At 69.3% G+C, this 55558-nt stretch carries 57 protein-coding genes (2 of these 57 running past the window's edge); 23 read left to right on the top strand and 34 right to left on the bottom strand.

The annotated features are described in order from the left end of the window. Window positions 1-304, top strand: partial view of a BON domain-containing protein gene (locus P8934_RS06405; RefSeq protein ID WP_278033429.1) — the 3' portion only. It extends 275 nt beyond the left edge of the window; 304 of the gene's 579 nt are visible here — the last part of the coding sequence; its start codon lies off the left edge, out of view; its stop codon occupies window positions 302-304. Window positions 305-398: 94 nt separating this feature from the next. Here the strand turns inward: P8934_RS06405 and P8934_RS06400 are convergent, their stop codons facing one another. From P8934_RS06400 to zapE, 8 genes are all read right to left on the bottom strand, one after another. Continuing rightward, window positions 399-854 (bottom strand): ClpXP protease specificity-enhancing factor, encoded by a 456-nt coding sequence (locus tag P8934_RS06400; RefSeq protein ID WP_278033428.1) that lies wholly within the window; start codon window positions 852-854, stop codon window positions 399-401. A gap of 47 nt (window positions 855-901) precedes the next feature. After that, window positions 902-1528: a stringent starvation protein SspA gene (gene sspA, locus P8934_RS06395; protein ID WP_278033427.1), complete on the bottom strand. Its 627-nt coding sequence runs from the start codon at window positions 1526-1528 to the stop codon at window positions 902-904. A 148-nt stretch (window positions 1529-1676) separates the two neighbouring features. Next, entirely contained in the window at window positions 1677-2444 is a 768-nt protein-coding gene (locus P8934_RS06390; RefSeq protein ID WP_133635900.1) for a cytochrome c1, read from the bottom strand. Further along, the gene (locus tag P8934_RS06385; protein WP_278033426.1) at window positions 2444-3703 is read right to left on the bottom strand and encodes a cytochrome bc complex cytochrome b subunit; all 1260 of its coding nucleotides are present in this window, start codon (window positions 3701-3703) and stop codon (window positions 2444-2446) included. The genes P8934_RS06390 and P8934_RS06385 overlap by 1 nt, the downstream gene beginning before the upstream one ends. Beyond that, on the bottom strand, window positions 3703-4302 hold the full coding sequence (petA, locus tag P8934_RS06380; RefSeq protein WP_278033425.1) for a ubiquinol-cytochrome c reductase iron-sulfur subunit: 600 nt from the start codon (window positions 4300-4302) through the stop codon (window positions 3703-3705). The genes P8934_RS06385 and petA overlap by 1 nt, the downstream gene beginning before the upstream one ends. Before the next feature lie 220 nt (window positions 4303-4522). Beyond that, window positions 4523-4912, bottom strand: a complete 390-nt coding sequence (rpsI, locus tag P8934_RS06375) for a 30S ribosomal protein S9 (protein ID WP_106229161.1) — start codon at window positions 4910-4912, stop codon at window positions 4523-4525. A gap of 13 nt (window positions 4913-4925) precedes the next feature. Next, on the bottom strand, window positions 4926-5354 hold the full coding sequence (rplM, locus tag P8934_RS06370; protein WP_133635903.1) for a 50S ribosomal protein L13: 429 nt from the start codon (window positions 5352-5354) through the stop codon (window positions 4926-4928). A 159-nt stretch (window positions 5355-5513) separates the two neighbouring features. After that, window positions 5514-6704, bottom strand: a complete 1191-nt coding sequence (zapE, locus tag P8934_RS06365; protein WP_278033424.1) for a cell division protein ZapE — start codon at window positions 6702-6704, stop codon at window positions 5514-5516. Between the two features lie 200 nt (window positions 6705-6904). Between zapE and P8934_RS06360 the strand changes: the two genes are divergently transcribed. Continuing rightward, on the top strand, window positions 6905-7345 hold the full coding sequence (locus P8934_RS06360) for a DUF1043 family protein (RefSeq protein WP_278033423.1): 441 nt from the start codon (window positions 6905-6907) through the stop codon (window positions 7343-7345). Window positions 7346-7401: 56 nt separating this feature from the next. Here P8934_RS06360 and P8934_RS06355 read toward each other — a convergent pair whose 3' ends face one another. After that, on the bottom strand, window positions 7402-8163 hold the full coding sequence (locus P8934_RS06355; RefSeq protein WP_278033422.1) for a Nif3-like dinuclear metal center hexameric protein: 762 nt from the start codon (window positions 8161-8163) through the stop codon (window positions 7402-7404). Window positions 8164-8266: 103 nt separating this feature from the next. On the opposite strand from P8934_RS06355, the gene P8934_RS06350 reads away from it, so the two are divergent. Next, window positions 8267-9484 (top strand): Do family serine endopeptidase, encoded by a 1218-nt coding sequence (locus P8934_RS06350; RefSeq protein WP_278033421.1) that lies wholly within the window; start codon window positions 8267-8269, stop codon window positions 9482-9484. Window positions 9485-9579: 95 nt separating this feature from the next. Here the strand turns inward: P8934_RS06350 and hisD are convergent, their stop codons facing one another. The 9 genes from hisD to P8934_RS06305 all read right to left on the bottom strand — a co-directional run bounded on the left by hisD (window position 9580) and on the right by P8934_RS06305 (window position 16399). Next, window positions 9580-10902 (bottom strand): histidinol dehydrogenase, encoded by a 1323-nt coding sequence (gene hisD / locus P8934_RS06345; protein WP_278033420.1) that lies wholly within the window; start codon window positions 10900-10902, stop codon window positions 9580-9582. Between the two features lie 80 nt (window positions 10903-10982). After that, the gene (gene hisG, locus P8934_RS06340; RefSeq protein ID WP_278033419.1) at window positions 10983-11645 is read right to left on the bottom strand and encodes an ATP phosphoribosyltransferase; all 663 of its coding nucleotides are present in this window, start codon (window positions 11643-11645) and stop codon (window positions 10983-10985) included. Window positions 11646-11665: 20 nt separating this feature from the next. Further along, complete coding sequence (gene murA / locus P8934_RS06335) at window positions 11666-12928, bottom strand: UDP-N-acetylglucosamine 1-carboxyvinyltransferase (RefSeq protein WP_278033418.1); 1263 nt, start codon at window positions 12926-12928, stop codon at window positions 11666-11668. Window positions 12929-12941: 13 nt separating this feature from the next. After that, window positions 12942-13196, bottom strand: coding sequence for a BolA family protein (locus P8934_RS06330; protein ID WP_133635911.1), 255 nt, complete (start codon window positions 13194-13196; stop codon window positions 12942-12944). A gap of 139 nt (window positions 13197-13335) precedes the next feature. Further along, entirely contained in the window at window positions 13336-13674 is a 339-nt protein-coding gene (locus tag P8934_RS06325; RefSeq protein WP_278033417.1) for an STAS domain-containing protein, read from the bottom strand. Next, window positions 13671-14312, bottom strand: a complete 642-nt coding sequence (locus tag P8934_RS06320; protein WP_278034005.1) for an ABC transporter substrate-binding protein — start codon at window positions 14310-14312, stop codon at window positions 13671-13673. Before P8934_RS06320 ends, P8934_RS06325 begins: the two co-directional genes overlap by 4 nt. 14 nt (window positions 14313-14326) lie before the next feature. Continuing rightward, the gene (mlaD, locus tag P8934_RS06315; protein ID WP_106229150.1) at window positions 14327-14791 is read right to left on the bottom strand and encodes an outer membrane lipid asymmetry maintenance protein MlaD; all 465 of its coding nucleotides are present in this window, start codon (window positions 14789-14791) and stop codon (window positions 14327-14329) included. Window positions 14792-14807: 16 nt separating this feature from the next. Next, window positions 14808-15590 carry a lipid asymmetry maintenance ABC transporter permease subunit MlaE gene (gene mlaE / locus P8934_RS06310; protein WP_278033416.1) on the bottom strand — a complete coding sequence of 261 codons (783 nt, stop codon included), beginning with the start codon at window positions 15588-15590 and terminating at the stop codon, window positions 14808-14810. Next, the gene (locus P8934_RS06305) at window positions 15587-16399 is read right to left on the bottom strand and encodes an ATP-binding cassette domain-containing protein (protein ID WP_278033415.1); all 813 of its coding nucleotides are present in this window, start codon (window positions 16397-16399) and stop codon (window positions 15587-15589) included. Before P8934_RS06305 ends, mlaE begins: the two co-directional genes overlap by 4 nt. Window positions 16400-16536: 137 nt before the next feature. On the opposite strand from P8934_RS06305, the gene P8934_RS06300 reads away from it, so the two are divergent. The 11 genes from P8934_RS06300 (at window position 16537) to P8934_RS06250 (ending at window position 24748) form a co-directional block, all read left to right on the top strand. Next, window positions 16537-17487, top strand: coding sequence for a calcium/sodium antiporter (locus P8934_RS06300; protein ID WP_278033414.1), 951 nt, complete (start codon window positions 16537-16539; stop codon window positions 17485-17487). Between the two features lie 41 nt (window positions 17488-17528). Beyond that, window positions 17529-18524 (top strand): KpsF/GutQ family sugar-phosphate isomerase, encoded by a 996-nt coding sequence (locus P8934_RS06295; protein ID WP_278033413.1) that lies wholly within the window; start codon window positions 17529-17531, stop codon window positions 18522-18524. Between the two features lie 43 nt (window positions 18525-18567). Beyond that, window positions 18568-19125: an HAD hydrolase family protein gene (locus P8934_RS06290; protein WP_278033412.1), complete on the top strand. Its 558-nt coding sequence runs from the start codon at window positions 18568-18570 to the stop codon at window positions 19123-19125. Between the two features lie 3 nt (window positions 19126-19128). Continuing rightward, on the top strand, window positions 19129-19713 hold the full coding sequence (gene lptC, locus P8934_RS06285; RefSeq protein WP_278033411.1) for an LPS export ABC transporter periplasmic protein LptC: 585 nt from the start codon (window positions 19129-19131) through the stop codon (window positions 19711-19713). After that, window positions 19710-20240, top strand: a complete 531-nt coding sequence (gene lptA, locus P8934_RS06280) for a lipopolysaccharide transport periplasmic protein LptA (RefSeq protein WP_278033410.1) — start codon at window positions 19710-19712, stop codon at window positions 20238-20240. Before lptC ends, lptA begins: the two co-directional genes overlap by 4 nt. Beyond that, a complete protein-coding gene (gene lptB, locus P8934_RS06275) occupies window positions 20240-20965 on the top strand; it encodes an LPS export ABC transporter ATP-binding protein (protein WP_278033409.1) in 726 nt (241 codons plus the stop codon). Before lptA ends, lptB begins: the two co-directional genes overlap by 1 nt. Before the next feature lie 142 nt (window positions 20966-21107). Beyond that, window positions 21108-22532, top strand: a complete 1425-nt coding sequence (locus tag P8934_RS06270) for an RNA polymerase factor sigma-54 (RefSeq protein WP_278033408.1) — start codon at window positions 21108-21110, stop codon at window positions 22530-22532. Window positions 22533-22702: 170 nt separating this feature from the next. Next, complete coding sequence (gene raiA / locus P8934_RS06265; protein WP_089846043.1) at window positions 22703-23011, top strand: ribosome-associated translation inhibitor RaiA; 309 nt, start codon at window positions 22703-22705, stop codon at window positions 23009-23011. Window positions 23012-23017: 6 nt separating this feature from the next. Next, on the top strand, window positions 23018-23503 hold the full coding sequence (ptsN, locus tag P8934_RS06260; RefSeq protein WP_133635922.1) for a PTS IIA-like nitrogen regulatory protein PtsN: 486 nt from the start codon (window positions 23018-23020) through the stop codon (window positions 23501-23503). A gap of 50 nt (window positions 23504-23553) precedes the next feature. Then, window positions 23554-24474, top strand: coding sequence for an RNase adapter RapZ (gene rapZ, locus P8934_RS06255; RefSeq protein ID WP_278033407.1), 921 nt, complete (start codon window positions 23554-23556; stop codon window positions 24472-24474). 4 nt (window positions 24475-24478) lie between these two features. Then, entirely contained in the window at window positions 24479-24748 is a 270-nt protein-coding gene (locus tag P8934_RS06250) for an HPr family phosphocarrier protein (protein WP_278033406.1), read from the top strand. 3 nt (window positions 24749-24751) lie between these two features. Here P8934_RS06250 and pmbA read toward each other — a convergent pair whose 3' ends face one another. After that, window positions 24752-26092, bottom strand: a complete 1341-nt coding sequence (gene pmbA, locus P8934_RS06245; protein ID WP_278033405.1) for a metalloprotease PmbA — start codon at window positions 26090-26092, stop codon at window positions 24752-24754. Between the two features lie 119 nt (window positions 26093-26211). Here pmbA and yjgA point away from each other — a divergent pair, with 119 nt between their 5' ends. Next, window positions 26212-26718 (top strand): ribosome biogenesis factor YjgA, encoded by a 507-nt coding sequence (yjgA, locus tag P8934_RS06240; RefSeq protein WP_278033404.1) that lies wholly within the window; start codon window positions 26212-26214, stop codon window positions 26716-26718. Window positions 26719-26905: 187 nt separating this feature from the next. Here the strand turns inward: yjgA and tldD are convergent, their stop codons facing one another. The 7 genes from tldD to P8934_RS06205 are packed head-to-tail and all read right to left on the bottom strand — an operon-like array spanning window position 26906 to window position 36801. Next, entirely contained in the window at window positions 26906-28360 is a 1455-nt protein-coding gene (gene tldD / locus P8934_RS06235; RefSeq protein ID WP_278033403.1) for a metalloprotease TldD, read from the bottom strand. Continuing rightward, window positions 28357-32208, bottom strand: coding sequence for an AsmA-like C-terminal region-containing protein (locus tag P8934_RS06230; protein ID WP_278033402.1), 3852 nt, complete (start codon window positions 32206-32208; stop codon window positions 28357-28359). The genes tldD and P8934_RS06230 overlap by 4 nt, the downstream gene beginning before the upstream one ends. A 4-nt stretch (window positions 32209-32212) precedes the next feature. Continuing rightward, a complete protein-coding gene (gene rng / locus P8934_RS06225) occupies window positions 32213-33676 on the bottom strand; it encodes a ribonuclease G (protein ID WP_278033401.1) in 1464 nt (487 codons plus the stop codon). Between the two features lie 33 nt (window positions 33677-33709). Next, the gene (locus tag P8934_RS06220) at window positions 33710-34315 is read right to left on the bottom strand and encodes a Maf family protein (RefSeq protein ID WP_278033400.1); all 606 of its coding nucleotides are present in this window, start codon (window positions 34313-34315) and stop codon (window positions 33710-33712) included. A gap of 28 nt (window positions 34316-34343) precedes the next feature. Further along, complete coding sequence (gene mreD / locus P8934_RS06215; RefSeq protein WP_133635931.1) at window positions 34344-34832, bottom strand: rod shape-determining protein MreD; 489 nt, start codon at window positions 34830-34832, stop codon at window positions 34344-34346. Further along, the gene (gene mreC / locus P8934_RS06210) at window positions 34832-35746 is read right to left on the bottom strand and encodes a rod shape-determining protein MreC (RefSeq protein ID WP_278034004.1); all 915 of its coding nucleotides are present in this window, start codon (window positions 35744-35746) and stop codon (window positions 34832-34834) included. The genes mreD and mreC overlap by 1 nt, the downstream gene beginning before the upstream one ends. Window positions 35747-35763: 17 nt before the next feature. Next, entirely contained in the window at window positions 35764-36801 is a 1038-nt protein-coding gene (locus P8934_RS06205; protein WP_089846023.1) for a rod shape-determining protein, read from the bottom strand. Between the two features lie 181 nt (window positions 36802-36982). On the opposite strand from P8934_RS06205, the gene gatC reads away from it, so the two are divergent. From gatC to P8934_RS06185, 4 genes are read left to right on the top strand one after another with little or no spacing between them, the layout of a single operon-like run. Beyond that, complete coding sequence (gene gatC / locus P8934_RS06200) at window positions 36983-37270, top strand: Asp-tRNA(Asn)/Glu-tRNA(Gln) amidotransferase subunit GatC (protein ID WP_133635933.1); 288 nt, start codon at window positions 36983-36985, stop codon at window positions 37268-37270. A 51-nt stretch (window positions 37271-37321) separates the two neighbouring features. Continuing rightward, complete coding sequence (gene gatA, locus P8934_RS06195) at window positions 37322-38797, top strand: Asp-tRNA(Asn)/Glu-tRNA(Gln) amidotransferase subunit GatA (RefSeq protein WP_133635934.1); 1476 nt, start codon at window positions 37322-37324, stop codon at window positions 38795-38797. Further along, complete coding sequence (gene gatB, locus P8934_RS06190) at window positions 38797-40263, top strand: Asp-tRNA(Asn)/Glu-tRNA(Gln) amidotransferase subunit GatB (RefSeq protein WP_278033399.1); 1467 nt, start codon at window positions 38797-38799, stop codon at window positions 40261-40263. The genes gatA and gatB overlap by 1 nt, the downstream gene beginning before the upstream one ends. A 26-nt stretch (window positions 40264-40289) precedes the next feature. Continuing rightward, window positions 40290-40841: a cupin domain-containing protein gene (locus P8934_RS06185; RefSeq protein ID WP_278033398.1), complete on the top strand. Its 552-nt coding sequence runs from the start codon at window positions 40290-40292 to the stop codon at window positions 40839-40841. Between the two features lie 8 nt (window positions 40842-40849). Here P8934_RS06185 and P8934_RS06180 read toward each other — a convergent pair whose 3' ends face one another. From P8934_RS06180 to P8934_RS06165, 4 genes are all read right to left on the bottom strand, one after another. Further along, window positions 40850-41020 carry a DUF6435 family protein gene (locus P8934_RS06180; protein ID WP_133635937.1) on the bottom strand — a complete coding sequence of 57 codons (171 nt, stop codon included), beginning with the start codon at window positions 41018-41020 and terminating at the stop codon, window positions 40850-40852. 148 nt (window positions 41021-41168) lie between these two features. Continuing rightward, window positions 41169-42671, bottom strand: a complete 1503-nt coding sequence (locus P8934_RS06175; RefSeq protein WP_278033397.1) for an aldehyde dehydrogenase — start codon at window positions 42669-42671, stop codon at window positions 41169-41171. Beyond that, window positions 42668-44065 (bottom strand): aspartate aminotransferase family protein, encoded by a 1398-nt coding sequence (locus P8934_RS06170; protein ID WP_278034003.1) that lies wholly within the window; start codon window positions 44063-44065, stop codon window positions 42668-42670. The genes P8934_RS06175 and P8934_RS06170 overlap by 4 nt, the downstream gene beginning before the upstream one ends. A gap of 25 nt (window positions 44066-44090) precedes the next feature. Beyond that, window positions 44091-44858 (bottom strand): gamma-glutamyl-gamma-aminobutyrate hydrolase family protein, encoded by a 768-nt coding sequence (locus tag P8934_RS06165; protein WP_278033396.1) that lies wholly within the window; start codon window positions 44856-44858, stop codon window positions 44091-44093. Window positions 44859-45115: 257 nt separating this feature from the next. Between P8934_RS06165 and P8934_RS06160 the strand changes: the two genes are divergently transcribed. Further along, the gene (locus P8934_RS06160) at window positions 45116-46489 is read left to right on the top strand and encodes a glutamine synthetase family protein (RefSeq protein WP_278033395.1); all 1374 of its coding nucleotides are present in this window, start codon (window positions 45116-45118) and stop codon (window positions 46487-46489) included. Window positions 46490-46539: 50 nt separating this feature from the next. On the opposite strand, the gene P8934_RS06155 is transcribed toward P8934_RS06160, so the two are convergent. Continuing rightward, window positions 46540-47193, bottom strand: a complete 654-nt coding sequence (locus tag P8934_RS06155; RefSeq protein ID WP_278033394.1) for a GntR family transcriptional regulator — start codon at window positions 47191-47193, stop codon at window positions 46540-46542. Window positions 47194-47338: 145 nt separating this feature from the next. Between P8934_RS06155 and P8934_RS06150 the strand changes: the two genes are divergently transcribed. Further along, window positions 47339-48628: an FAD-binding oxidoreductase gene (locus P8934_RS06150; RefSeq protein WP_278033393.1), complete on the top strand. Its 1290-nt coding sequence runs from the start codon at window positions 47339-47341 to the stop codon at window positions 48626-48628. Between the two features lie 48 nt (window positions 48629-48676). Then, window positions 48677-50164 (top strand): Na+/H+ antiporter NhaC family protein, encoded by a 1488-nt coding sequence (locus P8934_RS06145; RefSeq protein ID WP_278033392.1) that lies wholly within the window; start codon window positions 48677-48679, stop codon window positions 50162-50164. A 111-nt stretch (window positions 50165-50275) separates the two neighbouring features. Here the strand turns inward: P8934_RS06145 and P8934_RS06140 are convergent, their stop codons facing one another. The 3 genes from P8934_RS06140 to P8934_RS06130 all read right to left on the bottom strand — a co-directional run bounded on the left by P8934_RS06140 (window position 50276) and on the right by P8934_RS06130 (window position 53177). After that, entirely contained in the window at window positions 50276-50875 is a 600-nt protein-coding gene (locus P8934_RS06140; protein ID WP_278033391.1) for a glycine zipper 2TM domain-containing protein, read from the bottom strand. A gap of 208 nt (window positions 50876-51083) precedes the next feature. After that, entirely contained in the window at window positions 51084-51950 is an 867-nt protein-coding gene (locus P8934_RS06135; protein ID WP_278033390.1) for a methylenetetrahydrofolate reductase, read from the bottom strand. Window positions 51951-51971: 21 nt separating this feature from the next. Then, window positions 51972-53177 (bottom strand): glycine cleavage T C-terminal barrel domain-containing protein, encoded by a 1206-nt coding sequence (locus P8934_RS06130; RefSeq protein WP_278033389.1) that lies wholly within the window; start codon window positions 53175-53177, stop codon window positions 51972-51974. A 235-nt stretch (window positions 53178-53412) separates the two neighbouring features. Between P8934_RS06130 and P8934_RS06125 the strand changes: the two genes are divergently transcribed. After that, window positions 53413-55558 carry the 5' portion of an FAD-dependent oxidoreductase gene (locus P8934_RS06125; protein ID WP_278033388.1) on the top strand. Its footprint extends 422 nt past the window's final position, so 2146 of the gene's 2568 nt are visible here — the first part of the coding sequence; the start codon lies at window positions 53413-53415; its stop codon lies beyond the right edge, outside the window.

Below are 55558 nucleotides of genomic sequence, written 5' to 3'. Positions count from 1 at the left end.
GGCGAGGGCCGAGGAGGTCGCCAGCAAGGTGCGCAACGTCCGCGAGGTGCACAACGAGCTCTCCATCGCCGCCAACCTGCCGGCCAGCCAGCGCCTCTCCGACACCTGGCTGAGGACCCGTATCCGTACCAGCCTGGCGGCCAACGAGGAGATCGACTCCGGCCGCATCCGGGTGGTCGTCGAGAACAACAGCGTCTACCTGATGGGCATCGTCACCCGCAACGAGGCGGAGCGCATCGTCCAGGCCGTCGCGGGCGTCGGCGGCATGCAGCGCATCGTCAAGGTCTTCGACTACCTGGACTGAGCCGCCCCCGGAACGCGAGACGGCAGGCCCATGGGCCTGCCGTCTCGCGTCGATGATCCACGTCGGGGAACGCGGCTAGCCGGTCACTCGCGGATCACTTGATGACCCGCAGCGAGGGGCGCCCCTTGCGCGGCGGTGTCTCGTCGCCCTGGTCATCGTCCTGCGGGGCGTCATCGGCACTTTCCACCTCATTGAGGTGGGGCTCCTTCTCGCCTGCCTCGTCGGCCTCGGCCGGAATCACCGGTTCATGGCCGAACACCATGCCCACGCCGTTCTCCCGCGCGTAGATCGCGATCAACGCCTCGATGGGCACCATCACCTGCATGGGGCGGCCCCCGAAGCGCGCCGAGAAGCTCACCGCCTCGTTCTCCATGGCGAAGTCGCGCACGGCGGTGGGCGCCAGGTTCAGCACGATCTGGCCGTTCTGCACGAACTGGCGGGGAACCTCGACACCCGCCTGCTCGGCATCGACGACGATGTAGGGGGTCAGGTCGTTGTCCAGCAGCCACTGGTAAAGGGCCCTGGCAATATAGGGACGGCTCGATAGCATCGCTTGGCCCTCCTGGGTCGGGGACCCGGTCTGCACCGGATCGAAGTTCAGGCGCGCATCTCGCGCTCGCTTTCGCTGAGGGCTGCCTTGAAGCCATCGCGGTCGAACAGGCGCTCCATGTAGCCCATCAGCGGCTTGACCTGCTTCTCGGGCAGCTCGATGCCCAGCACCGGCAGGCGCCAGAGGATCGGGGCCAGGCAGCAGTCCACCAGGGTGAACTCCTCGCTCATGAAGTAGGGCATGTCCTCGAAGATCGGCGAGATACCGACCAGGCTCTCACGCAGCTCCTTGCGGGCCTTCTCAGCGTCCTTCTTCGCGCCACGCTGGATCTGCTCGACCAGCGGGCACCACTCGCGCTCGATGCGGTGCATCCACAGGCGGCTCTTGGCGCGCGCCACGGGATAGACGGGCAGCAGCGGCGGGTGCGGGAAGCGCTCGTCGAGGTATTCCATCATCACCTTGGACTCGTAGAGCACCAGGTCGCGGTCGAGCAGCGTGGGCACGCTGTTGTAGGGGTTGAGGTCGGCGAGTTCCTCGGGGTGCTGCTCGTCGGTCACCTCGACGATATCGACGGCCACGCCCTTCTCGGCGAGCACGATTCGCACACGATGACTGTAATGGTCATCCCCTCCGGAATAGAAGATCATCGACGACCGCTTGGCCACTACACCCATGTAACAATCCTCGCATCAGTTCGTGCCGAGATGATAACACGACAGGCCCCGCCTTGAGGGCCATCGTGCCGCCCGGTATCGGGCAGAGACCACGAGGGGCGCATGGCCCTCGACCATGCGCCCCTCGTGGATGTCCGTCGCAGACGGATCAGTGGACGTCGCGCCAGTACTCGCGCTTGAGCAGGTAGGAGATGACCCCGAAGATGAAGATGAAGATCAGCACCTTCGGTCCCAGCGACTGCGCCTGCAGCTTGGACGGCTCACCCACGTAGGCGAGGAAGTTGGTGAGGTCGTAGACCGCCTCCTCGAACTCCGCCGGTTCCATCTCGCCGGGCTGGGTGATCTGCAACGTCTCGCAGGACTGGTACTTGCCGGTCAGGGGATCGAGCTCGGCCCCCTCGACCGGCTGGTCCGTCTCGGCGCACACCTTCTCCTGCACCCCCTGCAGCGGCTCCAGCACGTTGGGCATGGCCACCAGCGGGAAGACCGCGTTGTTGACGCCCGTGCCGGTGCTGGGATCCTTGTAGAAGGAGAGCAGGTAGGAGTAGATCCAGTCGTTGCCACGCAGCCGCGACTCGAGGGTCAGGTCGGGCGGCGGAGCACCGAACCAGGCCTCGGCGTCACCGCTGTCCATGGCGATGTGCATCTGGTCGTTGAAGGCCAGGTCCGAGGAGAAGATCAGGTTCTCCTCGACGAGGTCCTGGGGGATGTTCAGGTCCTCGGCGGCACGCGCGAACCGTTGGTGCTCCAGGGAGTGGCACCCCATGCAGTAGTTGACATAGAGCTTCATGCCGTTCTGCAGCGAGGCCTTGTCCTCCAGGTCGGGCTCCATGGAGTAGGGGACGCTCGCGCCCCCCGCGGCCATCGCCGTGACGGGCACCAGCGCGAAGAGCAGTGCGAACAGTTGCTTTTTCATTAGCCAGTCACCCTTTCCGGAACGGGTTTGGTCTTCTCCAGCCGGGTATAGAACGGCATCAGCAGGAAGAAGGCGAAGTAGATGACGGTGCACACCTGGGACAGCAGCGTACGCCCCTCGGTGACCGGCAATACCCCGAGCACGCCCAGGATCAGGAAGCTGATCGCGAACAGCGCCAGCATCACCTTGGACATCCAGCCCTTGTAGCGCATCGAGCGCACCGGGCTGCGGTCGAGCCAGGGCAGCACGAAGAGCACCGCGATGGCCGCGCCCATGGCGATAACGCCGAGGAACTTGGCGTCGAGGCCGAACAGCGAGAAGGTGATCGCGCGCAGGATCGCGTAGAAGGGCGTGAAGTACCATACCGGCGCGATGTGATCCGGGGTCTTGAGCGGGTTGGCCGGCTCGAAGTTGGGCTTCTCGAGGAAGTAGCCACCGCCTTCCGGGAAGTAGAAGATCACCACGCAGAAGACGAACAGGAACACCGCCACGCCGACCAGGTCCTTGACCGTGTAGTAGGGGTGGAAGGGGATGCCATCCAGCGGCTTGCCGCTCTCGTCCTTCTTCTTCTTGATGTCGATGCCGTCGGGGTTGTTTGAGCCGACCTCGTGCAGGGCGATGATGTGCAGCACCACCAGCGCCAGGATCACGATCGGCAGCGCCACCACGTGCAGGGCGAAGAAGCGGTTGAGGGTGATGCCGGAGATCAGGAAGTCACCGCGGATCCACTGGGTCAGGTCGGGCCCGATCACCGGGATCGCCGAGAAGAGCGAGATGATCACCTGGGCGCCCCAGTAGGACATCTGGCCCCAGGGCAGCAGGTAGCCCATGAAGGCCTCGGCCATCAACGCCAGGTAGATGGCCATGCCGAAGATCCATACCAGCTCACGGGGCGCCTTGTAGGAGCCATAGAGCAGGCCGCGGAACATGTGCAGGTAGACGACCACGAAGAAGGCGGTCGCGCCGGTGGAGTGCATGTAGCGGATCAGCCAGCCGTACTCCACGTCGCGCATGATGTACTCCACCGAGGCGAAGGCGCCCTCGGCGGTGGGGTTGTAGCTCATGGTCAGCCAGACACCGGTGAGGATCTGGTTGACCAGCACCAGCAGCGCCAGCGAACCGAAGAAGTACCAGAAGTTGAAGTTCTTCGGCGCGTAGTACTTCGCCATGTGGTCCTGCCACATCTGGGTGGCCGGGAAGCGGTCATCGACCCAGCGCATCAAGCCGCGCTCCGCCTTGACTTTGTTCGGGTTACCCATCAGGCAGTCTCCTCATCTTCGCCGACCGTGATCAGCACGTCGCTGTCGAAGCGGTAAGGCGGGACCTCGAGGTTGGTCGGCGCCGGCACGTTGCGGAACACCCGACCGGCCAGGTCGAAGCGCGAGCCGTGGCAGGGGCAGAAGAAGCCGCCCGGCCAGTTATCCACACCGACGCCTTCGGCATCAGGCTCGGGCTTGAACAGCGGTGAGCAGCCCAGGTGGGTGCAGATGCCGATGATCACGCCGATCTCGGGCTTGATGGAGCGCAGCGGGCCCTCGATGTAGGCGGGCTGCTGGGGCACCTCGGACTGCGGGTCGGCCAGCCGGTCGACATCGATAGACTCGGTGCGCTCGATCATCTCCGGGGAGCGATTGAGGATCCATACCGGCTTGCCCCGCCACTCGACGGTCATGCGCTGCCCGGGTTCGAGCTTCGACACGTCGGCCTGGACGGGGGCACCCGCCGCTCTTGCCCTGGCACTAGGCTGCCAGGAAGCCACAAAGGGGACCGCAACCCCGACGGCACCCACCGCACCCACGACGGTGGTGGCACCTACGAGGAAACGGCGCCGACCCTTGTTTACGCCGTTATCTGCCATTTTCAGGTTTCTCCCATCAGCTTACCCGCTGTTCCATCACGGGCAGTGAATCCCCCGCGACCACGGATACCAAATGCAGTCTATGGTAAAAAATCGTGTCGCCCCGCACAAGGAAAGGTTCCCTGAGCAAGCGGGAAACCTGACGACAAATTCTTGATCCAGAACAAAAAACGCCCAGGTCGCTGGACCTGGGCGTTTTCGTGCGGCAATACGAGGCGTATCAGCGCTTGGAGAACTGCGGACGGCGACGCGCCTTGCGCAGGCCGACCTTCTTGCGCTCGACCTGGCGGGCGTCACGGGTAACGTAGCCCGCCTCGCGCAGCTGGCCACGGAAGTCCTCGTTGTAGTCCATCAGCGCACGGGTGATGCCGTGACGGATGGCGCCGGCCTGGGCCGAGCCACCACCGCCCTTGACGGTGACGTAGACGTCGAACTGGCCGAGGGTATCGGTCAGCTCCAGCGGCTGGCGAACCACCATGCGGCCGGTGACGCGACCGAAGTACTGGTCCAGCTCGCGGCTGTTGACGGTGATCTTGCCGGTGCCCGGCTTCAGGAAGACGCGGGCGGTAGAGGTCTTGCGGCGCCCGGTACCGTAATACTGCTGTGTCATGGCGAAGACTCCCTCAGATGTTCAGTGCTTGCGGCTGCTGGGCAGCGTGCGGATGCTCGGTGCCGGCGTAGACCTTGAGCTTCGAGTACATGGCACGGCCCAGGGGACCCTTCGGCAGCATGCCCTTGACGGCGGACTCGATGACACGCTCCGGCGCGTGGGCGATCATCTTCTCGAAATTCATGGAGCGCAGGCCACCCGGGTAGCCGGTATGGCGGTAGTAGGTCTTGGCACTGGCCTTGTTGCCGGTGACATGGACCTTCTCGGCGTTGATCACGACGATATAGTCACCGGTATCCACGTGCGGGGTATATTCCGGCTTGTGCTTGCCGCGCAGGCGGCGAGCGATCTCGGTGGCCAGGCGGCCGAGCGTCTTGTCCGCAGCGTCGACGACGAACCAGTCGCGCTGGACGGACTGCGGTTTGGCAGTGAACGTCTTCATGGATGAATCACCATTTGATGTATTGGGTTCTGCCGCCGGGCGTCCGGCATGGAACCATCCCTATTCTTCTTGGTTGCCTGCCCCGGAGAGAAGGCAACAGTCGAGCGAGCGCGCATTCTACACGAGCCGACCCCCTCGGGGAAAGGGGCAGCATCGCCCTCATGGCTTGTGGGGCAGCGCCAGGTAGTCGTGGGACTGCATCTCCTGGAGCCGCGAGAGGGTGCGCTGGAACTCGAACTCCAGGCGACCGTCGCGGTAGAGCTGTTCGGCCGGCACCTCGGCGGACATCAGCAGCTTGACGCCCCGGTCGTAGAACTCGTCGACCATGTTGATGAAGCGCCTGGCCTGATCATCCGTCGCGCCACTCATGCGGGTCACGTTGGAGACCAGCACGCTGTGGAACTCCCGGGCCAGCTCGATGTAGTCGTTCTGGCTGCGGGGGCCGTCGCAGAGCTCGGTGAACTCGAACCACACCACGTCGTCATGCAGCCGGCGGGTGTGCAGCACCCGGTGGTTGATCTCGATCGGCGCCCCCTCCTCGCCCGCGTGGCCGGCGATCTCGCGGAAGCTGCGGGCCAGCTCGGCCTCGGCCTCGTCGTCGAGGGGCGCATGGAAGATCTCGGCCCGCTCCAGGGCGCGCAGGCGGTAGTCGATCCCCGAGTCCACGTTGACCACCTCGCAGTGACGCTCGAGCAGGTCGATGGCCGGCAGGAAGCGAGCCCGTTGCAGGCCATCCTTGTAGAGCTCACCGGGCACGATGTTCGAGGTCGCTACCAGCACCACGCCGTGGGCGAAGAGCGACTCGAGCAGGTTGGCCAGGATCATGGCGTCGGTGATGTCCTTGACGAAGAACTCGTCGAAACAGATCACTCGGGCCTCGGCGGCGAACTTGGCGGCGATCAGCGTCAGCGGGTTGCGCTCGCCCTTGTAGTGCTCCAACTCGTTGTGCACCCGCTGCATGAAACGGTGGAAGTGGGTGCGCATCTTCTCGGGAAAGGGCAGCGTCTCGAAGAAGGTATCCATGAGGTAGGTCTTGCCGCGCCCCACCCCGCCCCAGAAGTAGAGCCCGTGGATCGCGGGCAGCGCCGGCTCGGGCGGCGCCTCGCGGTCGCGCCGACCGAACAGGCCGGCCACCCGCGACTTCAGCCCGCCACCGCGTCTGGGCGGCACCACCCGGGAAGGCGGGGTCGCCACCAGCTCGTCGTAGAGACGCTGCAGGTGCGTCACCGCCTGCTCCTGGGCGGCGTCGGGCTGGAAGCCGTGGCGCTCGAGATCCGCCCGGTAGCGGGTCATCGGCGTCTCGGGGGGCCGCGCGTTGCGGGAAGCCGTTGGAGGATGCGTCTCGCTCATGGGGATTCCTGAGGGCCTTTACTCGGGACGTTCGCGGGGAGGCATTATACGCATCCCGCCCGCTCTTGGCATCGCCGGCCGCCGCGTTGACCCGGCGCACCGCGTCGCCCCTATAATGGACCCCCGGACCCCGTCCGGCCCCATGACGCTCCCGCGCCTCGCGCGGCATGTCGCCCAACGCTCCAGGGAGAACGCACAACGTGGACGAGACCAACATCAACTGGGTGCTGGCCATCGCCTGCCTGCTGGCCGGCATCGGCATCGGGGCCCTGGGCTACCACCTGCTGAACGCCAGCGCCGGCAACACCCAGCGCCTGCGCCAGCGCCTCGCCGAGCGCGAGAGGGAGCTGGCGGAACTCAAGGATGGCATGAGCGATGGCCTGGAGCGGATCGCCCGGCTCGCCGAGAGCCTGCAGCGTGAGAGCCGAGGCCTCGAGCAGGAGGCCGAGGAGGCCCGGGAGCGCCTGGGCGCCCGCTCGCTGCGCCGCCAGGCCCTGGACGCCGTCTCCCCAGACTCCGACACGGCTACCACGGAACCCGCCGTGCCCCGCGACTACGCCGACGGCAACCGCGGCACCCTCTCCGAGGACTTCGGCCTCAAGCAGGATGACGCCTCCACCCCCCAGCCACCACGCTACTGAGCGCTTCCCGCTACCCGGCGCATGCGCCCCCGGTCGCGGGGGCGCATGCCCTTCGCTCAGGCGGGGTTGTCGACGTCGACGAAGCGATGCTCGACAGCGAACTCTGCCGCGAGCCGCTCGCCCAGCGCCTGGACCCCGTAGCGCTCGGTCGCATGGTGGCCCGCTGCCAGGTAGTGGATGCCCATCTCGCGGGCCAGATGGGTGGTGCGTTCGGAGATCTCACCGGAGATGAAGGCATCGGCCCCGGCCTCCCGGGCAACGGTAATCATGTCCTGGGCCCCGCCGGTGCACCAGGCGATACGCCGAATCTCGCCGCCCCCCGGCGCCTCGACCAGTAGCGGCTGGCGACCCAGGCACGCCTCGACGTCGCGGGCCAGGCCGGCGGCGTCGAGGCCCGGCCGGGGCTCGCCCAGCCATACCAGTCCCTCGCCGAGCTCGCCATCGGCGCAGCCCGTGACGGTGAAGCCCAGCCGCCGACCGAGCTCGGCGTTATTGCCGAGCTCGGGGTGGGCATCCAGCGGCAGGTGGTAAGCCAGCAGACTGATGTCATGGGCCAGCAGCGTGGCGAGGCGCCGCCGCTTCATGCCAGTGATGGTGACCGGCTCGTTCTTCCAGAAGTAGCCGTGGTGGACCAGCACCAGGTCGGCCTGCCAGGCCACGGCCTCATCGAGCAACGCCTGGCAGGCCGTCACGCCGGTCATCACCCGGGCCACGCGGTCACTGCCGGCCACCTGCAGACCGTTCTCGGTGTAGTCCTTGAAACGTTCGGGTTCGAGCAGTCGGTCGCAGGCGGCGACCAGGTCGTCACGATTCGTCATGCAGCCTCCGGGCGCGGTCGGGTTGGCAATGTTACAATCCGCACAGTGTAACCAGCGGGAGGATACCCCGCGACCAGGCACCGCCGACAAGGACCCCCGCTGCATGAGACGCTCCCTGCTCCCCTACCTCTGGCCCGTCCTGATCGGTGTGCTGGCGGCCATCGTGCTGCTCAATGCCTTCCCCCAGCTGATCGGCCGGCCGCCCCCCCCGCCGACGGCTCCCGCCACGCCGGCACTGGTGCAGTCCGACGACGCGGCCAGCTCACGCGAGGCCCCGGAGGTGCGCCAGGCCGAGCCCCTCACGCGCCGGCAGGGGCCGGCCAGCTATGCACAGGCGGTGGAGCGGGCCGCGCCGGCGGTCGTCAACATCTACTCCACCCGGGTGGTCGAGCGGGAGGAGCACCCGCTGATGTCGGACCCCTTCTTCCGCCAGTTCTTCGGTGACGAGTTGCCGAGCCGCCAACGCATGCTCTCCAGCCTCGGCTCCGGGGTCATCGTCAGTGACGATGGCTACGTGCTGACCAACCACCACGTGATCCGCGGGGCCGACCAGATCCAGGTCGCCCTGCGCGACGGTCGCGAGACCCTGGCCGAGGTGATCGGCACCGACCCCGAGAGCGACCTTGCCGTGCTGCGCATCGACCTGGAATCGCTGCCGGTGATCGAACTGACCGACACCACCCGGGTCGCCGTGGGCGACGTCTCGCTGGCCATCGGCAACCCCTTCGGCGTGGGACAGACGGTGACCATGGGCATCATCAGCGCCACCGGGCGCAGCCACCTGGGGCTCAATGCCTACGAGGACTTCATCCAGACCGATGCCGCCATCAACCCCGGCAACTCGGGCGGCGCGCTGGTCAATGCCGAGGGTGCCCTGGTCGGCATCAACACCGCGATCTTCTCGCGCTCAGGCGGCTCCCAGGGCATCGGCTTCGCCATCCCCGCCAACCTGGCCCGCAACATCCTCGAGGAGCTGGTCACCCGCGGGCGCGTCATCCGCGGCTGGATGGGCATCGAGGCCCAGGAGCTCAACCAGGAACTGGCCGCCTCCTTCGGCCTGCAGACGCCCGCCGGGGTGATCATCGCCGGCGTGGTGCCGGACGGCCCTGCCGACCGTGCGGGCCTGCAGCCCGGCGACGTGCTGCTCGAGGTCGACGGCCAGCCGGTGCTCGACCCCCGGCGCACCATGAGCGACATCGCCGCGGTGGCGCCCGGCACCCGCCTGCCGCTGACGATCGTCCGTGGCGGCGAGCGTCGGGAGCTGACCATCGAGCTCGGCGAACGCCCGACCCCGGAGACGCGCCGCCCCGACACGGAGTGACGCCCCCTCTCGACAACGCCCCTCGACGACGAAGGGCCCCGCCGAATCGGCGGGGCCCTCTGCTGTCCCGGGGCAGCTCATGCCCCTTCGCGACGTCACGGCTTGAGGCGATACTCGGCAGAACGGGCGTGGGCGGTGAGCGACTCGCCCCTGGCCAGGGTGGAGGCCACCTTGCCGAGCGCCCCGGCGCCCTCCGCCGAGCAGTGGATGATCGAGGAGCGCTTCTGGAAGTCGTAGACCCCCAGCGGCGAGGAGAAGCGCGCCGTGCCCGAGGTGGGCAGCACATGGTTGGGGCCGGCACAGTAGTCGCCCAGCGCCTCGGCGGTATAGCGCCCCATGAAGATGGCTCCGGCATGGCGCACCTGGGGCAGCCAGCCCTCGGGATTGGCCACCGAGAGCTCCAGGTGCTCCGGAGCGATGCGGTTGATCAGCATCACCGCCTCGTCACGATCCCGGCAGTGGATCAGCGCGCCGCGGCGGGCCAGCGACTCGCGCACGATGGGGGCGCGCTCGAGGGTCGGCAGCAGCCGCGCGATGGACGCCTCCACCGCCTGCAGGTGCTCGAGGTCCCAGCTCACCAGCACCGCCTGGGCATCCTCGTCGTGCTCGGCCTGGGAGAAGAGGTCCATGGCCAGCCAGTCCGGGTCGGTCCCGCCATCCGAGACCACCAGGATCTCGGAAGGGCCGGCGATCATGTCGATGCCCACCTGGCCGAACACCGCCCGCTTGGCCGTCGCCACGTAGATGTTCCCCGGCCCGACGACCTTGTCCACCCGCGGCACCGTCTCGGTGCCGAAGGCCAGGGCCGCCACCGCCTGGGCACCGCCGATGGTGAAGACGTGGTCGACGCCGGCGAGATAGGCGGCGGCCAGCACCAGCTCGTTAAGGATGCCATCGGGGGTCGGCACCACCATGACGATCTCGCGCACGCCGGCCACATGGGCGGGAATGGCGTTCATCAGCACCGAGGAGGGATAGGCCGCCTTGCCGCCCGGCACGTAGATGCCCGCGCGATCCAGGGGCGTGACCTGCTGGCCCAGCACGGTGCCGTCGGCCTCGGTGTAGTGCCAGGAGGCGGGCTTCTGGCGCTCGTGATAGGCGCGGATGCGCTCGGCGGCGCTCGACAGCGCCTCGCGCTGCTCCGCCGGCAGCCCCTCGAAGGCCTGGCGCAATCGTCCCTCGCTGAGGGTCAACTCGGCCATGGAGGCGACGGCGAGGCGGTCGAAGCGGTTCGAGTACTCGACCAGCGCGGCATCGCCCCGGGCCTTGACGGCGGCGAGGATCTCGTCGACGCGCTGCTGGACCTCGGCATCGGAGACGCCCTCCCAGGCCAGCAGGTCGGCCAGGCGGCGATCGAAGTCGGCCTGCGAGGTCGAGAGCCGCGCGATGTCGACGCCGTCAATGGGGGATTGGCTCATGGCAGTGACTTCCTCTCGAAACGGGGGCTCGTTGTCTGTGAGACTGCCGCGGCGCCGGGCCGCGAGCAAGGTCGGCGAGGCTATGGGGCCGACACGGCGAGGCTATCGCGACGCGCCGCCACCGCCTCGCGCAGGCGGGCGATGAGCGGTTTCAGGCGATCGTGCTTCATGGTCATGGCCGCCTTGTTGACCACCAGCCGGGTACTGATCGGGGCGATCAGTTCGCGGGGCTCCATGCCGTTGGCCCGCAGGGTGTTGCCGGTATCGACGATATCGACGATCTCGTCGGCCAGGTTCATCAGCGGGGCCAGTTCCATGGCCCCGTAGAGCTTGATGACCTCGGCCTGGATCCCCTGCTCGGCATAGTAGCGGCGAGCCACGTTGACGAACTTGGTGGCCACCCGCCGGCGTGCCCGGGCCGGCTCGGCGCCGGCGATGCCGGCGGTCATCAGCCGGCAACGGGCGATCTCCAGGTCGAGGGGCTCGTAGAGGCCCTCGACGCCGTGCTCGAGCAACACGTCCTTGCCGGCCACGCCGAAGTCCGCCGCACCGAGCTGCACGTAGGTCGGCACGTCCGTGGCGCGGATCACCACCAGCTTGACGTCCGACAGGTTGGTGTCGAACAGCAGCTTGCGGCTCTTGCCCAGGTCCTCCACCGGGGTGATGCCGGCATCGGCCAGCAGCGGCAGGGTCTCGTCGAGAATGCGGCCCTTGGAGAGGGCCAGAATCAGTTGCTTGCTCATGGTCTCGCCTGTTGGTCTGCTCAGCCGGGGATGCGCCGGATGCGCGCGCCCAGCAGCTGCAGTTTTTCCTCGATGCACTCGTAGCCGCGGTCGATATGGTAGATCCGGTCGACCAGGGTCTCGCCCTCGGCCATCATCGCCGCGATCACCAGCGAGGCGGAGGCGCGCAGGTCGGTGGCCATCACCGGTGCCCCGGAGAGGGTCTCGACCCCGGTGATCACCGCGGTGTTGCCTTCCAGGGCGATGTCGGCCCCCATGCGGTTGAGCTCCTGCACGTGCATGAAGCGGTTCTCGAAGATGGTCTCCACCACCCGGGCGGTGCCCTCGGCCACCGCATTCATCGCCACGAACTGGGCCTGCATGTCGGTGGGGAAGGCCGGATAGGGGGCGGTGCGCACGTTGACCGCCTTGGGTCGCCGGCCCTGCATGTCGAGCTCGATCCAGCCCTCGCCGGTGGTGATGGTGGCCCCCGCCTCCTCGAGCTTGGCCAGCACCGCATCGAGGATGTCGGCGCGGGTATTGCGCACCCGCACCCGCCCCCGCGAGAGCGCGGCGGCGACCAGGAAGGTGCCGGTCTCGATGCGGTCGGGCATCACGTCGTGGTAGGCACCATGCAGCCGCTCGACGCCCTCGATGACGATGGTGTCGGTGCCCTGGCCGCGGATCCTCGCGCCCATCTTGATCAGGCACTCGGCCAGGTCGACCACCTCGGGTTCCCGGGCGGCGTTCTCCAGCACCGTGGTGCCCTCCGCCAGGGTCGCCGCCATCAGCAGGTTCTCGGTGCCGGTCACGGTGACGGTATCGAAGAAGATGGTGGCGCCGTGCAGCCGCCCATCGACCCGCGCCCGGATGTAGCCGGCCTCGACGCTGACCTCGGCCCCCATGGCCTCGAGCCCCCGGAGGTGCAGGTCCACCGGCCGCGAGCCGATGGCACAGCCGCCGGGCAGCGAGACGTCCGCATGGCCGAAATGGGCGAGCAGCGGGCCGAGCACCAGGATCGAGGCGCGCATCTTCTTAACCAGCTCATAGGGCGCATGGCAGTCGGTGACCTGGGCGCCGTCGAGCTGGATGCACATCCTGTCGCCCATCACGGCCTCGACCCCCATGTGGCCGAGCAGCTCCAGGGTGGTGGTGATGTCCTGCAGGTGCGGGAGGTTGCCGATGGTCACCGGCTCGTCGGCCAGCAGGGTCGCGCAGAGGATCGGCAGGGCGGCATTCTTGGCGCCGCTGGCCCAGACCTCGCCGTCGACGGGGCCGTTACCGGTAATGATCAGCTTGTCCATGGAAGCTCGACCCTCAGGCCCCCTGGTTGTCGGTGGCGGCCTGCCACTGCTGCGGCGTGTAGGTCTTGATGCTCACCGCATGCAGGGCACCGGAGGCGATCTCCTCGGAGAGCGCGCCATAGATCATCTGCTGGCGCTTGACCGGCGAGAGCCCCTCGAACACCTCGCCCACGGCCACCACCTGGAAGTTGCAGCCTTCGCCCTGGATATGGAACTCGCAGCCGTCGAGTCGGCTCTCGAGCAGCGCCTTCACTTCGCTCGGTTGCATGGCACCGGCACTCCTGTGGTTCGTCGATTCGTCGGGGAGACGCTGCCGGCGGCCACGGCGTGGCCGCCGGCAGCGGGGATCTCATGGCAGCACATGGTAAAGAAAAGCGCCGCGCTTGGCGATGGGAAGGAAGGGCGGCTCAGGCGGCGACCGGCTCGGCGAGCGGCAGCAGGGTGTCGAGACCGGCGACCCGAGTCAGGCGCTCGAGGGGGGCCGAGAGGCGCACGACGGACACCTCGACGCCGGCATCACGGGCCTGGCGGGTCCACTCCAGCAGCACGCTGAGCGCCGCGCTGCTGACCCGGCCGACGCCGCCCAGGTCGAAGACCACCTCGCTGCCGGCCGGCCGCTCGACCAGCCAGGCCGTGCCGGCCTCGGCCATCGCCGCGGCGCCTTCGAAGCCGACCTCGCCGGTGACCGCCAGGCGGCAGCCGTCGGCCTCCAGGCAGGAACTGCGCTGCTCCAGCAGCACGCTCATGCGCTGCCGCCCTCCTCCAGCTCCTCGACGGCAAGTTCGGGCGCCCAGTCATCGATGACCGCGTCATAGTCGCGATTATGGTCGCGCATCGCCTGGTCGAACTGGTTGCGGAAGGTGAGCCCCAGGTTGATGCCGTTGACGATCACGTTGACCACCTTCCACTGGCCGTCGTCCAGGCGCAGCGAGTAGCTGACGGGATAGACGGTACCGTCGTTGGCCACCACCTCCATGGCCACGCTGGCCTGGTCCTCGTAGCGCGAGGCCTGCTGGTTGTCGAGCACCCGGATCTCGCGGTAGTCGAAGGTGACCAGGCCCTTGGCGTAGGTGTCGATCAGGGTCTTGCGAAAGGTCTCGACGAAGCGCGACCGCTGCTGAGGCGTGGCGTTGCCGAAATAGCGCCCCATCACGCTGGCGCCGATGTAGCGGAAGTCGGCCACGCCCTCGAGGCTGTCGTCGACGATCGTCTCGAGCTCGTCGAGGTTGTCGGCGAAGTAGTCCTCTCGCCCCTCGATCCGCGTCATCAGCTCGTCGATGCTGGCCCGGATCATCTGCTCGGGGCGCTGGTCGTGCTGCGCGGCCAGCAGCGGCAATGCCAGCAGCAGCAGGCCAAGCCCGGCGAACAGCGCGCGTAGGTTCATCATCTTCATCTCGTTCACTCCTTGACCATGCTGGACACGAACTGCTGGATCAGCTCCTCGAGCACCAGGGCAGACTGGGTATCGCGCAGGGTATCGCCATCGGCGAGGGTCTCGGGCGCCCCGCCCACCGAGAGCCCGATATACTGCTCACCGAGCAGGCCCGCGGTGAGGATGGCGGCGGTACTGTCCTCGGGGAGCTGGCCTTCCAGCTGCCCATCGAGCTCCATCACCACCCGCGCGTCGTACCAGTCGGTGTCCAGCTCGATGGCCTCGACCCGGCCCACCGTGACACCGGCCATGGTGACCCGCGCCCGCGGCTTGAGGCCGCCGATGTTGGCGAAGTTGGCCTCCAGCCGGAAGGTCTCGCTGGGCAGGGCGAGGCTCAGGCCACTGACCCTGAGCCCCAGGAACACCAGGCCCAGGATGCCGGCCAGCATGAACAGGCCGACCCCGAGCTCCATCGTCTTGCTGCGCTTCATCCGTTTGCTCCGAACATCAGGAAAGCTCTCCGAACATCAGGGCGGTGAGCACGAAATCCAGGCCCAGTACCGCCAGAGAGGAATAGACCACCGTCCGAGTGGTGGCACGCGAGATGCCTTCCGAGGTGGGGATCAGGTCGTAGCCCTGGAACACCGCGATCCAGGTCACCACCAGGGCGAACACCAGGCTCTTGATCAGGCCGTTGCCCACGTCGTCGACGAACTCGACGCTGGCCTGCATGTTGCCCCAGTAGGAGCCCTCGAAGACGCCGAGCCAGTCGACGCCGACCAGCTGGCCGCCCCATATGCCCACCACGCTGAAGCCGATGGTCAGCAACGGCAGGGCCACGAACCCGGCCCAGAGGCGCGGGGCCACGATGCGACGCAGCGGATCGACGCCGATCATCTCCATGCTGGTCAGCTGCTCGGTGGCCTTCATCAGGCCGATCTCGGCGGTCAGGGCAGAGCCTGCGCGGCCGGCGAACAGCAGCGCCGCCACCACCGGCCCCAGCTCGCGCAGCAGGGAGAGGGCCACCATCTGCCCCAGCGCCTGCTCGGCCCCGAAGTCGACCAGGATGGTGTAGCCCTGCAGGGCCAGCACCATGCCGATGAACAGCCCCGAGACCAGCACGATGGCCAGCGACATCACGCCGACGAAGTGCATCTGCCGCACCCAGAGGTAGAGCCCCTCCCGGGACGGCACCCCCACCGCCGACTGGCCGAGGAAGATGCCGGCCCGGCCCAGCGACTCCATCAGGTCGCAGCCACGCCGCCCCAGGTATCGGATACGGTCGATCATCGCGGTCCCCCGCTGCCCAGGATATCGGCATGGAAGTCCATCGCCGGATAGTGGAAGGGCACCGGCCCGTCGGGCTCGCCATGCATGAACTGGCTGACCCGGGGGTCGAGGTCCGCGTCAAGGCTCGTCGGCGTGCCATGGGCCATCACCTGGCCGTCGGCGATCACGTAGACATAGTCGGCGATGGACAGCGTCTCCTTGATGTCGTGGGAGACCACCACCGCCGTCAACCCGAGGGCCTCGTTGAGGCGCTTGATCAGCTGCACCAGCACGCCCATGGAGATGGGGTCCTGCCCGGCAAAGGGCTCGTCGTAGAGGATCAGCTCCGGGTCCAGGGCGATGGCGCGCGCCAGCGCCACCCGGCGCGCCATGCCGCCGGAGAGCTCCGAGGGCATCAGCTCCCGGGCCCCGCGCAGCCCGACGGCCTGGAGCTTCATCAGCACCACGTCGCGGATCATCGCCTCGGGCAGGTCGGTATGCACCCGCAGCGGGAAGGCCACGTTCTCGTAGACATCGAGGTCGGAGAAAAGCGCCCCGCTCTGGAACAGCATCCCCATGCGCCGGCGCAGCACGAACAGCGCCTTGCGCGACAGCGCATGGACATCCTGGCCGTCGATGCGCACCCGCCCCGCATCCGGGGTCAGCTGGCCGCCGATCATCTTGAGCAGGGTGGTCTTGCCGGTACCGCTGGGGCCCATGATGGCCGTGATTCGGCCGCGAGGGATGACCAGGTCGACGCCGCTGAAGATGTCCATCTCGCCACGCGAGAAGTGCAGGCTCTCCACTTCCACGAAGGGGGAGTCCGTCATCGCTTCACCATCCTCGAGAATATTATCGAACATCGTATCCTAACCATGCCCCGCGGCGCCAGCGTCCCGCGCGCCTTGCACCGTCCGGGGCCGGCATGTTCAATGTGCGCCCTCCACCCACCGTTGCGGAACGCGCCATGCTCATCCCCCTGCTGATCGTCCTGCTCGGCTTCGTCGGCCTGCTGTGGAGCGCCGACCGCTTCGTCGGCGCGGCCGCGGCCACCGCCTGGCGGGCCGGCATGAGCACCCTGCTGGTGGGGATGACCGTCGTCTCGCTGGGCACCTCGGCGCCGGAGATCGTGGTCTCGGTGATGGCCTCCCTGGATGGCGTGCCGGACCTCGCCGTTGGCAACGCACTGGGCTCCAACATCGCCAACATCGCCCTGGTGCTGGGCGTGACGGCGCTGGTGGTACCCATCCCGGTGCGCTTCTCCATCGTGCGCCGCGAGCTGCCGCTGCTGCTCGGCGCCACCGGCCTGGCCGGCTACGCCCTGGCCAACGGCCACCTCGACCGCCTCGACGGCGTGCTGCTGCTGGTGCTGCTGGTGTTCAGCCTGTGGTGGCTGTTCCGCGCCGACACCCCCGACGACGAGAGTGCCGGCGAGATTCCCGGCATGCCGCTGGGCCAGGCCCTGGGCTGGCTGGTGGCCACCCTGGTGATCATGGTGGCCAGCTCCCGCGCCCTGGTATGGGGCGCCAGCGAACTGGCCCGGGGACTCGGCGTCAGCGAACTGGTGATCGGGCTGACCGTGGTGGCCATCGGCACCAGCCTGCCGGAACTGGCGGCCTGCGTGGCCAGCGCCCTCAAGCGCCACCACGACCTGGCCATCGGCAACGTCATCGGCTCCAACCTCTTCAACATGCTGACCGTGCTCCCGGTGCCGGCGCTGCTGGCCCCCGGCGCCACGGACCCCGCCGCCGCCGGTCGCGACTATCCGGTGATGCTGCTGTTGACCCTGGCCCTGGGAGCGCTGCTGCTGTGGAACCGCCGCGGCCACCTGGGGCGCCTGCCGGGGGGCTTGCTGGTGCTCGGCTATGCCGGCTACCTGGTCTGGCTCGGCAGCGCCGGTACCTCCCCCGTCGGCTGATCCCCTTGAGTGAAACCCCACAACGGGCAACAATCACCGCCATGACCCATGACGCTCCCTCAGCGGCCGGCACTTCCCTCCTGCGCGAGAGTGCCCGCCGCACCCTGGAACTGGAACAGCAGGCCATCGCCGCCCTGGCGGGACGCCTCGACGACGCCTTCGACCACGCCTGCGAGCTGATCCTGGCCTGTCGCGGACGCGTGGTGGTCACCGGCATGGGCAAGTCGGGCCATGTCGCCGGCAAGATCGCCGCCACCCTGGCCAGCACCGGCACGCCGGCCTTCTTCGTGCATCCCGGCGAGGCCAGCCACGGCGACCTGGGCATGATCACCCCTGGCGATGTGGTGCTGGCCCTCTCCAATTCCGGCGAGACCGCCGAGGTCACCGCCCTGCTGCCCCTGCTCAAGCGCATGGGCACGCCGCTGATCAGCATGACCGGCCGGCCGGGCTCGACCCTGGCCCGGCACGCCGAGGCCCACCTGGATGCCGGGGTCGAGCGCGAGGCCTGCCCGCTGGACCTGGCCCCCACCTCGTCCACCACCGCCGCCCTGGCGCTCGGCGACGCCCTGGCCGTGGCGCTGCTCGAGTCGCGCGGCTTCACCGCCGAGGAGTTCGCCCTCTCCCACCCCGGCGGCAGCCTGGGCAAGCGCCTGCTGCTGCGGGTTGCCGATCTGATGCACGAGGGGGCCCGACTGCCCAGGGTCGACCTGGGCAGCCCGCTGCGCGATGCCCTGCTGGAGATCACCCGCCAGGGACTGGGCTTCACCTGCGTGGTCGACGCCGACGGGCGCCTGGCCGGGGTCTACACCGACGGCGACCTGCGCCGCACCCTCGACCAGCACAGCGACCTCTCCGGCCTCACCGTCGACGATGTCATGACCCGTCCCGGCAAGCGGGTCGCCCCCGATACCCTGGCCGCCGAGGCGGTACGCATCATGGAGGACAACCGCATCTCGGCGCTGGCCGTGGTCGATGCCGACGGCCGCCCGGTCGGTGCCCTGCACATGCATGACCTGCTCGCCAGCGGCGTCATCTGACGCCCTGTATGCCCACCCCAAGCCCCAGACCGCTGGAGACACCATGAGCCTCGATTCCCCCCTGCTCGACAGCCAACTCGTCGACCGCCTGCGCCGCGTCCGCCTGCTCGCCCTGGACGTGGACGGCGTGCTCACCGACGGCCGCCTCTACTTCCAGGCCGATGGCGTCGAGATCAAGGCCTTCCACACCCACGATGGCCATGGCATCAAGCTGGCGCAGCGTGCCGGCATCGTGGTGGCTTTCATCACCGGCCGCGACTCGCCGATGGTCAGCCGACGCGCCGCCGCGCTGGGCGTCAAGCATGTCTTTCAGGGGGCCGAGAAGAAGCTCAGCGTGCTGCGCGAGCTGTGCAGCCGCCTGGGACTGGAGCTCGAGCAGGTCGCCTACTGCGGTGACGACATGCCCGACGTGGCCCCCATCCGGCGCGCCGGGGTCGGCATCAGCGTGCCCGGCGCGCCGGCCTATATCCGCAAGCATGCCGACTGGGTCACCGAGTCCGCGGGCGGCCATGGTGCCGTGCGCGAGATCTGTGACACCCTGCTCCAGGCCCAGGGGCACTGGGATGCGGTGCTCGACACCTACCTGCACGGCACCACCTGAGCCATGCGCCTGCCGCGCCCCGGCTTCCGCGCCGGCCTGTTCCTGCTGCTGCTCGCCCTGGGCGGCGGACTGGCACTGCTCGACCTGCGCGACACCCCGCTCCCCGGCCCCGTGCCGGGCGGCGAGGCGGGCGAGCCGGACTACTACCTGGAGGACGCCCGGCTGACCCGCTTCGATGCCGGGGGACGCCCCCACCAGCGGCTCGACTCCCCTCGCCTGACCCACACCCCGCATGATGACGTCACGCGCCTGGAGAAGCCGCAGGGACGCCTGCTGGACGACTCGGGCCGGGTCTGGCTGGCCAGCGGCGAGCGAGGCACCCTGGGGGCGGGCGGCAACCCGCTGACCCTCACCGGCGACGCACGACTCCTGGCCCCCGCCGAGCGCTGGCAGCTCGATACCGAGGTCCTCCACTTCGACGCCGACAGCGGCCATGCCTGGAGCGAGACCCCGGCCCTGCTGCGCCAGCCGCCCCAGCGGATGCGTGGCGAGCGCTTCGACGCCTGGATCCATGACAACCGCGCCCGGCTGACCGACAATGTGCGCGGCCACCATCCGCCCGACACCCGCGAGGAGCCCGAGTCATGACGCGCCCCCCCTTCGCCCCCCTGCTGACCCTCGGCGTCATCGGCCTGCTACTGGGCAGCCCCCCGGCCCAGGCCCTGGAGGGTGATGCCAGCGCCCCGATCGAGGTCGCGGCCGATCGTCTCGACCTCGACGACCGTGCCGGCACCGCCGTCTATACCGGCGACGTGGATATCCGCCAGGGCAGCATGCAGCTGACCGGCGCCAGGGTGGAGATCCAGCGCAACGACCAGGGCCAGCTGACCCGCGCCACCGCCACCGGCGAGCGCGCCTATATCGAGCAGAAGCCCGCCCCGGACGAGCCGCTGGTGCGCGGTTGGGGACGCACCATCGTCTACCACGTCGCCGAGCGCCGCATCGAGCTGATCGACCGCGCCGAGCTGCACCAGGGCGGCGACACCTTCGACGGCGGCTATCTGGAGTACTTCCTCGACCGTCGCGTGGTCCAGGCCCGCGCCGACGCCGAGGGCGTCGAGGAGCGCCAGCGCGTGCGCATGACCCTGGAACCCGAGCAGCAGGACGGCCAGTGATGAAGACCCTGAGCGCCCTCCACCTGGCCAAGAGCTACAAGCGCCGCCGGGTGGTGCAGGACATCAGCCTCTCCATCGAGCAGGGCCGGATCGTCGGGCTGCTCGGTCCCAACGGCGCTGGCAAGACCACCTCGTTCTACATGATCGTCGGGCTGGTGCGGGCCGACGCCGGGGAAGTCCGTATCGACGACCTCGACCTCTCCACGGCGGCCATGCACGAGCGGGCACGGGCCGGCATCGGCTACCTGCCCCAGGAGGCCTCGATCTTTCGCAAGCTGTCGGTCGCCGACAACATCATGGCGATCCTCGAGACCCGCCGGGACCTCGACCGCGCCGGGCGCCGGGCCCGGCTCGAGCAGCTGCTCGAGGACTTCCACGTGACGCATATCCGCGACAACCTCGGCATGAGCCTCTCCGGGGGCGAACGCCGCCGGGTCGAGATTGCCAGGGCCCTGGCCACGGAACCCGCCTTCATCCTGCTCGACGAACCCTTCGCCGGGGTCGACCCCATCTCGGTGGGCGAGATCAAGGGCATCATCCGCCAGCTCAAGGCCCGTGACATCGGGGTGCTGATCACCGACCACAATGTCCGCGAGACCCTCGACATCTGCGACACCGCCTACATCGTCGGTGACGGGCGCATCATCGCCGAGGGCAATGCCGAGGCGATCCTCGCCGACCAGCGGGTCCGCGAGGTCTACCTCGGCGAGGACTTCCGCCTCTGACCGCAATCATCTGATATGTCTGTCGTTATTCCGCGACGGCATGAAGATTGCGCATGGCACGATTGTTGCAGATTTTGCGCTTGCATGCCCCCTGGCCAGCGGCTAGGGTTGGGGTTTTCGGCAAGTCGAGGGCATTCGTCTCATGGCCATGAAGGCGTCCCTGCAACTGCGCGTCGGCACCCAGCTGACCATGACCCCGCAGCTGCAGCAGGCCATCGCCCTGCTGCAGCTCTCGACCCTGGATCTGCGCCAGGAGATCCAGCAGGCGCTGGAATCCAACCCGATGCTCGAGGTCGAGGACGACTTCGGCGAGCAGGCGGTGAGCGAGGCCCCCGACGAGGAGTGGGCCAGCGAGATACCCGACCAGCTCAGCACCGACAGCGACTGGTCCGACACCTACCAGGACCTGGGTACCGCGCCCGCCGGCGGCAGCGGCGAGGGGCCGGACTTCGAGCGCCAGGCCACGGGCCAGAGCCTCCAGGGCCACCTGGCCTGGCAGCTCGCCATGACCGACCTGGACGAGCGCCAGCTGCGCATCGCCGAGAGCCTGATCGATGGCGTCAACGGCGACGGCTACCTGACCCAACCCCTGGAGGAGATCCGTGACGGCTTGAGGGCCCAGGGGCTCGAAGGTCTCAAGACCCGCGAGGTCGAGCAGGTGCTGCTGCGCCTGCAGCAGTTCGAGCCCACGGGGGTCTTCGCCCGCGACCTGCGCGAGTGCCTGATGCTGCAGCTGGCCACCCTGCCCGATGACACCCCGCTGCTGCCCCAGGCGCGCCGCCTGGTCCGCCAGTTCCTCGAGGCGCTCGCCGGCGACGACCGCCGCCTGCTCAAGCGCCGGCTGGGGCTCGACGATGACGCCCTGGACACGGTGATCGCGCTGGTACGCTCCCTGGACCCCCGACCCGGCAGCGGCTTCACCGACAGCGATGGCGCCTATGTCATCCCCGACCTGATCGCCCGCCATACCCGCGATGGCTGGCAGGTGGAGCTGAACCCGGAGGCCATGCCGCGGCTGCGGATCCAGCCCGACTATGCCGCCCTGATCCGACGGGCCGACAAGAGCGAGGACAACCAGTTCCTCAAGGACCACCTGCAGGAGGCTCGCTGGCTGATGAAGAGCCTCTCCAGCCGCAACGACACCCTGCTGCGCGTGGGCCGGGAGATCATGGTGCGCCAGCTCGACTTCCTGGAGCACGGCGAGGAGGCGATGAAACCGCTGATCCTGGCCGACATCGCCCAGGTGGTGGAGATGCACGAATCGACCATCTCGCGGGTCACCACCCAGAAGTTCATCCACACCCCGCGCGGGATGTTCGAGCTCAAGTACTTCTTCTCCAGCCAGGTGGGGGGCGGCAGCGGCGAGGGGGATGCCCACTCCAGCACTGCCATCCGGGCGCGCATCCGCAAGCTGATCCAGGACGAGCCAGCACGCAAGCCGCTCTCCGACAGCCGGCTGGTCACCCTGCTCGAGGAGGCCGGCATCAGCGTCGCGCGGCGCACGGTCGCGAAGTACCGCGAGGCGATGGGCATCCCCTCCTCCAGCGAGCGCAAGCGGCTGCGTTGACGCCTGCCGCTGGCGCTCCCGCAGCCGCCGGACTTCCTCCTCCCTCGTGGACGCAAGCAGTTGAAATGACGCCGGTCATGCGCCCCTCGAATCCCCTCGACCGAGGGGGTATGCAGGGCAGCAAAAAGGGTTACAATCGACCCATAACCCGAAAGAGCAAGGAGCGTGTCATGCAAGTCAATATCACCGGCCATCATGTGGAACTGACCGACGCCCTGCGTGACTATGTGCAAGAGAAGCTCACCCGCGTCGAGCGCCACTACGACAACATCACCAACGTGCAGGTCACCCTCTCCGTGGAGAAGGAGCGCCAGCAGGCGGCCTGTACCCTGCATGCTGCCGGTGCCGACCTCCATGCCGAGGCCATGGAAAATGACATGTATGCCGCCATCGATGCCCTGGCCGACAAGCTCGACCGCCAGCTGGTCAAGCACAAGGAAAAGGCCCAGGCCCGCGCCCAGGGCGCCGGCGCCCGCTGATCCGTCATGACACTGGACGCCATCCTGCCCCCCGAGCGCACCCTCTTCGATGTGCCCGGGGGGAGCAAGAAACGGGTGCTAGAGTTCTTCAGCACCTTCATTGCCCAGAACACCCCCAGCCTCGACAGCCAGGAGGTCTTCAGCCGGCTGATCGGGCGCGAGCGGCTGGGCAGTACCGGTATCGGCAACGGGGTCGCCATCCCCCATGCCCGCAACCCCCACTGCAAGGCGCCCATCGCCGGCTTCCTCAAGCTGGCCGAGCCAGTGGACTTCGACGCCATCGACGGCGAGCCGGTCGACCTGGTCTTCGTGCTGCTGGTCCCGGAGGAGGCCGACGAGGCCCACCTCGCCCTGCTCGGCCAGGTGGCCGGCGTGATGAACGATGCCGACACCCGTGCCCGTCTGCGCCACAGCAGCAGCCAGCGCGAACTCCATGAGCGCCTCACGGAGGCGATCCGACGACAGGCCCCGGCCGGCAGCCAGGGAGGCTGACCCCTCCCGCCTCGGGCCTGCCCGGCCACCCCCATGACCAGGAGACCCGCATGCAGCTTGTGATCATCAGTGGCCGTTCAGGCTCCGGCAAGTCGATCGCGCTGCAGGCGCTGGAGGACCTGGGCTACTACGCCATCGACAACCTGCCGGCCATGCTGCTCGGCCCGCTCGTCGATGAGCTGCAGGATGACCGCTCGCTGCGCTCCTCGATCGCCGTCAGCATCGATGCCCGCAACCTGCCCGCCGCCCTCGAGCGCTTCCCCGAGCTTCTGGAGGAGCTGCGTGGCCGCCGGGTCGACTGCCAGGTGGTCTATCTGACCACCGACGCGCGCATTCTCCTCGAGCGCTACTCCCAGACCCGCCGCCGGCATCCCCTGACCCGCGGCAGCGACATGACCCTCGCCGAGGCAATCGATACCGAGGAGCAGTCGCTCTCCGAGATCCGCGACCTCGCCGACCTGGTGATCGACACCACGCGCCTCTCGGTGCACGAGCTGCGCGGGCGCATCACCGACCAGGTCGCCGGCCACCGGGCCGAGCGGATGACCCTGACCGTGGAGTCCTTCGGCTTCAAGCGCGGTGTCCCGCTGGACGCGGATATCGTCTTCGATGCCCGCTGCCTGCCCAACCCCTACTGGGACCCGGCGCTGCGCGACGCCACGGGACGCGACCCCAGCATCATCGCCTTCCTCGACGGCTACCCCGTCGTCGGCGAGATGCTCGACGACATCCTCGCCTGGGTAGAGCGCTGGCTGCCGCACTATCGGGCCAGCCAGCGCAGCTACCTCACCGTGGCCATCGGCTGCACCGGCGGCCAGCACCGCTCGGTCTACCTGGCCGAGCGCCTGGCCGACCGGCTGGCGAGCCGGCAGGACGGGGTGCGGCTGCGCCACCGGGAACTGGGGGTCCAGATCACCCTCCCCGCCGGCCAGGAGATGGCCGCGGACAATTCCGCCCAGGAAGGAACCTGAAAGCGTGCCGAGTCGCAAGCTGACCCTGACCAACCGGCGCGGCCTGCATGCCCGCGCTGCCACCAAGCTGGTGCAGTGCTGCCAGCCCTACGACGCCCGGGTCACCGTATACCGCGGTGACCAGCAGGCCGACGCCGGCAACATCATGTCGCTGCTGATCCTCGCCGCCCCCTGCGGCACCGAACTCGAGGTCTGTACCGAGGGGGAAGACGCCGAGGCGGCCCTCGAGGCCATCACCGCACTCTTCGAGGCCCGCTTCGACGAGGACGGCTGACGTTCAGCTGCCGCCCACCATCATCTCGTCGACCAGCCAGCTGCCGGTATGGATGCTGCCGCGGGTATCGGTATCGTCAGCGACGCCCACCAGGCCCTGGAACATCGTCTCCAGATTGCCGGCGATGGTGAACTCCTCCACCGGGTGTCGTATCTCGCCGTCCTCGACCCAGAAGCCGGCGGCGCCGCGGGAGTAGTCGCCGGTCACGCCGTTGACCCCCTGCCCCATCAGCTCGGTGACCAGCACGCCGCGGCCCATGCGGGCGAGCAGCGCTTCGCGACGCTCCAGTGGCGCGGTGATGCGCAGGTTGCGCGCCCCGCCGGCATTGCCGGTGGTCTGAAGGCCCAGCCGCCGGGCACTGTAGGCCGAGAGCATGTAGCTGGCCAGACGGCCATCGCGCACGAAGACATTGTCGCGGGTCTGCACCCCGTCGCCGTCGAACGGCGAGCTCGCCATGGCGCCGACCTCCATGGGCCGCTCGCCGAGGCTGAACCAGGCGGGGAAGAGCGGGGTGTCCAGCCGGTCGCACAGGAAGGAGGCTTCGCGATAGAGGGCGCCCCCGGCAATTGCCCCCATCAGGTGGCCGACTAGGCCGCTAGCGAGGGTCGGGTCGAAGAGCACCGGCATCCGCCCGGTGGCCGGTCGCCGGGCGCCCAGGCGACGCAGGGTGCGGCGCGCGGCACTCTCCCCCACCGCCTCGGCGGCGGCCAGGTCGCGGGGGGCACGGGCGCTGGTGTAGTCATAGTCGCGCTGCATGCCGTTCTCGTCCTCGGCGATCAGCATGCAGGAGAGCGAGTGGCGGCTGCCGCACTGGCTGCCCAGGAAGCCATGGCTGTTGGCGTAGACCCGCACCCCCTCGCCGCTGGAGAGGCTGGCGCCATCGGAGCTCCTGATGCCTGCCATGCCTCGGCCGGCCGACTCGCAGCGCAGCGCCAGGTCGGTGGCCTCATCGATGGTCAGCGGCCAGGGATGGTGGACATCGAGGTCCGGCAAGTCGGTCGCCATCAGCCGCGCATCGGCCAGGCCCGAGGCCGGGTCCTCGCCGGTGTGGCGGGCGATCGCCAGGGCCTTCTCGACCACGGCACGCACCGAGGCCTCGCCGGCGTCGCTGGAGGAGGCACTGCCCTTGCGCTGCCCGACATAGACGGTCACGGCGATCCCCTGGTCACGGGACAGCTCGACCGTCTCCACCTCGCCCTCGCGCACGCTGACGCCGACGCCCTGGTCGACGCTCGCCCCCACCTCGCAGGCATCAGCCCCCAGCCGACGGGCCAGCTCCAGGGCCATCCGGGCGCGACTCTCCAGCAGGGTCTGCTGCGCGGCGGCATCGAAAGCCTGTGTCATGAACGTCTCTCCTCACTCGGCCGGCCATCGGGCCGGCCCTGTCGATGGTGCATTGTCCAGCCGCGTGTCGCGGGCTGATATACTGTCGCGCAATTCGATCCCGACCAAGTGGAACCGGCATGACCCAGGATGACCTCTCCCCGGCCGACGAGCGGCCCAGCAAGTCCCAGCTCAAGCGCGAGATGCAGGCCTTGCAGCAGCTCGGCGAACAGATCATCGCCATGAGCGATGCCCAGCGTGCCCGCTTCCCGCTCTCCGACGACCTGCTGAGGGCCATCGAGGAGACGGGGCGCATCAAGGCCCGCGAGGCCCGCCGGCGGCACATGCAGTACGTCGGCAAGCTGATGCGCGGCGAGGACCTCGACGGCATCCAGGCGGTGTTCGACGAGATCGAGAACGAGACGCTGCGCCGTGACCATGCCTTCCACCGCCTGGAAGCATGGCGCGACCGGCTGATCGCCGAGGGCGACGCGGCCGTGGAGGCCTTCGTCGACGAGTTCCCCGAGGTCGACCGCCAGGCCCTGCGCCAGCTGATCCGCAATGCCCGCCGCGAGCGGGAACAGGGTAAGCCCCCGACCAACGCCCGCCGACTCTTCCGGCTGATCCGCGATACCGCGGGACTATAGGCCTGCCCCCCGGGCGGAACGTCGCCGAGCTAAGGCCAGGGCTAGACCCGTTCCCTACGGGCCTACGCATTTCCCACATCCCTGTGGGTCACCGGCGGCGATCGGCGAGCCAGCGGAGTTTAGGGGCCCCAAATGAGCATGGCGAGCCGAGCGCCAACGCCGTATGGGCGAGCGCAGGCACGTTTACTCAGGATGCCGTGCCGCCCACGGTCAGCTCGTCGAGCTTGAGCGTCGGCTGGCCCACGCCCACCGGCACGCCCTGTCCCTCCTTGCCGCAGACGCCGATGCCGGTGTCGAGTTCCATGTCGTGGCCGATCATCGAGACCCGACCCATGGCCTCGGGGCCGTTGCCGATCAGGGTCGCCCCCTTCACCGGCGCGGTGATCCGGCCATCCTCGATCAGGTAGGCCTCGCTTGCCGAGAAGACGAACTTGCCGGAGGTGATGTCCACCTGGCCACCGCCGAAGCTCACCGCATAGAGGCCGCGTTTCACGCTCTTCAGGATGTCCGCCGGGTCGTCGCTGCCGGCGCGCATGTAGGTATTGGTCATGCGCGGCATCGGCAGGTGGGCGAAGGACTCGCGCCGCGCGTTGCCGGTGGGCGCCATGCCCATCAGTCGGGCATTGAGCTTGTCCTGCATGTAGCCGGTCAGGATGCCGTCCTCGATCAGGGTGGTGCTCTGGCCCGGGGTCCCCTCGTCGTCGACGGAGAGCGAGCCGCGCCGGTCGGCGAGGGTGGCATCGTCGACCACGGTGACGCCGGGCGAGGCGACCCGCTCGCCGATCCGCCCGGCGAAGGCAGAGCTGCCCTTGCGATTGAAGTCCCCCTCCAGGCCATGGCCCACCGCCTCGTGGAGCAGGATGCCCGGCCAGCCCGGCCCCAGCACCACCGGCATCTGGCCGGCCGGCGCCTCCACGGCCTCCAGGTTGACCAGTGCCTGCCTCACCGCCTCCCGGGCATAGCGTTCGGCGACATTCTCGTCACGCAGCCGCGCCATGGCGTAGCGACCGCCACCGCCGGCGCTGCCCCGCTCGCGGCGCCCGTTGCGCACCGCGATCACGCTCACGTTGAAGCGCACCAGCGGGCGGATGTCGGCCGCCAGGGTGCCATCGCTGGCCCGCACCAGCACCACCTCGTGGACCCCGGTGAGCGAGGCGCTGACCTGGGCCACCGAGGGGTCCGCCGCCCGGGCGATCCGGTCGGCGAGCTTGAGCATGGCGATCTTGTCCTCCGCGGAGAGGCCGGTGAGCGGGTCGACCCCGGCGTAGCGGGCCTGGCTCGCCATGGCCACGCCCGGCGCCACCGCCAGCCGCTCGCCGCGGCGCACGATCCCGGCGGCGGTGCGACCGGTCTCGGCCAGGGCATCGGCGGTGATCTGGTTGGAGTAGGCGAAGCCGGTCTTCTCGCCGGCCAGGGCGCGCACCCCGACACCACCGTCGATGTTGTAGCTGGCCTCCTTGACCTCGCCGTCCTCCAGCACCCAGCCCTCGTGCCAGCTGCGCTGGAAGTAGAGGTCGGCATAGTCGGTTCCCGGGCCCATGGCGTGGCCGAGCCCGTCATCGAGGGCCGCGAGGTCGAGGCCGCCGGGCGTCAGCAGAACAGCGGAGGCCTCGTCGAGCATGGCGTGAGTCTGTGATGTCATTCGGCACTTTCCAGAGAGATCCGCGGTGAGGTCCAGGGGCCCTGCACGCGGTAGTGGATTCGGGTCACGCGGTCGATGGCGTCGCCGAACAGCTTGTCGGCGAGGAACAGGGCACCCCCCACCACCGGGGCGCCGGCCAGAACCGCCGCCAGCGGCAGGTTGCTGCTCACCGGCACTGTGACGGCCAGGCGCTGGTCGAGTTCCCGGCGCGCCAGGTCGACGCTGCCGTCGAGGGTGAAACGGGTCGCCGGCCCCTCGATCTCCACCGGCCCGCGAGTTTCCAGCACTCCACCATACAGGGTAGCTTCACCGGTGACACGATCGAAGGCAGTCCCCTGGCCGGTGACATCGGAGAAGTCGAGCCTCAGCCGGCGCAGCAGGTTGTCGACGTTGAGCAGGCCGACGACCCGCGCCGAGGGCGACTCGATGTTGACGAAGCGCCCATCGCGCAGCGCCACCTCGAGACTGCCCCGCGAGCGGGCCAGGGCGAACTGCCAGGGGGCCCCCGGCCAGGCTAGCTGGCTCCTCACCCGGGTCTCGGCGCTGCGCACGGCCACCGGCTGGCCCAGCACCGCCAGGGCAGTGCCCAGGTCCCGACCGTCCAGGTCGAGCCGCGCCCGGGTCAGGCTGTCGCCGGCCCCGCTCGCTTCCCACACCAGGTTGCCATGGGCGCTGATCTGGCCGAGCGTCAGGCCCAGCGGATCGACCACCAGCCGGTCGGCCGACGACCGCCAGCGTCCGTTGAAGGGGCCGAGGCGCTGCCCCTGCCAGGCGATCTCGGCGATCCGCAGCCGCCCGTCGGGCACGGCGTCAAGGCCCTCCGGCAGCGGGGTCGCGTCGGGCGGTACATCGAGCTCGTCCAGCAGCTGGCCGCCGCCGCTGGCCGGCGGCACCAGGGCGTCCAGTGCCAGCCGTTCCAGCGCGATATCCAGGGGCTCCCCCAGGGCGGGGCGATACGACAGGTGGCCGCTGGCCAGGCTGCCGTCCAGGTCCAGCTCCCAGCCCCCGCCGCGGGGCCCCCCCTCCACCGCCAGCGAACCCAGGCAGCGTGACTGCACCTGCAGGCAGTCGGTGCGGAGGGACAGCGAGGAGAGTGCCGCCGGTGCGCCACGACTCCCCTCTCCGCGGCCCCCCCGGGCGACCAGCGGCGACAGGGCACGGGCCCAGTCGGCCAGCGGCAGTCGCGGCTGGTAGGCCTCGACGCGCCAGCCGGGCTCGCGGGGCCAGGCGTCCGGCCGCCGCCCCAGCCATGCCTGCCCCTGCCCGGAGGCGCCCCCATCGAGCTCGCGCCAGCGCAGGCCCAGCCGGTCGCCCAGGCGGCCATCGAGGCGCCCCCCGGCCAGGTCGAAGGTCAGCTGCAGGGGCAGGCGTGCCTCGCGGCGCTTGCCCAGCGGCTCGGGCAGGGCGATGGCCAGCCCCTCCAGGCCACTGTCGAGGCGCAGCGAGGCGCCCTCGTCGCCGAGCGAAAGGCGGCCCTGCCAGGGCAGCTGGCCCTCCATCAGGCCGCCGAGGACCGGCATGCCACTCCACTCGGCGATGGCCTCTGCCTCGGCGGTGCCGGCGAGGTCGAGCCCCCCGGCCAGGGTGTCGAACTCGCTGGTCACGGGCCCGCCCAGGAGCCGCCCTGCCAGGCGCCCCTCCAGGCCGCCCTCCTCGCCGCGCTGACGCCAGGCGAGCGGGCCCTGGAGCTCACGGAACGCCAGCGCCAGGGGGGCATGGACGAGCCTCGGGAAGTCCGCCTCGGTGGCGATGTCAAGCTCCAGGGAGCCGGGCTCGCCCAGGGTCAGGGCCAGGTCCAGGGTACCGGAGGCCAGGCCCTCGCCCTGCCACGCCTCCACTGCCTCCATGCCCTCCACGGGCAGCGCCAGCAGGTAGCGGCGCAGCGCCTCGGCGGAGGCCTCGAGCTCACCGCTCACCGCGAGTCGCTCGTCCGCCAGACGAACCTCGCCGCCGCGTGCCTCGACCCCCAGGCTCTCGGCGCGCTCCACCTCCGCCGTCAGGGTCCCGTCGGCCATCCTCAGCCGCCCGCCGACCCCCTCGAGGGCCGGCCAGCCGGGCGCGAAGGAGAGTCGCCCCTCCTCCACCGCCAGGGCCAGTTCCAGGGCCGGCTCGACCTTCACTCCCTCACGGCTCAGCGGCACATGGAGGCGCAGCGAGCCCTCCGGCACCCGGCCGGCGACCCCCTCGACCAGCCAGTCGGTGAGCTCCGGCCCCAGCACGCCCACCGGCAGCCAGTCGACCAGCGGGGTCTCGATGGCGTCCACGTCGTGCAGGTCGAGCTGGAGCCCGAAGCCGCCGCGCTGGCCACCGCCCACCGAGAGCCCGAAGCCGCCCTCGACCCGGGCCCCGTTCCACTCGACCTCGAGCTCGCGCCCGCTGATGAAACTGCGCGGGCCATCGTAGGCCCAGTCGATCACGCCGCTGGCCCGGGAGAGCGCCATGGGCGAGCCGAACACCCGCGGAAAGTGCAGCCGGCTGTCGCGGCCGGCGAACTCGACGTGGCCCCTGAGGTCCCGGGAGGTCACCCAGACGTCCAGAGGGCCGCCTCCGGGGGCATGCTGCCAGGGGGAGACCGCCACCTCTGAGGCCGACGCCCGGGCGACCCAGTCGCCGCCCTCGCGGCCCAGCCCCAGGCCGGTGACCCGTCCGCGCGGGTCGAGGCTGTCGATGACCCGCGCCAGGGCCTCCGGCAGCGGCAGCCGGTCGCGCCAGGCGGCCAGGGCCCCGAGGTCGAACTCGCTGGTGTTGAGCCACCAGCCATCGTCGCGGCTGCGGGCATGCCAGTAGCGGGGCACGGCCGGCCCCGTGGCCGCCGCGTCGCCTTCCCCGTCGGGGCGGGCCCAGTCGGCACTGCGCGCATCGCCCTCGAGCCAGGCCTGCCAGCCCGACGCCTCGCGCAGCCACTGGCCGCGGGCCGAGACACGGTTGAGCACGATGGCCGGTGGCGACGCCTCGTCGGCGGACTCGGGCTGAGCCAGGGCCAGCAGCGGGGCCTCGACGTCGAGGCGCAGGTCGGCCAGCCGGCCGGCATGCCAGCGGCCCCACAGGCGCGCCTCGCCACTGGCCGCCTCCAGGCGCAGGGCGTCGCCATAGCCCAGCACCTCGGAGAGCCCCAGCAGGCTGTCGAGCCGCATCTCGGCCTGCAGGGCCGCGCTGAAGTCGCGCAGCCCGGACGGCCCGGGGACCAGTTCCATCACCGCCCGGATGGCCTGCTCGCGCTGCCCCTCCACCAGCACCTCGCCCTCGAGGTGGGTGCGCCGGGCGTCCCCCGTCATCACCAGCCGGGGCGCCTTGAGCACGGCGCGCTCCTTGCGGCCATGCAGCACCAGGCTGACCTCCTCGACCCAGGCGCTCTGGCGCAGCAGCATGCCGACCCAGAAGTCGAGGCGCTCGAGGTCGAAGGTGGTCTCGGGGACCAGTTCGGGGGGAAGCTCCGCGGGGGCCGGCCAGTGCCACCGCCCAGCCTCGTCCTGGTAGAGGTGCACGGTCACGCCCTGCAGCCGGGCATCGGCCACCAGGGGGACGCCGGCAGCCAGGCTGGCGAGGCTGTCCAGGCGCAGCTCGGCCTGCTCCACCTCGAGCAGCGGGACGTGCCCCAGCCCCTCCCGGGAGCGGATCTGCAGGTCGTCGATGGCCAGGTGCGGGTCGTACCGCTGCAGGCCGGCCGTCAGCGCGTCCACCTCCACCACCGCGTTGAAGCGCGCGGAGAGCAGGCGCTCCAGCCGCGGGCCCTGCGTCTCGAGCAGTACCGGCAGCAGGCGCAGGACCAGGGTCAGCACCGCCAGCAGCGCCAGCAGCAGCGCCACCAGGGTCAACAGCCAACGAGCGACCAGGCGGGTCAGGGACATGGGCTCACATCAGCACGATGTCGTACTGCTCCTGGGAGTAGTGGGTCTCCACCTGGAAGCGGATCGGCTTGCCGATGAACTCCTCCAGGTCGGCCACCGCGGCGGACTCCTCGTCGAGCAGGCGATCCACCACCGCCTGGGAGGCCAGCACGGCATAGGTCTCGGCGCTGTAGGCCCGGTCCTCGCGCAGGATCTCGCGGAAGATCTCGTAGCAGACCGACTCCGGGGTCTTGAGGGTGCCGCGCCCCGCGCAGGTCGGACAGGGCTCGCACAGCGTCTGCTCCAGGCTCTCCCGGGTGCGCTTGCGGGTCAGCTGGACGAGGCCCAGCTCGGTGACGCCGGTGCACTTGGTCTTGGCGTGGTCGCGCTCCAGCGACTTCTCGAGCATGCGCAGTACCTGGCGCTGGTGCTCCGGGTCGTCCATGTCGATGAAGTCGATGATGATGATGCCGCCGAGATTGCGCAGCCGCAGCTGGCGGGCGATGGCGGTGGCGGCCTCGAGGTTGGTCTTGAAGATCGTCTCCTCGAGGTTGCGATGGCCCACGTAGCCGCCGGTGTTGACGTCGATGGTGGTCATCGCCTCGGTGGGATCGATGACGAGATACCCGCCCGACTTGAGCTGCACCTTGCGCCCCAGCGCCTTCTGGATCTCGTCCTCGACGCTGAACAGGTCGAAGATCGGCCGCTCGCCGGCATAGTGCTCGATGCGCTCCACCGCCGCGGGCATGAACTCCTGGGCGAACTCGATCAGCTTGACGTAGTTCTCCCGGGAGTCGATGCGCACCTTCTCGATGTCGTCGCGCATGACATCGCGCAGGGTGCGCATGAACAGCGGCAGGTCGTCGTAGACCACGCTGGGGGCCGGGGCGGTCACCTTGCGCTCGCTCACCCGCCGCCACAGGCGCAGCAGGAAGTGCATGTCGGCGGCAAGCTCCTCGACGCCGACGCCCTCGGCGGCGGTGCGCACGATGAAGCCGCCGGTCACCTCCAGTTGCTGCTCGCTGCCGGCCGCCTCCACCAGCCCGCGCAGGCGCTCGCGCTCCATATCGTCCTCGATGCGCTGGGAGACCCCGTGGTGGGGCGAATCGGGCATGTAGACCAGGTAGCGCGAGGGCACCGAGAGGTGGGTGGTCAGACGCGCCCCCTTGGAGCCGATCGGGTCCTTGGTCACCTGCACCACCAGGGCCTGGCCCTCGTGGAGCAGCTGGGCAATGGAGACCTGCTCGTCGGCCGGGGTGCCGGGGGGCATCACCTCGTGGGCGTGAATGAAGGCGGCCCGGTCCAGGCCGATGTCGACGAAGGCGGCCTGCATGCCCGGCAGCACGCGCACCACCTTGCCCTTGTAGATGTTGCCGACGATGCCGCGGCGCCGGGCCCGCTCGATGAAGGCCTCCTGCAGCACGCCGTTCTCCACCACGGCGACGCGGGTTTCCATCGGCGTCAGGTTGATGAGTACTTCACCGCTCATGCGGAAATCCTTGTCCAGAAAAGTCTGCGGCCATTATGACATAGGCCCGCTCGGGAGCGCCCCGTTCCAGAGCGGCACGCCCTGCCGGGCCATCAGCTCGGCGGTCTCGAAGAGCGGCAGCCCCACCACCGCCGAGTGGCTCCCCTCGATGTGCTCGACGAACACCGCCGCCAGACCCTGGATGGCATAGCCGCCGGCCTTGTCCGCCGGCTCCCCGGTGGCCCAGTAGGCGGCGAGCTCGGCGTCGCTGATCGGGCGCAGGAAGACGCGGGTGGTCACGCAGGCCGTGAGCAGCCCGGCGGGGCCGGTGACCGCCACCCCGGTGAGCACCTCGTGGGCACGGCCGGCCAGCCCCCGCAGCATGGTCGCGGCCTGCTCGCACCCCGCCGGCTTGCCGAGGATCGCACCGTCGCACACCACGGCGGTATCCGACCCCAGGACGGGGAGCGCCGAGTGGCGGGCGCCGGCCAGGGCCTTCTCACGGGCCAGGCGGAGCACATAGTCGTGCGCCGCCTCGCCGGCGCCCGGCGTCTCGTCGATGTCCACGGGACGCACCTCCACCGCCACGCCGATCGTGGCGAGCAGGTCGCGGCGGCGCGGCGAGGCCGAGGCCAGGCAGAGCACGGGGTCGGGGGGCATGGCGGCTCCAGATCGGGTGGCAAGAGGATCAGTCGCGGGCGAGGCGGCGTCCCAGCGCCTCGAACAGGGTGGTCAGCCAGGGCCAGAGCACCGCCCCGATCAGCGCTGAGAGCAGGAAGGAGAGGTGCATCGAGACGGGCCCGAAGAGGGCCCTGAGCCACTGCTCGGCCAGCTGGACCATGCCCAGCAGCACGAAGATCAGCACCGCCTGCTGGACCAGCGAATAGGCCCGGAAGCGCGCATAGACCAGGGCGCAGAGGAAGGCCAGCAGCGACAGCAACAGGGCATTCTGCCCGAGCGGCGCGCCCTCGATGAGATCCATCAGCAGGCCCAGCACGAAGCCGTGGAAGACGCCGACCCGCAGCGGCTCGCGCATGCACCAGTAGATCAGCATCAGGCCCAGCCAGTCGGGGCGCCATACCTGCCAGCCATCGGCCAGCGGCATCACCTGCAGGCACAGGGACAACAGCAGGGTCACCCAGATCCACAGCAGGTTGGCGGGCGGGGATGTGGCCATCAGGGCGCCTCCTCGTCGGTCGCCGCCGTGCCGATGCGACGGGCCGCCTCGAGGGCCGGGGCGGCCAGCTCGCCCTCCGGGGGCGCGGCGGGCGGCGCGGGCGGAAAGAGCAGCAGGAAGTGGCGCGAACGCTGAAGCTGTGCCACGGGCGCGGCGGTGACCCGGGCGAAGGGCTGGCCAGGGTCATGGACCACGTCGGCGACCCTGGCCACCGGGTAGCCCGGCGGGAAGCGCCCGCCCAGGCCCGAGGTGGTCAGCAGGTCGCCCGCGCGGATGTCGGCGGTGTCAGGCACATGCGTGACATTGAGGGCGTCGTAGCTGCCCGACCCCTGGAGGATGAAGCGCAGCCCGTTGCGGTTGACCTGCACCGGCAGGGCGTGGCTCGCATCCGCCAGCAGCAGCACCCGGCTGGAATAGGCCGAGGTGGCGGTGATCTGGCCGACCAGCCCCGAGGCATCCAGCACCGGCTGGCCGACGTAGACCCCGTCCCGGCGACCGCGGTCGATGACCATCTGGTGAGTGAAGGGGTCGGGGTCCAGCGAGAGCAGCTCGGCGGTGATGTAGGGCATGTCGCGCTGACGGGTGGCCGCGAGCAGCTCCCGCAGCCGCACGTTCTCGGCGGTCAGGCTGGCCATGCGCTGCACGCGGTGCGACAGCGTCAGGATCTGCTCGCGCAGGCGACGATTCTCGTCCACCAGGGCTCGCTGATCGGAGAGCGCCAGCGAGGCCCAGTTGAGGACGTCACTGGGCAGGCTGACAAGCCACTGGATGGGGGCCACTAGGGTGGAGAGCTGCGCCCGCACGGGCTCCATGCGGGTGAAGCGCGTATCGGCGAACATCAGCGCCGACGCCAGGATCACGCACAGCAGCATGCGATAGCCCGGCAGCGGTCCATGCGAGAACAGCGGCTTGATAGGGCGTCCCCCCCGAGTCAGTCGCTGGAAAGCAGCTCGAAGGTGTGCTGGTCGATCATCTCCAGGGCCTTGCCACCGCCCCGGGCCACGCAGGTCAGCGGGTCCTCGGCGACGATCACCGGCAGGCCGGTCTCCTCGGCGATCAGCTTGTCGAGGTCGCGCAGCAGCGCCCCGCCGCCGGTCAGCACCAGGCCGCGTTCCGCGATGTCCGAGGCGAGCTCGGGTGGCGACTGCTCGAGGGCGCTCTTCACCGCGGCAACGATGGAGCCGAGGGTCTCCTGGAGGGCGTCGAGGATCTCGTGGGAGTTGAGGGTGAAGCTGCGCGGGATGCCCTCGGCCAGGTTGCGGCCGCGCACGTCGATCTCGCGCAGCTCGCCGCCCGGATAGGCGCAGCCGATCTCCTCCTTGATGCGCTCGGCGGTGGCCTCGCCGATCAGGCTGCCGTAGTGGCGGCGCACGTAGGCGATGATCGCCTCGTCGAAGCGGTCGCCGCCGACGCGGATCGACTCCGAGTAGACCACGCCGTTGAGCGAGATGATGGCGATCTCGCTGGTGCCACCGCCGATGTCGACGACCATCGAGCCCTGGGCCTCCTCCACCGGCAGGCCGGCACCGATGGCGGCCGCCATGGGCTCCTCGATCAGGAACACCTCGCGGGCCCCTGCGCCCTCGGCGGACTCCTTGATGGCGCGGCGCTCGACCTGGGTCGACATGCAGGGCACGCAGACCAGCACGCGGGGGCTCGGCGTCAGGAAGGTACTCTGGTGCACCTTGCGGATGAAGTACTGCAGCATCTGCTCGGTGACGGTGAAGTCGGCGATCACGCCGTCCTTCATCGGGCGGATGGCGGTGATGTTGCCGGGGGTGCGACCCAGCATGCGCTTGGCATCGGCCCCCACCGCGGCCACGCTGCGCATGTTGCCGGACTGGCGAATCGCCACGACCGATGGCTCATCGAGCACGATGCCGCGACCGCGGACATAGATCAGCGTATTGGCCGTCCCCAGATCGATCGACAGATCGCTGGAAAACAGCCCCCTCAAGCGTTTGAACATGGAGTCGTTACCTAGTGCAGTCCGGGAACCCTGTGCGGACGCAAACGGTATCACCGCGGCCTACCGGCAGCAAGCAAAGTCCCGCGGCGCGCGGCATTCCCGGACCTGCCAGCGAGGCGGCGGATGTGGTACCTTCTGCGGTCATTTCCCAGACCCCACTGCCTGTCGAGGACATCCGATCATGGCGCTTGAACACGCAGACGTTCTCAGGGCCGCCCACCTGGCCCGGCTCGGCCTGGACGACGACGAGGCCGCCCACTACCTGGACGACCTGGGCCGCATCCTGGCGATGGTCGACCAGCTCCAGACCCTGGACACCGAGGGGGTTGCCCCGCTGGCCCACCCCCTGGAGACCACCCAGCGGCTGCGCGCCGACGAGGTCACCGAGACCGACCAGCGCGACCGCTTCCAGCGCTGCGCCCCGGCGGTGGAACAGGGCCTCTACCTGGTCCCGCGGGTCGTCGAATGACCCGAGCCACTCCCATTCGTTTCCGGCAAGCCATCACGGAGCCCAGGGCCCATGCATGACAAGACTCTGACGGAACTCGCCGCCGGCCTCGCCACCGGCGAGTTCTCCAGCCGCGAGCTCACCCAGGCGCTGCTCGCGCGCATCGAGCGCCTCGACGGCGACCTCAACAGCTTCATTTCCGTGACCGCCGAGCAGGCCCTGGCCGCCGCCGACCGGGCCGATGCCGCCCGCGCCGCCGGCAACGCCGGCCCGCTGACCGGCGTGCCCCTAGCGCTCAAGGACATCTTCTGCACCGAGGGCGTCAAGACCAGTGCCGGCTCGAGGATGCTCGACAACTTCATCGCCCCCTATGACGCCACCGTGGTCGAGAAGCTCAAGGCCGCCGGTACCGTGAGCCTGGGCAAGACCAACATGGACGAGTTCGCCATGGGCTCCTCCAACGAGAACAGCTTCTTCGGGCCGGTGAAGAACCCCTGGGACCGGGACGCCGTGCCGGGCGGCAGCTCCGGCGGCAGTGCCGCCGCCGTGGCCGCGGGCCTGGTGCCCGCCGCCATGGGCACCGACACCGGCGGCTCGATCCGCCAGCCGGCCGCCTTCTGCGGCATCACCGGCTTGAAGCCCACCTACGGGCGGGTCTCGCGCTACGGCATCATTGCCTACGCCTCGAGCCTCGACCAGGCCGGCCCCATGGCGCGCACCGCCGAGGACTGCGCCCGCCTGCTCACCGCCATCGCCGGCCATGACCTGCGCGACTCCACCAGCGTGGCCCGCGGCGTGCCCGACTACACCGAGGAGCTCGACGCCCCCTTGGCCGGGCTTAAGATCGGCCTGCCCCGGGAATACTTCGGCGAGGGCCTCGACCCCGCGGTAGAGGGCGCCGTGCGCGAGGCGATCCGCGTCTACGAGTCGCTGGGCGCCACGGTGCGCGAGGTCAGCCTGCCGCACACCCACTACGCCATCCCGGCCTACTACGTCATCGCCCCGGCGGAGGCCTCCTCCAACCTGTCGCGCTACGACGGGGTGCGCTTCGGCCACCGCTGCGAGGCCCCCGCCGACCTGACCGACCTCTACAAGCGCTCGCGGGCCGAGGGCTTCGGCGAGGAGGTCAAGCGGCGCATCCTGATGGGCACCCACACCCTCTCCGAGGGCTTCTTCGATGCCTACTACAAGAAGGCCCAGCAGGTCCGCCGGCTGATCCGCCAGGACTTCCTCGACGCCTTCGACGAGGTCGACGTGCTGATGGGGCCGGCCTCGCCGACCCCGGCCTTCGACCTGGGGGCGAAGAAGGACCCGGTCTCGATGTACCTGCAGGACATCTACACCATCGCCATCAACCTGGCGGGCATCCCCGGCATCAGCGTGCCGGCCGGCTTCGTGGGCGGCCGCCCGGCGGAAGGCCGCCCCGTGGGCCTGCAGATCCTGGGCACCCACTTCGCCGAGGCGCGGCTGCTCAACGTCGCCCACCAGTTCCAGCAGGCCACCGACTGGCACCTGCGTCGTCCCGCGCTTGCCGAGGAGACCCTGTGATGCAATGGGAAACCGTGATCGGGCTGGAGGTCCACGTCCAGCTCGCCACCCGCTCGAAGATCTTCTCCGGCGCCTCCACCGCCTTCGGCGCCGAACCCAACAGCCAGGCGTGCGCCGTGGACCTGGGGCTGCCCGGCGTGCTGCCGGTGCTCAACGAGGCCGCGGTGGCCATGGCCGTGCAGTTCGGGCTGGGGATCCACGCCGAGATCCCCGAGGTCTCGGTGTTCGACCGCAAGAACTACTTCTACCCGGACCTGCCCAAGGGCTACCAGACCAGCCAGATGTATCACCCCATCGTCGGCCCCGGCGAGGTGGAGATCACCCTGGAGGATGGCGCGACCAAGCGCATCCGCGTGCACCACGCCCACCTCGAGGAGGATGCCGGCAAGTCGCTGCACGAGGACTTCCACGGCATGACCGGGATCGACCTCAACCGCGCCGGCACCCCGCTGCTGGAGATCGTCTCGGAGCCGGACATGCGCTCGGCGAAGGAGGCCGCCGCCTATCTCAAGGCGATCCACTCGATCGTGACCTACCTGGGGATCTCAGACGGCAACATGGCCGAGGGCTCGATGCGCTGCGACGTCAACGTCTCGGTGCGCCCCCGGGGGCAGGCGAGCTTCGGCACCCGCGCCGAGATCAAGAACGTCAACTCCTTCCGCTTCGTCGAGCGCGCCATCGCCTTCGAGGTGGAGCGCCAGATCGAGCTGATCGAGGATGGCGGCGAGGTGGTCCAGGAGACTCGCCTGTTCGACCCGGAGCGGGACGAGACCCGCAGCATGCGCACCAAGGAGCAAGCCAACGACTACCGCTACTTCCCCTGCCCCGACCTGCTGCCGGTGGTGCTCGACCGGGCCTATGTCGACCACCTGCGCGATAACCTGCCGGAGCTGCCCGCCGACAAGCGCGCCCGCTTCCAGGATGCGCTGGGACTCTCCGCCTATGACGCCGGGGTGCTCTCGGCGAGCCGCGAGATGGCCGAGTACTTCGAGGCGGTCAAGGACGCCTGCGGCGATGCCAAGCAGGCCGCCAACTGGGTGCAGGGCGAGCTCTCCGGCGCGCTGAACCGCGAGGGCCTGCCGATCCAGGACAGCCCGGTCTCGGCGACCCAGCTCGGCGGACTCATCGCGCGGGTGATGGATGACACCATCAACGGCAAGGCCGCCAAGCAGGTCTTCCAGGCGCTGTGGAACGGCGAGGGCGGGGGTGACGCCAATAGTGCCGACGAGGTGATCGAGGCCAAGGGGCTCAAGCAGGTCACCGACACCGGCGCCATCGAGGCGATGATCGACCAGGTCATTGCGGACAGCCCCGCCCAGGTGGCCCAGTACCGGGATGCCGAGCCCGACAAGCGCGGCAAGATGATCGGCTACTTCGTCGGCCAGGTGATGAAGGCCTCGCGGGGTACCGCCAACCCCCAGCAGGTGAATGCCCTGCTGAAAGAGAAGCTCGACGCGCTGTGCTGAGCCCGCGCTGAGGGAAGGAGAACCGGATGTCGGATGATGTCGGCGCGCGACTGCGCGCCCTGCGCACCCTGAAGGGCATCTCCCAGCGCGAGCTGGCCAAGCGCTGCGGGGTCACCCACTCCAGCCTGTCGCTGATCGAGCAGGGCAAGGTGAGCCCCTCGGTCAGCTCGCTGAAGAAGATCCTCGACGCCATTCCCATGAGCGTCGGGGACTTCTTCACCATGGACCTGGAGAACGGCCGGCGGGTGTTCTACTCGGCCGAGGAGCTGGCCGACGTGGGCTCGGGCGACGTCATCTACAAGCTGGTGGGCGCCGATCGCCGCGATCGGGCCCTGGCCTTCATGATCGAGACCTATCCGCCCGGGGCCGACACCGGCCGCGAGATGATCGCCCACCAGGGCGAGGAGGCCGGGGTGGTGCTGGAGGGCGAGATCGAGATCACCATTGGCGCCGACTCCCGGGTGCTGGGAGCCGGCGAGGCCTACTACTTCGAGACCAACGTGCCCCACCGCTTCCGCAACCCCGGCCGCGAGCCCTGCCGGCTGGTCAGCTGCGCGACCCCGGCGCGGACCTTCTGACCCGTCCCTCAGGACGACTTGAGCTTCTCGATCTCCTCGCGCAGTGCCTCCGCCTCCTCGGTCAGGGAGGCGTTGGCGCGCATGTCGCCGTTGCGCGCGGCCAGCATGGCCTGCTCGAGCTTCTGCTCGTAGGCCTTCTGCAGCTTCTTCGACGGGTCGCTCTTGAAGAGTCCGAACATGGCGCAGTCTCCTGCCAGGAATGTCCCTTCAGCCTACTCCCCCCGACGGCAAAAAGCTATGCAATAGCTGTACAGTTATTATAGTTGGTATAAAAAGAGGCCGGCACCCGGGTGCCGGCCTCGTCGTGTCGTGCAGGGTAAACGCGGGTCAGGTGGCGAGTGACATCCACACGCTCTTGAGGTCGGAGTACTCCTCCAGGGAGTGGTGGGACTTGTCGCGGCCGTTGCCGGACTGCTTGACCCCGCCGAAGGGCATGGTCTGGTCCCCGCCGGCCCAGTTGTTGACGAACACCTGGCCGGAGGCCAGCCGACGCGTCACGCGCATGATGCGGTCGATGTCCTGGCTCCACAGGCCCGCGGCCAGGCCGAAGTCGCTGTCGTTGGCCATGGCGACGGCCTCCTCCTCGCTGTCGAAGCCAAACACCGAGAGCACCGGGCCGAAGACCTCCTCGCGGCCGATGGCCATCGCCGGGGTCACGCCGTCGAAGACCGTGGGCGGGATGAACAACCCCTGGCCCTCCAGGGCCTCGCCACCGCAGCGCAGCCTGGCCCCCTCCTCGACGCCCCGACGGATATAGTCGAGGATGCGCTGATGCTGCGCCTCGTCGACGATCGCGCCCATGAAGCTCTCGGGGTCGAGCGGGTCGCCGGGCTGCATCGCCTCCGCCGCCGCCAGCACCTTCTCGACGAAGGCCTCGCGGATCGTGTTCTCCACCAGCAGGCGGGAACCGGCGATGCACACCTCCCCCTGGTTATGGAAGATCGCCTCGGCGGCATGGCGGGCCACGCGGTCAAGATCCTTGCAATCGGCGAAGACCAGATTGGGGCTCTTGCCACCGCACTCCAGATAGAGGCGCTTGAGGTTGGACTGGCCGGCATACTGCATCAGCTGCTTGCCCACGCCGGTGGAGCCGGTGAAGGCCAGGCAGTCGACCTGCATGGAGAGCGCCAGCGCCTTGCCCACGGTGTGGCCGAAGCCCGGCAGCACCTGGAAGACGCCGCGGGGCAGCCCCGCCTCACGGGCCAGCTGGGCCAGGCGCAGCGCCGAGAGTGGCGACTTCTCCGAGGGCTTGAGGATGACGCTGTTGCCGGCGGCCAGCGCCGGGGCGATCTTCCAGGCGGTCATCATCAGCGGGAAGTTCCAGGGCACGATGGAGGCCACCACGCCCAGCGGCTCGCGCAGCACCAGCGCCAGGGTCTCCTCGCCGGTGGGCGCCACCTCGCCGTAGAGCTTGTCGATGCACTCCGCCTGGTAGCGGATGCAGCCGATGGCCCCGGCCATGTCGCCCAGCGAGCTGCCCACCGGCTTGCCCATGTCCAGGGTGTCGAGCAGCGCCAGCTCGTGCTTGTTGGCTTCCATCAGGTCGGCCAGGCGCAGCAGCACCTTCTTGCGCCGCCCCGGCGCCAGGCGCGACCAGGCGCCGCCGTCGAAGGCCGCCCGGGCATGGCCCACGGCGATCTCGGCGTCGGCGGCGTCGCAGCTGGCCACCCGGGCCAGGCGCTCGCCGGTGGCCGGGTTGAGGGTGTCGAAGGTCTCGCCGCTGGCGGCCTCGACGAAGGCGTCGTCGATGAAGGCGCGCGACTCGAGGGACAGGCCGGCGGCCAGGGCCTCCCAGTCGGCCAGGGTCTTGGGGGATGCGGGACGGCTCATGCGGATCTCTCCTCGGGTTGCGGTTCGTCGGCGACCCTCGCCGCCAGGCACCGGGCGGTCTCGTCCAGCGCCTCACGGGCCAGGGTCACCAGGTCATCGATCTGCTCGCGGGTAATCACCAGGGGCGGGGCGATGATCATCGTATCACCCACCGAGCGCATCACCAGGCCACGGCGGAAGCTGATGTCGCGGCACAGGTTGCCGGCGGCGAGGGCCTTGTCGAAGCGCTCGCCGCTGGCGGGGCTGATGAGCTCCAGGGCGCCCATCAGCCCCAGCGAGCGGGCCTCGCCGACGAGGGGGTGGTCGGACAGCGTGGCCCAGCGGCGTGCCAGGTAGGGCCCCAGCTCGTCGCGGACCCGCTCGACCACGCCCTCGGCCTCCATGAGCTCCAGGTTCTTCAGCGCCACCGCGGCGCACACCGGGTGACCCGAGTAGGTGAAGCCGTGAAAGAACTCGCCGCCCTCCTCGACCAGGGTGTCGGCGACCCGGTCGCCGACCAGTACCCCGCCGATCGGCAGGTAGCCGGACGAGAGTCCCTTGGCGATGGGCACCAGGTCGGGGGCGAGATCATAGTGGACGCTGCCGAACCACTCGCCGAGGCGGCCGAAGCCGCAGATCACCTCGTCCACCACCAGCAGGATGTCGTACTTGGCCAGCACCGCCTTGACCGCCGGCCAGTAGCTTTCCGGCGGCATGATGGCGCCGCCGGCGCCCTGCACCGGTTCGGCGATGAAGGCCGCGACCTTCTCCTCGCCGAGCTCGAGGATCCTCTCCTCGATGGCGGCCGCGCACTCACGGCCGAAGGCCTCGGGATCCTGGCCCTCGGGACGGCCTTCCCCGAACCACCAGGGCTGACGCACATGGGTGATGCCCGGCACGCAGGGGCCACCCTGGTCATGCATCGGCGCCATGCCGCCCAGGCTCATGCCGGCCACGGTGGAGCCGTGGTAGCCGTTCTCGCGACCGATCACCCACTGCTTCTCGGGCCTGCCCTTGAGTGACCAGTAGCGGCGCACCATGCGCAGCACGGTGTCGTTGGCCTCGGAACCGGAGCCGGTGAAGAAGACGTGGTTGAGGTGCGCCGGCGCCAACGCGCAGAGCTTCTCGGCGAGCTTCACCGCCGGCGGGTGCGTGGTCTTGAAGAAGTTGTTGTAGTAGGGCAGCCGGCGCATCTGCTCGGCGGCGGCCGTGACCAGCTCCTCGCGCCCGTAGCCCAGGTTGACGCACCACAGGCCCGCCATGCCGTCGAGGACCCGGTTGCCCTCGGCGTCGAAGATGTAGACCCCCTCGGCACGTTCGATGATGCGGCTGCCCTCCTCGCCCAGCGCCTTGAAATCGGTGAAGGGGTGCAGGTGGTGGGCACGGTCCAGTGCCTGAAGCGACTGCGACATGATGCTCCTCCGGGTCAGGGCGACGGCCTCAGGCGCCGACGGCGGGTGACGGAAGGCGGGCACCGCGATGGGCCTGGCAGGCCGCGGCGAAGGCCCGGAACAGGGCGTCGTAGAGCGGGTGCTCGCGGGGCTTCCATTCGGGGTGCCACTGCACCGCCAGGGCGAAGCCAGGGGCACCGGCGACCGAGACCGCCTCGACGAGCCCGTCCGGGGCCAGGGCCTCGGCGACGAGCCCTGGCCCCAGCTCGGCGATGCCCTGCTGGTGCAGGGAGTTGACCCGGCACGCCGGCTCGGGATGGAGCGCGGCGAGCCGTCCGCCGGGCACCAAGGTGATGTCGTGGCTCGGGGCATACTTCGCCTCGCGGTCGCCCTCCGGCTCACGGTGGTCGAGCATGTCCGGCACCCGCTGTACCGCCTGGTGAAGGGTGCCGCCAAAGGCCACGTTGAGCTCCTGGAAGCCGCGGCAGATGCCCAGCAGCGGCAGTCCCAGGTCCAGGGCGGCGGGAATCCAGCCCAGCGCCGCGGCATCGCGATGGGGGTCATCCCGGGTGTTCTCCGGGGCCCGTTCGGCACCGTAACGCTGCGGCTCGACGTTGGTGTAGCTGCCGGTGAGCAGCAGGCCGTCGAGCGACGCCAGCAGCTCGCTCTCCACCGCGTCCTCCCATACCGGCAGGATCACCGGCGCCAGGCCATAGTCGCGCAGGGCGGAGAGGTACTTGTCGGTGACCATGTGCGCGGGGTGGCCTTCCACCTCGCGCCGGCAGGCAATCACGCCTACCAGGGGTCGGGTGCGCATGGCAGTCTCCTCGAAACACGCGTGATGATTGTTATGCTTTGCTCAACATATCGCCGTTGATTAACCTTGCCAACCCCCGTCGACACCCTGTCACCACAGATATCCACCAGGTGGCTGTAATAATGGGATAAAATTGACATGCAAACGTCCGAAAGGTCGCCGACGCCTGGCGAAATACGTAAAAGATTTGACAACATGGGTGTGTGCTTCAAAGATGACAGCCATCGAACAATGAACCGAAGCCGATAGGTGGCCCCATGTCCTCCCCAGCCGATGAAGCCCGCGACTTCCTCGACCGCCATCCCGACGTGGACAGCGTCGACCTGCTGATCAGCGACCTGAACGGCGTGCTGCGCGGCAAGCGCATCCCCCGCGACAACCTCGAGAAGGCCTTCCGTGACGGGGTCAACCTGCCGGCCTCGGTGTTCGCCCTGGATATCCTGGGCAATACCATCGAGGCCACGGGCCTGGGCCTCTCGATCGGCGACAGCGACCGGGTCTGCCGACCGGTGGCGGGCAGCCTGATGCCCAGTCCCTGGCTGCGCGACGCCCGCCAGGCGCAGCTGCTGATGACCATGACCGAGGCCGACGGGACGCCCTTCTTCGCCGACCCCCGCCAGGTGCTCGCCCGGGTGCTGGAGCGTTTCCGTCGCGCCGGGCTGACGCCGGTGGTGGCCGTGGAGATGGAGTTCAGCCTCGTCGACCGCCGCCGGGACGCCCTGGGCATGATCCAGCCGCCCTGCTCGCCGGCGACCGGCGAACGCGCCGCGCAGAGCCAGCTCTACTCGATCAACGAGCTCGACGAGTATGCCGAGCTGCTCGAGGAGATCCATGCCGCCGCCCGGACCCAGCAGTTGCCGCTGGATACCGCCCTCAAGGAGTGCGCCCCGGGACAGTTCGAGATCAACCTGATCCACTGCGATGATGCCCTCGCGGCCTGCGACAGCGCGGTGCTGCTCAAGCGCCTGATCAAGGGCGTGGCCCTGCACCATGGCTTCGAGGCCACCTTCATGGCCAAGCCCTATGGGCAGGAGGCCGGCAACGGCACCCATGTGCATATCAGCCTGCTCGACGAGGCGGGGCATAACGTCTTCGCGGCCGAGGACGGCGCCCCGCTCGGCACGCCGCGGATGCAGCACGCCGTGGCCGGGCTGCTCGAGCTGATGCCGGCCTCCATGGCGCTCTTCGCCCCCAACCTCAACTCCTTCCGCCGCTTCCAGCCCGGACTCTATGTGCCCATGGCCCCGACCTGGGGCTACGACAACCGCTCGGTGGCGCTGCGCATCCCCTCGGGACCCAACGCGGCGCGGCGCATCGAGCACCGGGTGGCCGGCGCCGACGTCAACCCCTACCTGCTGCTGGCGACCCTGCTCGGCGCCATCGACCACGGGCTGCAGCAGCGGCTGACACCGCCGCCGGCCATCACCGGCAACGCCTATGACCAGGTCGCGCCCAGCCTGACCAACAGCTGGTGCCAGGCCCTGGACCTGCTGGAGCAGAGCGAGCCCCTGGCCGAGGCACTGGGCGCGGACTTCCTCGCGGTCTTCCTGGCCAACCGCCGAGCCGAGCGGGACCAGGCCATGCAGGCGGTCAGCAAGCTCGAGTACGACTGGTACCTGCGCCACGTGTGACCTCGAGCGCCCACTACTCCTTGGCTGCCGCGTCGCGCGACGCGGCAGGCCTACTCGAGGAGGCGCATTCCCTGTTCGATATCGGCGGCAATGGCGTTACAGAAGCCCTCTCTGTCGCCACGGGACAGGGCCTGGGTCACGTCGCGATGATGGTCATCGGCGATGCGTGATGCGCCCCAGCGAGTGCCGATCTGTCGCATGCTGGGCCCGTACTGCAGCCAGAGGAGCTCGACCAGGGGCAGCAGCACCCGGGAGCGGCTGCGTCGATAGATCAGGAAGTGGAAGCGATGGTTGCCACGCATGTACGCCTGCATATCACCGGCCTCGATGGCCGCATTGATCCGAGCATCGATGCCCTCGAGCTCAACCCGGTCCGCGGCGGTCAGCCGGGGGAAGGCCTGGCGGGAGACTTCGGTCTCGAGACTCTTGCGCGCGAACAGCACCTCGTGAAAGCGCTCGCGGCTCAGCTCGGGGACCCGGATCTTGCGGCTGTCGGAGAAGACCAGTGCCCCCTCCGTCACCAGCCAGCGCAAGGCCTCACGGGCGGGCATCGCGCTGGTACCGTACTCGGTGGCGATACGGCGTATCGAGATCAGGTCTCCCGGCGCAAAATCCCCCTCGCAGAGCCTCGTCCGCAGCTCCCGATGCAGCCGGGTGGCGGCGGTATCCGGCGAGAATCCTTCGCCCTGTGTCTGTTGCTCCATCGGCTTGCCATGTCGTCGTCATACACCCCGCCAGCATACCCCAAACTGGTGCCACTGCGGCTCCGCCCCAGCCGGGTTGCCACGCTCTCAAGGCCCTGCTAGTGTGATCACACACATGTGATCACACCTTACAGCGAGTATTTTTATGGCCCAATCGCGCCCCCCGTCCTACTACGCCGCGTCCGTCGTCAGGGAATCCGATTACCCCATGCTCGAGGGCCATCACCGGGTCGACGTCGCCATCGTGGGTGGCGGCTTCACGGGCGTGGCCACGGCCGTCGAGCTGAGCGAGCGGGGCTATCGGGTGGCGGTGATCGAGGCGAACAAGATCGGCTGGGGGGCCAGTGGACGCAACGGCGGCCAGGTCACCGGGAGCCTGTCCGGCGAGGATGCCATGCGCCGCCAGATGCGTCGCACCCTCGGCGATGAGGCCGCCGATTTCGTCTGGGACCTGCGCTGGCGCGGCCAGCGCATCATCCGAGAGCGTGTCGCGAAATACGCCATTCCCTGCGACCTCAAGCACGGCCATCTCCAGGCGGCCTACCAGCCGAGCCATCTGAAGGCATTGCGACGGGACTACAACGCCTCCCAGTCCCACTGGATCGGCGACCATGTTCATTGGCTGGACAAGGCAGGGGTCGAAGACGTGCTCGGCACGCGGCTCTACCACGGTGCCCTGCGCAACGACTACAACATGCACCTCCACCCCCTGAACCTCTGCCTGGGCGAGGCCCGGGTAGCGGCAAGCCTGGGGGCCAGGATCTTCGAGGCGTCCCCCGTGGTGGAGGTGGTGCACGGTGAATCCCCGGCCGTCATCGGCGAGCATGGCCGCGTTGAGGCCGATAGCGTGATCCTGGCCGGCAACGCCTACCACCACCTCGAGCGCCAGCGGCTCGGCGGCAAGCTCTTCCCCGCCTCGCTCGGCATCGTCACGACCGCCCCGCTGGACGAGGCCACCGCCAACGCGATCAACCCCCAGGACCTGGCCGTCTACGATACCCGCTTCGTGCTGGACTACTACCGACTCACCGCCGACCGGCGGCTGCTCTTCGGCGGCGGCGCGAACTACTCGGGAAGGACATCAGACGACATCGCCGCCGAGCTGCGCCCGCGGCTGGAGCATACCTTTCCCCAACTCGAGGGCGTGGCGCTCGACTTCCAGTGGCAGGGACTCGCCGGGATCGTGATCAACCGCGTGCCGATGCTCGGCAAGCTCTCCCCCCACGTCTACTACGCCCAGGGCTACTCCGGGCACGGCATCGCCACCTCGCACCTCGTCGGCGAGATCCTCGCGGAGGCGGTCGACGGCAGCAGGCGGGAGTTCGATGCCTTCGCCAATGTCCGTCACTGGCGCGTCCCGTTCAGCGACCGTCTCGGCAACACCCTGCTGGCTGCCGGCATGTGGTACTACCAGCTGCTGGAACGCCTGCGCTGAGCCCCCCCCCCACCACCCTCACACAATGACAAGATCGAGGAGGTATTCATGCAAGCCAATGACAAGGTGATCAAGCAGGGCGCCCGCCCGTGGCAGCGCTGGATGGTCATGATAGCGCTGGCCGGCGCCTTGGCCGCCGTCGTCAGCGCCGTGGTCGGCACCAGCGGTGCCGACGCCATCGACGGGCCCTTGATCCTGGTCCCGACGGGTCTCGTGCTGCTGCTTGCCCTGCTCTCCCGGCGCGCGCTTGAGCCGCTGGTGTTCGGCGCCTTCGCCGGCACCCTGATGATGGACCCCACCAATGCGCTGAGCAGCCTCTCCGAGAGCCTGATGAGCGTGATGACCGATGAGGATGTCGCCTGGGTCATCATGGTCTGCGGCCTGATGGGCAGCATCATCGCCCTGCTGCTGAAATCGGGCTCGTCCCAGGCCTTCGCCCGGGCCATGATGCGCTACACGACCGACAAGCCCCGCGCCCTGATGGGCTGCTGGTGCATGGGGATCGTGCTGTTCGTCGACGACTACCTCAACTCGCTGGCCGTGGGCACCTCGATGCGCAGGATCACGGACCACTTCAAGACATCGCGCGAGATGCTGGCCTACGTCATCGACTCCACCGCGGCACCGATCAGCGTGCTGATCCCCATCTCCACCTGGGCGGTATTCTTCGGTGCCCTGATCGAGAAGAACGGCGTCGCCGCGGACGGTCAGGGCGTGATGACCTATATCCAGGCCATCCCCTTCATGTTCTACCCGTGGATTGCCGTGGCCATGGTGCCGCTGGTCATCTACGGCAAGATTCCGCTGATCGGGCCGATGAAAAGCGCGGAACGTCGCGCCGAACGACAGGGGCAATGCGTGCCGCCGGGGGCCGAGCACATCGACGAGGACATTGCCCACCTCGAGGCGGATGCCAGGCACAAGGGCAGCGTCTGGTCCTTCCTGCTGCCCATGGCCTCGCTGGCCTTCTTCACCTGGTGGTTCGACCTGGATTTCCTGATGGGCATCTTCGTCACCCTGGCCGGGATGATCGTGACCTTCATCGGCCTGAAGATGCTGTCCGCCAGCGAGACCTTCGACAATATCGTCGAGGGCTTCAAGTCGATGATCGATGCCCTGGCCGTGCTGGTGGCGGCCTTCCTGTTCAACGAGGTCAATACGGCGCTGGGCCTCAACGAGTACATCATCACCACCGTAGAGCCGCTGATCTCCGCGGAGCTGTTGCCCTTCATCATCTTCAGCCTCATGGGCTTCGTCTCCTTCGCCACCGGTTCGAACTGGGGCGTGTTCGTGATCATCCTGCCCATCGTCGCCACCCTGGGGCACAACCTGGGCGCCGACATGACGCTGGTGATCGGCGCCACCCTGTCGGCCAGCACCTTCGGCAGCCATGCCTGCTTCTATTCGGATGCCACGGTGCTGACCTCCCAGGCCAGCGGCTGCACCCCCTTCCAGCACGCCTTCACCCAGCTGCCCTACGCGGCACTGGCGGGCATCCTGGCCGCCGGTGCCTACCTGGTACTGGGCTACCTGTGAACGACGGGAGCTCGCCTTGACCGGCGCCACATCCGAGACACCTGCCCCCAACGACAGCGCCCCGGCCATCACTGGCCGGGGCGCTGTCGTTCATGACGCAATGAAGCTCGCTCAGCCACCTTGCGAGGAGACGGCATTCCATTGCGGCTGCCCCTCCTCGAGCAGGACCCGGTCGCCCTGGGGCGGGCTGTCCAGGCGGCTGGTCTGCACCGTCTCGCCGTGGCGCCAGGTGACCTCGTAGCCCTCGGTCTCCTGGCGGGTGTCGACCACGGTGCGACACTCCTGGCGGGTGGTGGTGCGCGGCTGGGACTGCGCCGCCTGGGCATGCTGGCGCGCCTCCACGCGCTCCTGGACCTCGCGCCCGGCCAGGCCGCCGCCGATGGCGCCGGCCACCGTGGCGATCTTCTTGCCGCTGCCGCCGCCGACCTGGTTGCCGAGCAAGCCGCCGACAATGGCCCCGGCGGCGGTGCCCAGCACGCGATGGGGATCACGGCTTGCGCCCTGCCCCGTCGGGGTCTCCGGCGGCAGTTGCACGACCACCTCCTCGCATACCTCGCGGGGGGTCTCCACGGTCCGCGTCAGGGTCTCCACATTGGTGATCTGGGCGTACTCGGGGCCGCGCTGCTGCTCCTGGATCTGCCAGGCCCCGAAGGCCAGTCCGCCCAGCCCCAGCACGGCCAGGGTGGAACCGATCACGATCGACTTGCTCATCTTTCACCTCCTGGGGGACGCTGCCGCGCCTCTTCATGATCACGAGGCTCCGGGAGATGCGTGATGGAAAAGGGGCGATGGTGAGGGCGCATCCTGCGCCTCTCGAGAATCGCCCCCAGTATAAGCCCCGCGATGCAGGACTTCAGGGGGACGCCGCGGGTTTCACATTTCCTGACCTGCTGTCACCGAATGGCGACGCTCCAGGCAGTCAGGCCAGGGGCTCGCCGGCGGAGGCGACGAGCGGCGCCTGCGGCTCATCCGCCGCTGGCCGATCACCCATCAGATGCTGATACTCCTCCAGCCAGCGGCGGGTGGCGGCGACCCGGTTGAAGGTAAAGAGATGCAGGCCGGCGAAGCCGGCAGCGGGATCCCCCAGCATCGGGGCCAGCCCCGCCAGCAGCGCATCGGGGCGATAAGCCCCAGGCCGCAGCAGCCGTGCCCACCAGCCCGACTGGCGACGCAGGGCGCGCACCGAGGGGCCAAGCCCCAGGCGCAGGGCGATGGCGAGCAGTCGCCTGGGCTCCATCACCCCGGGCATGCCGGCAAGCACCGGCAGCGGCAGGTCGAGCCGCTGCTGCCGCGCGCGCCAGGCCAGCAGCGGCGTGGCCTCGAAGCACAGCTGGGTGACGGCATAGTCGGCCAGTGCCGCCTTGGCCTCCAGGTCGCGCTGCAGCGCCGCCTCTGTCAGCTTCGGATGGCCTTCCGGATAGGCCGGCACGCCGAGGCGCGCCGGCCGCAGCTCGAGCCCGGCCATGGCCTCGAGCAGCGCCCGACCATGGGGGTAGGCCCCTACCGGGCGCTCGGCATCCCCGCCCACCACGAAGGCATCGTCGGCGCCCAGCGCCGCGAGGCGCCCAAGCACCTGCGCCAGGTGGTTACGGTCACGCACCAGCCGGGCGGCGAGATGCGGCACCACCCGGAAGCCCGCTCCGACCAGCCACTCGCTGGCCGCCAGGGTACGCTCCAGGCCGTGGCGCGGTGAGCAGGTCACGGTGACCAGGGCGCCGTGCGGCAGGTCCCGGGCCGTGTCCTGCAGGCCCGTGATGGGCAGCAGTTCGAAGCGGTTCGCCGTCATCCTCCTCCCCCCTTATGCCCTTTACCCCTTGGGAATCGCCTTGGCGGGGTCGTGGAAGGGCTTCTCCACTACCCTGGCCGCCTGCAGGCCGGTATTGGCCTCGATGCGCAGCGGCGTGCCCAGCTCGGCGTATTCGACCGGCACCATGGCATAGCCGATGTTGCGCTCCTGGCGCGGTGAGCGGGTGGCCGAGGTGACCTTGCCGATCCGTGTGCCCCCCTCCTCGAACACCGGGAAGACGTCGATCATCGACCCGTCGGTGAAGTAGCCGACGCTCGGGCCGTCGATCTCCACCCCCACCAGCTTGCGCGACACGCCCTCGGCCTTGATGCGTTCCAGGGCGGCGCGGCCGATGAAGTCGTCGTCGCCACGCAGGTCCACCATCCAGTCGTAGCCCATGCCCACCTCGAAGGGGTTGGTGTCGTACCAGATGTCGCAGCCGAAGGCGAGGATGCCGCCCTCGATGCGGCGGATGTGGCAGGGGCCGATCACCTGCATGCCGTGGGGCCGCCCGGCCTCGAAGACGCGCTGCCAGAGCGCCTCGCCGAAGCGGCTGGCCTCGCGCAGGTAGATCTCGTAGCCGATCTCCCCGGAGTAGCCGGTGCGCGAGATCACCACCGACATGCCGTCGAGCTCGGCCTCCATCAGGTGGTAGTAGGGCATGCCCAGCACCGCCTCGCCGAACAGGTCCACCATCACCGCCTTGGCCCTGGGGCCCTGGACCTGTACCGGCGCCACGTCCACCTCGCGCAGCGTCACGTCGAGCCCGGCATTGACCGCGAGCCCCTGGCACCACAGCAGGATGTCGCTGTCGGCAAGCGACAGCCAGAAGCGGTTCTCCTCGATGCGCAGCAGCACCGGGTCGTTGAGGATGCCGCCGTCGGGGGCGGTGACGAAGACGTACTTGCACTGCCCCACCTGGCAGTGGCGCATGTCGCGGGGGACCAGCCGCTGGGTGAAGGCGAAGGCGTCGGGCCCGCTGATCTCGATCTGGCGCTCGACACCGACGTCCCACAGGGTCACGCCCTGCACCAGGGCCCAGTACTCATCCACCGGGTCGGTATAGAGGCGCGGATGGTAGTGATGGTTGTAGACGCTGTACTTGCGCACCCCGTGCCGCCGCGAGGCGTAGAAGAATGGCGACTTGCGAATGCGCGGGTAGAGCAGGATCTCCGGCGCCGATGGGGTGTGCTGGGTGCTCTGGATGCTCTCGATGGCCTGGGACATGACCGCCTCCTCGAGTGTCGCTGTGCCGGGGGCCGGCGCCCGCCGGCCGCCCTTGTCTTCGACACTAGTCCCGGCAGAGACGGCCCATCTCGCCATGGACGCCTCGCTCTTTGGCGTGGGCGACAGGGCCGGCCGCGGCCTGTCGCCGCCAGGCAAGGGGGCGTCGCCGCGGGACAGCGTGCCGCCCGGGGCCTGCCTTATCCTGCGGGAAACCCTCGAAATCAGGAGGACGACCATGGCGGCGCTCCCCTCGCAGGCAGACGCGGTGATCATCGGCCTGGGCGGCATCGTCGGCGCCTCGGTGGCCCATCACCTGATCGAGCAGGGCTGGACGAACCTGGTGGGGCTCGAGACCTCCGCCCTCCCCTCGGACATCGGCTCCACCGCCCACGCCTCCGACTTCTGCTTCATGACCGCCCACGACCGGCTCTCCTGCTACACCACCACCTACAGCCAGCGTTTCTATGAGGCGATGGGGCACTACCACAAGGTTGGCGGCCTGGAGATCGCCCGGGTCGGCGACGAGGCGCGACTGGCCGAGCTGCAGCGCAAGGTCGCCTCCGGCAAGGCCTTCGGCACCAACGTCCGCATGGTCGATGCCGACGAGGTGCTGGCGCGCTTCCCCCTGCTGGACCGCGACCAGGTGCTGGGCGGCATGTGGGACCCCGACGCCGGCCTGGTGATCCCGCGTTCCCAGCGGGTGGCCGGCGAGCTGGTCGAGCGCGCCGTGGCGGGCGGCCAGTTGCAGGCCTTTGCCGAGACCCCGGCGCTGGACATCGACGTCCAGGATGGCCGGGTCTGCGGCGTCGAGACGCCCAGGGGCTACGTTGCCACCCCGCGGGTGATCATCACCTCGGGCATCTGGGGCCCGATTCCCGCCGCCATGGGCGGCGCCGCCCTGCCGCTGATGCCGGCGGAGCATCCGCTGCTGTTCTTCGGCCCCTTCGAGACCTTCGCCGGCACCGGCAAGGAGATCGGCTATCCGCTGCTGCGCGACCAGGGCAACTCCGCCTACATGCGCGACACCGGCGACCCGACCAGCACCGAGGGCGGCCAGCTGGAGTGGGGCTACTATGAGTCCCGCGAGCCGCGGCTGGTGGACCCTCGCGCCATCCTCCCGCGCGACCGGGCACGCCTCTCGCCCTCCATGCGCGACCTGGACCTGGACCAGGTGGCCGAGGCCTTCGAGCGGGCCATCGAACTCGCCCCCGTGCTCGGCGAGCTGGGCTGGGACGAGAAGCACTCCTTCAACGGCCTGCTCTCGGTCACCTCGGACGGCGGCTCCCTGGTGGGCGAGTCGCCGGAGACCCGCGGCCTGTGGTTCTGCGAGGCCGTCTGGGTCAAGGACGGCCCCGGCATGGGCAAGCTGCTCGCCGACTGGCTGACCCATGGCCGCCCCGAGCTCGACCCCTGCGGCATCGACATCGCGCGCTTCTACCCGGTGCAGAAGACGCCCCACCATGTCCTGGGTCGCTGCCGGGAGATCGCCCGCAAGATCTACGACCCGCCGGTGCACCCCCGCGAGCCCTTCGAGAGCGGCCGCGACCTGCGCCGCGGCCCCTTCTGGCCTCGCGAGAAGGAGCTCGGCGGCCACTTCATGGAGGCCGCCGGCTGGGAGCGCGCCCACGGCTATGCCGCCAACGAGGCGCTGCTGGAGCGCTACGGCGAGCGGGTACCCGAGCGTCCGGCCGAGTGGGACGCCCGCCACTTCTGGCGGGTATCCAATGCCGAGCACCTGGCGCTGTCCGACGACGTGGGCATGATCAACCTCTCCCACTTCGCCATCTACGATATCTCGGGCCGCGATGCCGAGGCGCTGCTGGAGTGGCTCTCGGTGGCCCGGGTGGGCGGCGATACCCCCATCGGCAAGGGGATCTATACCCACTTCCTGGATGCCGCCGGCGGCGTCCACTCGGACCTCACCATCGTGCGCCTGGCCAAGGACGCCTGGCGGGTGGTCTGCGGCGGCGACACCGGCCACCGCGACCTTATGTGGATCACCCGCCGCGCCGAGGCGGCCGGCCTGACCCGCTGGCACCTGGAGGATCGCAGCGACGGCCTGGCCACCCTCGGCCTTTGGGGCCCCAACGCCCGGCGTACCCTGCAGGCCCTGGCGGATGATCCCGAGGGCCTGGAAGACGCCCGCTTCCCCTTCGCCACCGCCCGCGAAATCCGCATCCAGGGATTGCCGGTGTGGGCCTTTCGCATCTCCTACGTGGGCGAGCAGGGCTGGGAGCTCTATGTGCCCTTCAGCTACGGCCTGGCGCTCTGGGACCGGCTGTTCGACGCCGGGGTGACGCCGGTGGGCATCGAGACCTACGCCAACAGCCGCCGCCTGGAGAAGAGCCTGCGCCTGCAGAACGTCGACCTGCTCACCGACT

It is taken from the genome of Halomonas sp. CKK8, from assembly GCF_029625235.1.
Taxonomy (GTDB): Bacteria; Pseudomonadota; Gammaproteobacteria; order Pseudomonadales; family Halomonadaceae; genus Halomonas; species Halomonas ventosae.
The sequence above is the reverse complement of the archived record's forward strand: the minus strand, read 5'-3'. Positions and strand labels throughout refer to the sequence as shown.

Coding starts and splice junctions, on each gene's coding strand:
- P8934_RS06400 (WP_278033428.1), bottom strand. CDS start 854: ATGCTATCGAGCCGTCCCTATATTGCCAGGGCCCTTTACCAGTGGCTG.
- sspA (WP_278033427.1), bottom strand. CDS start 1,528: ATGGGTGTAGTGGCCAAGCGGTCGTCGATGATCTTCTATTCCGGAGGG.
- P8934_RS06390 (WP_133635900.1), bottom strand. CDS start 2,444: ATGAAAAAGCAACTGTTCGCACTGCTCTTCGCGCTGGTGCCCGTCACG.
- P8934_RS06385 (WP_278033426.1), bottom strand. CDS start 3,703: ATGGGTAACCCGAACAAAGTCAAGGCGGAGCGCGGCTTGATGCGCTGG.
- petA (WP_278033425.1), bottom strand. CDS start 4,302: ATGGCAGATAACGGCGTAAACAAGGGTCGGCGCCGTTTCCTCGTAGGT.
- rpsI (WP_106229161.1), bottom strand. CDS start 4,912: ATGACACAGCAGTATTACGGTACCGGGCGCCGCAAGACCTCTACCGCC.
- rplM (WP_133635903.1), bottom strand. CDS start 5,354: ATGAAGACGTTCACTGCCAAACCGCAGTCCGTCCAGCGCGACTGGTTC.
- zapE (WP_278033424.1), bottom strand. CDS start 6,704: ATGAGCGAGACGCATCCTCCAACGGCTTCCCGCAACGCGCGGCCCCCC.
- P8934_RS06355 (WP_278033422.1), bottom strand. CDS start 8,163: ATGACGAATCGTGACGACCTGGTCGCCGCCTGCGACCGACTGCTCGAA.
- P8934_RS06350 (WP_278033421.1), top strand. CDS start 8,267: ATGAGACGCTCCCTGCTCCCCTACCTCTGGCCCGTCCTGATCGGTGTG.
- hisD (WP_278033420.1), bottom strand. CDS start 10,902: ATGAGCCAATCCCCCATTGACGGCGTCGACATCGCGCGGCTCTCGACC.
- hisG (WP_278033419.1), bottom strand. CDS start 11,645: ATGAGCAAGCAACTGATTCTGGCCCTCTCCAAGGGCCGCATTCTCGAC.
- murA (WP_278033418.1), bottom strand. CDS start 12,928: ATGGACAAGCTGATCATTACCGGTAACGGCCCCGTCGACGGCGAGGTC.
- P8934_RS06330 (WP_133635911.1), bottom strand. CDS start 13,196: ATGCAACCGAGCGAAGTGAAGGCGCTGCTCGAGAGCCGACTCGACGGC.
- P8934_RS06325 (WP_278033417.1), bottom strand. CDS start 13,674: ATGAGCGTGCTGCTGGAGCAGCGCAGTTCCTGCCTGGAGGCCGACGGC.
- P8934_RS06320 (WP_278034005.1), bottom strand. CDS start 14,312: ATGAACCTACGCGCGCTGTTCGCCGGGCTTGGCCTGCTGCTGCTGGCA.
- mlaD (WP_106229150.1), bottom strand. CDS start 14,791: ATGAAGCGCAGCAAGACGATGGAGCTCGGGGTCGGCCTGTTCATGCTG.
- mlaE (WP_278033416.1), bottom strand. CDS start 15,590: ATGATCGACCGTATCCGATACCTGGGGCGGCGTGGCTGCGACCTGATG.
- P8934_RS06305 (WP_278033415.1), bottom strand. CDS start 16,399: ATGACGGACTCCCCCTTCGTGGAAGTGGAGAGCCTGCACTTCTCGCGT.
- P8934_RS06300 (WP_278033414.1), top strand. CDS start 16,537: ATGCTCATCCCCCTGCTGATCGTCCTGCTCGGCTTCGTCGGCCTGCTG.
- P8934_RS06295 (WP_278033413.1), top strand. CDS start 17,529: ATGACCCATGACGCTCCCTCAGCGGCCGGCACTTCCCTCCTGCGCGAG.
- P8934_RS06290 (WP_278033412.1), top strand. CDS start 18,568: ATGAGCCTCGATTCCCCCCTGCTCGACAGCCAACTCGTCGACCGCCTG.
- lptC (WP_278033411.1), top strand. CDS start 19,129: ATGCGCCTGCCGCGCCCCGGCTTCCGCGCCGGCCTGTTCCTGCTGCTG.
- lptA (WP_278033410.1), top strand. CDS start 19,710: ATGACGCGCCCCCCCTTCGCCCCCCTGCTGACCCTCGGCGTCATCGGC.
- lptB (WP_278033409.1), top strand. CDS start 20,240: ATGAAGACCCTGAGCGCCCTCCACCTGGCCAAGAGCTACAAGCGCCGC.
- P8934_RS06270 (WP_278033408.1), top strand. CDS start 21,108: ATGGCCATGAAGGCGTCCCTGCAACTGCGCGTCGGCACCCAGCTGACC.
- raiA (WP_089846043.1), top strand. CDS start 22,703: ATGCAAGTCAATATCACCGGCCATCATGTGGAACTGACCGACGCCCTG.
- ptsN (WP_133635922.1), top strand. CDS start 23,018: ATGACACTGGACGCCATCCTGCCCCCCGAGCGCACCCTCTTCGATGTG.
- rapZ (WP_278033407.1), top strand. CDS start 23,554: ATGCAGCTTGTGATCATCAGTGGCCGTTCAGGCTCCGGCAAGTCGATC.
- pmbA (WP_278033405.1), bottom strand. CDS start 26,092: ATGACACAGGCTTTCGATGCCGCCGCGCAGCAGACCCTGCTGGAGAGT.
- yjgA (WP_278033404.1), top strand. CDS start 26,212: ATGACCCAGGATGACCTCTCCCCGGCCGACGAGCGGCCCAGCAAGTCC.
- tldD (WP_278033403.1), bottom strand. CDS start 28,360: ATGACATCACAGACTCACGCCATGCTCGACGAGGCCTCCGCTGTTCTG.
- P8934_RS06230 (WP_278033402.1), bottom strand. CDS start 32,208: ATGTCCCTGACCCGCCTGGTCGCTCGTTGGCTGTTGACCCTGGTGGCG.
- rng (WP_278033401.1), bottom strand. CDS start 33,676: ATGAGCGGTGAAGTACTCATCAACCTGACGCCGATGGAAACCCGCGTC.
- P8934_RS06220 (WP_278033400.1), bottom strand. CDS start 34,315: ATGCCCCCCGACCCCGTGCTCTGCCTGGCCTCGGCCTCGCCGCGCCGC.
- mreD (WP_133635931.1), bottom strand. CDS start 34,832: ATGGCCACATCCCCGCCCGCCAACCTGCTGTGGATCTGGGTGACCCTG.
- P8934_RS06205 (WP_089846023.1), bottom strand. CDS start 36,801: ATGTTCAAACGCTTGAGGGGGCTGTTTTCCAGCGATCTGTCGATCGAT.
- gatC (WP_133635933.1), top strand. CDS start 36,983: ATGGCGCTTGAACACGCAGACGTTCTCAGGGCCGCCCACCTGGCCCGG.
- gatA (WP_133635934.1), top strand. CDS start 37,322: ATGCATGACAAGACTCTGACGGAACTCGCCGCCGGCCTCGCCACCGGC.
- gatB (WP_278033399.1), top strand. CDS start 38,797: ATGCAATGGGAAACCGTGATCGGGCTGGAGGTCCACGTCCAGCTCGCC.
- P8934_RS06185 (WP_278033398.1), top strand. CDS start 40,290: ATGTCGGATGATGTCGGCGCGCGACTGCGCGCCCTGCGCACCCTGAAG.
- P8934_RS06180 (WP_133635937.1), bottom strand. CDS start 41,020: ATGTTCGGACTCTTCAAGAGCGACCCGTCGAAGAAGCTGCAGAAGGCC.
- P8934_RS06175 (WP_278033397.1), bottom strand. CDS start 42,671: ATGAGCCGTCCCGCATCCCCCAAGACCCTGGCCGACTGGGAGGCCCTG.
- P8934_RS06165 (WP_278033396.1), bottom strand. CDS start 44,858: ATGCGCACCCGACCCCTGGTAGGCGTGATTGCCTGCCGGCGCGAGGTG.
- P8934_RS06160 (WP_278033395.1), top strand. CDS start 45,116: ATGTCCTCCCCAGCCGATGAAGCCCGCGACTTCCTCGACCGCCATCCC.
- P8934_RS06155 (WP_278033394.1), bottom strand. CDS start 47,193: ATGGAGCAACAGACACAGGGCGAAGGATTCTCGCCGGATACCGCCGCC.
- P8934_RS06150 (WP_278033393.1), top strand. CDS start 47,339: ATGGCCCAATCGCGCCCCCCGTCCTACTACGCCGCGTCCGTCGTCAGG.
- P8934_RS06145 (WP_278033392.1), top strand. CDS start 48,677: ATGCAAGCCAATGACAAGGTGATCAAGCAGGGCGCCCGCCCGTGGCAG.
- P8934_RS06140 (WP_278033391.1), bottom strand. CDS start 50,875: ATGAGCAAGTCGATCGTGATCGGTTCCACCCTGGCCGTGCTGGGGCTG.
- P8934_RS06135 (WP_278033390.1), bottom strand. CDS start 51,950: ATGACGGCGAACCGCTTCGAACTGCTGCCCATCACGGGCCTGCAGGAC.
- P8934_RS06130 (WP_278033389.1), bottom strand. CDS start 53,177: ATGTCCCAGGCCATCGAGAGCATCCAGAGCACCCAGCACACCCCATCG.